The 46,301-nt window shown below is 68.7% G+C and carries 49 protein-coding genes and 1 tRNA gene (1 of these 50 only partly in view); 31 read left to right on the top strand and 19 right to left on the bottom strand.

Going from position 1 to position 46,301, the window contains the following annotated elements; translation table 11 throughout:
• Positions 1-210 precede the first annotated feature (210 nt).
• The 7 genes from AC1Q6E_RS24490 to AC1Q6E_RS24460 all read right to left on the bottom strand — a co-directional run bounded on the left by AC1Q6E_RS24490 (position 211) and on the right by AC1Q6E_RS24460 (position 6,156).
• Complete coding sequence (locus AC1Q6E_RS24490; protein WP_152798266.1) at positions 211-984, bottom strand: SDR family oxidoreductase; 774 nt, start codon at positions 982-984, stop codon at positions 211-213.
• Positions 985-993: 9 nt separating this feature from the next.
• Entirely contained in the window at positions 994-1,962 is a 969-nt protein-coding gene (locus tag AC1Q6E_RS24485; protein ID WP_152798265.1) for a Bug family tripartite tricarboxylate transporter substrate binding protein, read from the bottom strand.
• A gap of 25 nt (positions 1,963-1,987) precedes the next feature.
• On the bottom strand, positions 1,988-2,464 hold the full coding sequence (locus AC1Q6E_RS24480; protein ID WP_152798264.1) for a RidA family protein: 477 nt from the start codon (positions 2,462-2,464) through the stop codon (positions 1,988-1,990).
• A 16-nt stretch (positions 2,465-2,480) separates the two neighbouring features.
• A complete protein-coding gene (locus tag AC1Q6E_RS24475) occupies positions 2,481-3,473 on the bottom strand; it encodes a Bug family tripartite tricarboxylate transporter substrate binding protein (RefSeq protein WP_492573714.1) in 993 nt (330 codons plus the stop codon).
• A 24-nt stretch (positions 3,474-3,497) separates the two neighbouring features.
• Entirely contained in the window at positions 3,498-4,382 is an 885-nt protein-coding gene (locus AC1Q6E_RS24470) for a polysaccharide deacetylase family protein (protein WP_152794374.1), read from the bottom strand.
• Positions 4,383-4,422: 40 nt separating this feature from the next.
• Positions 4,423-4,809 (bottom strand): RidA family protein, encoded by a 387-nt coding sequence (locus AC1Q6E_RS24465; protein WP_152794376.1) that lies wholly within the window; start codon positions 4,807-4,809, stop codon positions 4,423-4,425.
• Between the two features lie 84 nt (positions 4,810-4,893).
• Positions 4,894-6,156: an alpha-hydroxy acid oxidase gene (locus tag AC1Q6E_RS24460; RefSeq protein ID WP_296557015.1), complete on the bottom strand. Its 1,263-nt coding sequence runs from the start codon at positions 6,154-6,156 to the stop codon at positions 4,894-4,896.
• A gap of 122 nt (positions 6,157-6,278) precedes the next feature.
• Here AC1Q6E_RS24460 and AC1Q6E_RS24455 point away from each other — a divergent pair, with 122 nt between their 5' ends.
• Entirely contained in the window at positions 6,279-7,178 is a 900-nt protein-coding gene (locus tag AC1Q6E_RS24455) for a LysR family transcriptional regulator (RefSeq protein WP_152794380.1), read from the top strand.
• Between the two features lie 8 nt (positions 7,179-7,186).
• On the opposite strand, the gene AC1Q6E_RS24450 is transcribed toward AC1Q6E_RS24455, so the two are convergent.
• Entirely contained in the window at positions 7,187-8,164 is a 978-nt protein-coding gene (locus AC1Q6E_RS24450) for a Bug family tripartite tricarboxylate transporter substrate binding protein (protein ID WP_296557018.1), read from the bottom strand.
• A gap of 197 nt (positions 8,165-8,361) precedes the next feature.
• Between AC1Q6E_RS24450 and AC1Q6E_RS24445 the strand changes: the two genes are divergently transcribed.
• The 3 genes from AC1Q6E_RS24445 to AC1Q6E_RS24435 all read left to right on the top strand — a co-directional run bounded on the left by AC1Q6E_RS24445 (position 8,362) and on the right by AC1Q6E_RS24435 (position 11,164).
• Positions 8,362-8,940 carry a DNA-3-methyladenine glycosylase gene (locus AC1Q6E_RS24445; RefSeq protein WP_152796860.1) on the top strand — a complete coding sequence of 193 codons (579 nt, stop codon included), beginning with the start codon at positions 8,362-8,364 and terminating at the stop codon, positions 8,938-8,940.
• A gap of 130 nt (positions 8,941-9,070) precedes the next feature.
• Positions 9,071-10,048: a tripartite tricarboxylate transporter substrate binding protein gene (locus tag AC1Q6E_RS24440; RefSeq protein WP_152796858.1), complete on the top strand. Its 978-nt coding sequence runs from the start codon at positions 9,071-9,073 to the stop codon at positions 10,046-10,048.
• 24 nt (positions 10,049-10,072) lie between these two features.
• Entirely contained in the window at positions 10,073-11,164 is a 1,092-nt protein-coding gene (locus AC1Q6E_RS24435) for a CaiB/BaiF CoA transferase family protein (RefSeq protein ID WP_492573713.1), read from the top strand.
• Positions 11,165-11,170: 6 nt separating this feature from the next.
• Here AC1Q6E_RS24435 and AC1Q6E_RS24430 read toward each other — a convergent pair whose 3' ends face one another.
• From AC1Q6E_RS24430 to AC1Q6E_RS24415, 4 genes are all read right to left on the bottom strand, one after another.
• Positions 11,171-12,127, bottom strand: a complete 957-nt coding sequence (locus AC1Q6E_RS24430) for a LysR family transcriptional regulator (RefSeq protein ID WP_296557023.1) — start codon at positions 12,125-12,127, stop codon at positions 11,171-11,173.
• A 52-nt stretch (positions 12,128-12,179) separates the two neighbouring features.
• Positions 12,180-12,743, bottom strand: coding sequence for a GNAT family N-acetyltransferase (locus AC1Q6E_RS24425; RefSeq protein WP_152796852.1), 564 nt, complete (start codon positions 12,741-12,743; stop codon positions 12,180-12,182).
• Between the two features lie 117 nt (positions 12,744-12,860).
• Positions 12,861-13,505, bottom strand: a complete 645-nt coding sequence (locus AC1Q6E_RS24420) for a YiaD family glycine zipper/OmpA-like lipoprotein (RefSeq protein ID WP_152796850.1) — start codon at positions 13,503-13,505, stop codon at positions 12,861-12,863.
• 142 nt (positions 13,506-13,647) lie between these two features.
• Positions 13,648-14,466, bottom strand: a complete 819-nt coding sequence (locus tag AC1Q6E_RS24415) for an alpha/beta hydrolase (protein ID WP_492573712.1) — start codon at positions 14,464-14,466, stop codon at positions 13,648-13,650.
• A gap of 241 nt (positions 14,467-14,707) precedes the next feature.
• On the opposite strand from AC1Q6E_RS24415, the gene AC1Q6E_RS24410 reads away from it, so the two are divergent.
• The 12 genes from AC1Q6E_RS24410 to AC1Q6E_RS24355 all read left to right on the top strand — a co-directional run bounded on the left by AC1Q6E_RS24410 (position 14,708) and on the right by AC1Q6E_RS24355 (position 24,733).
• Positions 14,708-15,286, top strand: coding sequence for a BPSL1445 family SYLF domain-containing lipoprotein (locus tag AC1Q6E_RS24410; protein ID WP_296557029.1), 579 nt, complete (start codon positions 14,708-14,710; stop codon positions 15,284-15,286).
• 146 nt (positions 15,287-15,432) lie between these two features.
• The gene (locus AC1Q6E_RS24405) at positions 15,433-15,720 is read left to right on the top strand and encodes a hypothetical protein (RefSeq protein WP_152796814.1); all 288 of its coding nucleotides are present in this window, start codon (positions 15,433-15,435) and stop codon (positions 15,718-15,720) included.
• The gene (locus tag AC1Q6E_RS24400; protein ID WP_492573711.1) at positions 15,721-17,130 is read left to right on the top strand and encodes a hypothetical protein; all 1,410 of its coding nucleotides are present in this window, start codon (positions 15,721-15,723) and stop codon (positions 17,128-17,130) included. It begins immediately after the preceding gene.
• Positions 17,103-17,828: a hypothetical protein gene (locus AC1Q6E_RS24395; RefSeq protein ID WP_492573710.1), complete on the top strand. Its 726-nt coding sequence runs from the start codon at positions 17,103-17,105 to the stop codon at positions 17,826-17,828. Before AC1Q6E_RS24400 ends, AC1Q6E_RS24395 begins: the two co-directional genes overlap by 28 nt.
• Positions 17,825-18,481, top strand: coding sequence for a hypothetical protein (locus tag AC1Q6E_RS24390; RefSeq protein WP_492573709.1), 657 nt, complete (start codon positions 17,825-17,827; stop codon positions 18,479-18,481). Before AC1Q6E_RS24395 ends, AC1Q6E_RS24390 begins: the two co-directional genes overlap by 4 nt.
• Positions 18,478-18,696 carry a hypothetical protein gene (locus tag AC1Q6E_RS24385; RefSeq protein WP_152796806.1) on the top strand — a complete coding sequence of 73 codons (219 nt, stop codon included), beginning with the start codon at positions 18,478-18,480 and terminating at the stop codon, positions 18,694-18,696. Before AC1Q6E_RS24390 ends, AC1Q6E_RS24385 begins: the two co-directional genes overlap by 4 nt.
• Positions 18,693-19,559 (top strand): Flp pilus assembly protein CpaB, encoded by an 867-nt coding sequence (gene cpaB / locus AC1Q6E_RS24380; protein ID WP_492573708.1) that lies wholly within the window; start codon positions 18,693-18,695, stop codon positions 19,557-19,559. Before AC1Q6E_RS24385 ends, cpaB begins: the two co-directional genes overlap by 4 nt.
• Positions 19,556-20,974 carry a type II and III secretion system protein family protein gene (locus AC1Q6E_RS24375; protein ID WP_492573706.1) on the top strand — a complete coding sequence of 473 codons (1,419 nt, stop codon included), beginning with the start codon at positions 19,556-19,558 and terminating at the stop codon, positions 20,972-20,974. The genes cpaB and AC1Q6E_RS24375 overlap by 4 nt, the downstream gene beginning before the upstream one ends.
• The gene (locus tag AC1Q6E_RS24370) at positions 20,974-22,665 is read left to right on the top strand and encodes a TadA family conjugal transfer-associated ATPase (RefSeq protein WP_492573716.1); all 1,692 of its coding nucleotides are present in this window, start codon (positions 20,974-20,976) and stop codon (positions 22,663-22,665) included. The genes AC1Q6E_RS24375 and AC1Q6E_RS24370 overlap by 1 nt, the downstream gene beginning before the upstream one ends.
• On the top strand, positions 22,662-23,522 hold the full coding sequence (locus AC1Q6E_RS24365; protein WP_492573705.1) for a type II secretion system F family protein: 861 nt from the start codon (positions 22,662-22,664) through the stop codon (positions 23,520-23,522). Before AC1Q6E_RS24370 ends, AC1Q6E_RS24365 begins: the two co-directional genes overlap by 4 nt.
• A 13-nt stretch (positions 23,523-23,535) precedes the next feature.
• Positions 23,536-24,399 (top strand): type II secretion system F family protein, encoded by an 864-nt coding sequence (locus AC1Q6E_RS24360; protein WP_492573704.1) that lies wholly within the window; start codon positions 23,536-23,538, stop codon positions 24,397-24,399.
• 4 nt (positions 24,400-24,403) lie between these two features.
• Positions 24,404-24,733: a DUF192 domain-containing protein gene (locus AC1Q6E_RS24355; RefSeq protein ID WP_492573702.1), complete on the top strand. Its 330-nt coding sequence runs from the start codon at positions 24,404-24,406 to the stop codon at positions 24,731-24,733.
• A 33-nt stretch (positions 24,734-24,766) separates the two neighbouring features.
• On the opposite strand, the gene argH is transcribed toward AC1Q6E_RS24355, so the two are convergent.
• Positions 24,767-26,188, bottom strand: coding sequence for an argininosuccinate lyase (gene argH, locus AC1Q6E_RS24350; RefSeq protein ID WP_492573701.1), 1,422 nt, complete (start codon positions 26,186-26,188; stop codon positions 24,767-24,769).
• 22 nt (positions 26,189-26,210) lie between these two features.
• Here argH and AC1Q6E_RS24345 point away from each other — a divergent pair, with 22 nt between their 5' ends.
• The 4 genes from AC1Q6E_RS24345 (at position 26,211) to AC1Q6E_RS24330 (ending at position 30,681) form a co-directional block, all read left to right on the top strand.
• A complete protein-coding gene (locus tag AC1Q6E_RS24345; protein WP_492573700.1) occupies positions 26,211-26,987 on the top strand; it encodes a LytR/AlgR family response regulator transcription factor in 777 nt (258 codons plus the stop codon).
• Positions 26,984-28,117, top strand: a complete 1,134-nt coding sequence (locus AC1Q6E_RS24340) for a GNAT family N-acetyltransferase (RefSeq protein WP_152796789.1) — start codon at positions 26,984-26,986, stop codon at positions 28,115-28,117. The genes AC1Q6E_RS24345 and AC1Q6E_RS24340 overlap by 4 nt, the downstream gene beginning before the upstream one ends.
• 83 nt (positions 28,118-28,200) lie before the next feature.
• Entirely contained in the window at positions 28,201-30,264 is a 2,064-nt protein-coding gene (locus AC1Q6E_RS24335; RefSeq protein ID WP_492573715.1) for an NAD(+) synthase, read from the top strand.
• A 78-nt stretch (positions 30,265-30,342) separates the two neighbouring features.
• Positions 30,343-30,681: a P-II family nitrogen regulator gene (locus AC1Q6E_RS24330; RefSeq protein WP_152796787.1), complete on the top strand. Its 339-nt coding sequence runs from the start codon at positions 30,343-30,345 to the stop codon at positions 30,679-30,681.
• Positions 30,682-30,721: 40 nt separating this feature from the next.
• On the opposite strand, the gene AC1Q6E_RS24325 is transcribed toward AC1Q6E_RS24330, so the two are convergent.
• Together AC1Q6E_RS24325 and AC1Q6E_RS24320 are read right to left on the bottom strand one after the other, a co-directional pair.
• Positions 30,722-31,420, bottom strand: a complete 699-nt coding sequence (locus AC1Q6E_RS24325; protein ID WP_152796785.1) for a class II aldolase/adducin family protein — start codon at positions 31,418-31,420, stop codon at positions 30,722-30,724.
• A 23-nt stretch (positions 31,421-31,443) separates the two neighbouring features.
• A complete protein-coding gene (locus tag AC1Q6E_RS24320) occupies positions 31,444-32,424 on the bottom strand; it encodes a Bug family tripartite tricarboxylate transporter substrate binding protein (protein ID WP_152796783.1) in 981 nt (326 codons plus the stop codon).
• A 111-nt stretch (positions 32,425-32,535) separates the two neighbouring features.
• On the opposite strand from AC1Q6E_RS24320, the gene AC1Q6E_RS24315 reads away from it, so the two are divergent.
• From AC1Q6E_RS24315 to cysW, 4 genes are all read left to right on the top strand, one after another.
• Positions 32,536-33,795: a citrate synthase gene (locus AC1Q6E_RS24315; protein ID WP_492573699.1), complete on the top strand. Its 1,260-nt coding sequence runs from the start codon at positions 32,536-32,538 to the stop codon at positions 33,793-33,795.
• Positions 33,796-33,923: 128 nt separating this feature from the next.
• Entirely contained in the window at positions 33,924-34,940 is a 1,017-nt protein-coding gene (gene cysP, locus AC1Q6E_RS24310) for a thiosulfate ABC transporter substrate-binding protein CysP (RefSeq protein WP_152796779.1), read from the top strand.
• A 114-nt stretch (positions 34,941-35,054) separates the two neighbouring features.
• Complete coding sequence (cysT, locus tag AC1Q6E_RS24305; RefSeq protein WP_296557078.1) at positions 35,055-35,888, top strand: sulfate ABC transporter permease subunit CysT; 834 nt, start codon at positions 35,055-35,057, stop codon at positions 35,886-35,888.
• A 130-nt stretch (positions 35,889-36,018) separates the two neighbouring features.
• Complete coding sequence (gene cysW / locus AC1Q6E_RS24300; protein ID WP_296557083.1) at positions 36,019-36,879, top strand: sulfate ABC transporter permease subunit CysW; 861 nt, start codon at positions 36,019-36,021, stop codon at positions 36,877-36,879.
• A gap of 12 nt (positions 36,880-36,891) precedes the next feature.
• On the opposite strand, the gene AC1Q6E_RS24295 is transcribed toward cysW, so the two are convergent.
• The gene (locus AC1Q6E_RS24295; protein WP_296557086.1) at positions 36,892-37,632 is read right to left on the bottom strand and encodes a Smr/MutS family protein; all 741 of its coding nucleotides are present in this window, start codon (positions 37,630-37,632) and stop codon (positions 36,892-36,894) included.
• 109 nt (positions 37,633-37,741) lie between these two features.
• Entirely contained in the window at positions 37,742-38,698 is a 957-nt protein-coding gene (gene trxB / locus AC1Q6E_RS24290; protein WP_152796772.1) for a thioredoxin-disulfide reductase, read from the bottom strand.
• Positions 38,699-38,869: 171 nt separating this feature from the next.
• Here trxB and AC1Q6E_RS24285 point away from each other — a divergent pair, with 171 nt between their 5' ends.
• The 7 genes from AC1Q6E_RS24285 (at position 38,870) to AC1Q6E_RS24255 (ending at position 45,548) form a co-directional block, all read left to right on the top strand.
• On the top strand, positions 38,870-41,212 hold the full coding sequence (locus tag AC1Q6E_RS24285; RefSeq protein ID WP_152796770.1) for a DNA translocase FtsK: 2,343 nt from the start codon (positions 38,870-38,872) through the stop codon (positions 41,210-41,212).
• Between the two features lie 37 nt (positions 41,213-41,249).
• The gene (gene lolA / locus AC1Q6E_RS24280) at positions 41,250-41,927 is read left to right on the top strand and encodes an outer membrane lipoprotein chaperone LolA (protein ID WP_152796769.1); all 678 of its coding nucleotides are present in this window, start codon (positions 41,250-41,252) and stop codon (positions 41,925-41,927) included.
• Between the two features lie 17 nt (positions 41,928-41,944).
• Positions 41,945-43,270: a replication-associated recombination protein A gene (locus tag AC1Q6E_RS24275; protein WP_296557093.1), complete on the top strand. Its 1,326-nt coding sequence runs from the start codon at positions 41,945-41,947 to the stop codon at positions 43,268-43,270.
• A gap of 144 nt (positions 43,271-43,414) precedes the next feature.
• Complete coding sequence (serS, locus tag AC1Q6E_RS24270) at positions 43,415-44,737, top strand: serine--tRNA ligase (protein WP_296557096.1); 1,323 nt, start codon at positions 43,415-43,417, stop codon at positions 44,735-44,737.
• A 69-nt stretch (positions 44,738-44,806) separates the two neighbouring features.
• On the top strand, positions 44,807-44,983 hold the full coding sequence (locus AC1Q6E_RS24265) for a DUF1328 family protein (protein ID WP_152796763.1): 177 nt from the start codon (positions 44,807-44,809) through the stop codon (positions 44,981-44,983).
• Positions 44,984-45,074: 91 nt separating this feature from the next.
• Positions 45,075-45,165: transfer RNA gene (locus AC1Q6E_RS24260), tRNA-Ser, on the top strand.
• Between the two features lie 149 nt (positions 45,166-45,314).
• Entirely contained in the window at positions 45,315-45,548 is a 234-nt protein-coding gene (locus tag AC1Q6E_RS24255; protein WP_492573698.1) for a hypothetical protein, read from the top strand.
• Here AC1Q6E_RS24255 and AC1Q6E_RS24250 read toward each other — a convergent pair.
• Positions 45,535-46,032, bottom strand: a complete 498-nt coding sequence (locus tag AC1Q6E_RS24250) for a DUF2514 family protein (RefSeq protein WP_492573697.1) — start codon at positions 46,030-46,032, stop codon at positions 45,535-45,537. The genes AC1Q6E_RS24255 and AC1Q6E_RS24250 overlap by 14 nt on opposite strands.
• Positions 46,029-46,301: the 3' portion of a glycoside hydrolase family protein gene (locus AC1Q6E_RS24245; protein WP_492573696.1), read on the bottom strand. Its footprint extends 201 nt past the window's final position; only the last 273 of its 474 coding nucleotides appear in the window; its start codon lies beyond the right edge, outside the window; its stop codon occupies positions 46,029-46,031. The genes AC1Q6E_RS24250 and AC1Q6E_RS24245 overlap by 4 nt, the downstream gene beginning before the upstream one ends.

Genomic DNA, 46,301 nt, shown 5'->3' with positions numbered 1-46,301 from the left:
GCAAGGGCGTGCATGTGTGAGCGCGGCAGTAGGAATAGCCCGGGGGGCTATTCCCGCGCGAGTTCACGCCCGCCCCGGCAACCGTGCCAACTCCGGGTAGTCCCGCGTAGCGGGACCGGCTTCGCTGCGCCCCAACGCGAGCCGCCCCACCCCACCGATCAAGGACGGTTCAAGAACCTGATCCCTGCCATTCACGACCGTCGATGCGGCCTAAAGCAACGTCTGCCCGCCATCGATCACGATGGTCGAGCCGGTCACGAAGGCCGACGCATCGGAGGCCAGCCAGACCACGATCTCCTTCAACTCCTCGGGACGCCCGATCCGGCCCAGCGGCACGTTCCTGACGAAGGCGGCGTGCCTGGCCGGATCGCTCATCTCCGCTTCGGTCAGCGGCGTCAGGAAGCGTCCTGGCGCCAGGGTGTTGACGCGAATGCCTTGCGGCGCCCACTCCATGGCCAGCGCGCGCGAAAAATTGATCATGGCCGCCTTGGCCGCGCTGTAGGGGGAATTGTTGGGCCGGCCACGCAGCCCGGCGGCCGAGGCGATGTTGATGATGGAGCCGCGGCCTTGCGCGTGCATGGCTCGTCCCGCCGCGCGGCAGACATAGAAGGTCGAGTCCAGGTTGGCGCCGATCAGGCGCTTCCATTCGTCGTCGGCCAGTTCCAGCACGGGCTTGCGCTGGCTGCCTCCGGCCGAGTGCACCAGGATGTCGAGCGCGCCGAATTCATCGAGCACGGCCGAGACGGCGCGATCGACCTGGGCGGAATCGGTCGCGTCGGCGGCCAGCGGCAGCGCGCGGGCGCCGGTCGCGCGGATTTCCTCGCAGGCCGCCTCGACGTCCCGCGCGGTGCGCGCCAGCAGCGCCACATTGGCGCCGGCCTGCGCCAGCCCCATCGCGATGGCCCGGCCCAGGCCCTTGCCGGCGCCGGTGATGAGCGCGGTTCGGCCGTCCAGCCGCATGGTGTTCCACAGGGATGCGTTCATGGGCGGGTCCTAGTTGAAGACGATGTGGGCCTGCTTGATGACGTCGGTCCAGCGGGCCAGGTCGCGTTTCAGGAAGTCCGCGGCCTGTTCGGGCGTGCCCCCGATGATCTCGGCGCCGAGGTCCTTGAGGCGCTGGCGGATGTCCGGCTGCTGGAGCCCGGCGTTGACCGCCTCGTTCAGCTTGTCGATGACCTTGCGAGGCGTGCCGGCCGGCGCGAACATCATGTACCAGGCGCCGATCTCGTAGCCTTTCAAGCCCGCCTCGTCCACGGTCGGGACCTGGGGCAGCAGGGCCGAGCGCGAGCGGGACGTGACCGCGAGGGCGCGCAACTGGCCGCCGTTGATCAGGGGCAGCAGCGCGGGCATGTTCTCGAAGGCGAGCTGGACGCGGCCACCCACCAGGTCGACCAGCGCCGGCGCCGTGCCCTTGTATGGCACGTGCGTCATGTCCACGTGGCCCATCAGCTTGAACAGTTCGCCACCCAGGTGGGACGACGAGCCGTTGCCGACGGAAGAGAAGGCCAGCTTGCCCGGATTGGCCTTGGCGTAGGCCAGCAGCTCGGGCACGGACTTGACCGGCAGCGAAGGATTGACGACGAGCACGTTGGGGACGATGGCCACGAAGGCGATGGGCACGAGATCCTTGATCGGGTCGTAGCGCAGGTCCGGGAACATGCTGGGCGCCGTGGAATACGACGGCATGCTGCCCAGCGTGATCGTGTAGCCGTCCGGAGGCGACTGGGCGACGTGGGCGGTGCCTATCGTGCCCGAGGCGCCGGGGCGGTTCTCGATCACCACGGGCTGGCCGAAGCGCTGGGAGATGACCTGGCCCAGCGCGCGGGCCAGGATGTCGTTGGCGCCGCCGGGCGTCCACGCGCTGATCAGGCGGATGGGCTTGGCCGGGTAATCCTGGGCGGCGGCGCAGGCCGCGGCCGCCATGAGGCCGGCGGCGGCCGCGATGCGTAGGGAATATTTCATGGGGAGTCCTGTCGCGTGGAGGCGGTCACGCCGGCGTGATTTCGAAGGTGCACAGCGTCTCGACCGGCGCGGTGTAGATCAGGTCAGGCACGCTCAGGCTGGCGCGGGCCATGGCGGCGCGTTCCGGTCCGAAGACCTCGACGAACAGGTCGGAGGCGCCGTTGGACACATAGGGCGCGCGCTCGAAGCCCGGCGCGCCGTTCACGTAGACCACCAGTTGCACGACCCGCACGATGCGATCGAGATCCTTGAGCACCGCCTTGGCCTGGGCGAGGTGGTTGATCGCGCACAGCCGGGCCGACTGGTAGGCCTGTTCCACCGTGACCTTGTCGCCGACCTTGCCCAGGTAGGGAAAGTCGCCGTTGGTATGGCCCAGTGTGCCCTGGCAGAAGAAGAGGCCGCCGGCGGCCACGCCGGGTACCAGGGCCGGGTTGGCCTTGATGACCGGGGCGTCGGGCAGCGTGATGCCCAGTTCCTTCAGGCGGGTTTCGATCGCGGACATGGTCGTTGCTTCCTTGTTATTCGAGAGAGAGGTTGGCGGCCTTGATGGCGTCGCGCCAATAGGTGAATTCGGAGCGCCAGAAGCGGTCCAGTTCGGCGGTGTTCATGGGCGAGGGCACGGCGCCCAGTTCCTTGAGCTTGGCCACGGTCTCGGGATCGCGGGCGGCGGCCAGCACGGCCGATTCCAGGCGGGCCAGCACGGCGGGCGGCAGGCCCGCGCGGGTGAAGATGGAGATCCAGCTCGAATTCTTGAACGCGGGCAGGCCGGACTCGGCGATGGTCGGCACCTCGGGCAGCACGGCGATGCGTTCTTCCGTGGTTACGCCCAGGGCCGTGACCTGTCCCGCCTTGATCAGGCTGATCGGACCGGTGACGTTGTCGAACACGGCGGTGATGTTGCCGGCGAGCAGGTCCTGGATGGCGGGCGCGGCACCCTTGTAGGGCACGTGTGTCATCTGGATGCCGGCCATCTTGGCCAGCAGTTCGCCCGACAGATGCTGCACGCCGCCGGCGCCGCCCGTGCCGAAGGTCACCTTGCCGGGGTTGGCCTTGGCCCAGGCGATGAACTCCCGCAGGTCGTGCGCGGGAACGTTCTTGTTCAGGATGATCACGTTGGGCAGTTTGCCCACCATGGCGACCGGCTGCAGATCCTTGATGGGATCGTATGGCAGGTTCTTCTGCGTCAGCGGATTGATGACCGCGGTGGTCACGATGTTCACCAGCACCGTGTAGCCGTCGGGTTCGGCGCGCGCCACCTCGGCGGTGCCGATGGCGCCGGAGGCGCCGGGACGATTGATGACGACCACGGGCTTGCCGAGTTCGACGGACATTTTCTGCGCGATCATCCGGCCCACGATGTCGGTCGAGCCGCCGGCGGCGAAGCCGATGACCAGCTTCAGCGGCCGGTCGGGGAAAGGCGCCTGGGCCTGGGCGGGCGCGCCGGCGCAGGCCAGCGTCGTAAGCGCGGCGGCCAGCAGGGCGCGCCGGGTGCGGGGGTGGCGGGTGCTCATGGAAACCTCCGGGGGGGAAGGGAGTCAGCGCCGGATGGCGGCGCGCACGTGGGCAATGGCTTCCTGGCGCGTCCCGATCCAGATGTCGTCCGCGGCCTTGGCTTTCTCGATCAACTGCTCGAACACATGGATGCCCGTGATGCGGCCGAATACATGGGCGTGGATGGACGGATCGATGCGCACGGCGCCTTTTTCCCGCGTGCGCACGTAGTCCAGCCAGTCGTCGAACATCTCGACCATCATCCGCGGCGAGTTGCCGTAGCGGATGTACATGGGGGTGTCGTTCAGCTCCATGCCACCGGGGAACGCGGCGATTTCGTGGTCGCCGAACCGGACCAGGTAGGGCAGGTCGTCGTTCATGGTGTCGCCATGCCATGCGTAGCCGGCCTCGGCCAGCAGGCGCGCGGTGCGCGGGCTGGGCGTGGCGCGGGGGCTGATCCAGCCCTGCGGCCGGCGGCCGGTGGCCCGCTCGAACAGCGCGGTGGTGCGCGCCAGGTTGGCGCGTTCCTGTTCCTCGTCCAGGTAGGCGGGGATCACGTCCATGCCATACGAATGGGCGACGATTTCATGCCCGGCATCGGCGATGCGGCGCACGATCCCGGGATAGCGCTCGGCCAGCACGCCGCAGATGATCATCGTGCTGCGGATGCCGTGTTGTTCCAGGATGTCCAGGATGCGATGGATGCCGCGGCGCATGCCGTATTCCACCCACCCCAGCGCGTTCAGGTCCGGCACGCCGGGCTTGAGCGGATTGCCCATCGGGCCCAGCGACGGCCAGGCGCCGTCCGACCACCCTTCGCAGGCGACGCGGAAGAATACGGCGATGCGCTTGCCGCCGGGCCAGAGGAAATCGGGAGGCAAGAGGTATTCCTGGCCTCCGGCATGGACATCGAGGGTGGGTGCGGGCATGGGGTGGTCCTTGCGATGGGAAGGGAGGCGGGGAAGCGGATCAGACTTCCGCCACGCATTCGATCTCAAGCAGGAAATCCTTGCGCGGCAGGCGGGCCTCGACGGTGGTGCGGGCCGGCCATTGCATGGGATCGTTGCCGAAGAATTCGCGGTAGACCTCGTTCATCTCGTCGAAGTCGGCCCGGCGGTCCAGGAAGATGTTGACCTTGACCACCTTCTCCAGGCTGGAGCCGGCCTCTTCCAGGATGTTCTTCAGGTTGGTCAGGCATTGCCGCATCTGGGCCGGAAAGTCGCCCTTGGCCAATTGCATCTCGCCGAAGTAGGCGGGGCAGCCCGACACGAAGACGAGGTTGCCGGTGCGCACGGCATGGGCGTGGGGCGCCTTGGTGCGGGTGACGTTGGGGCTGTAGATGACGGTTTTGGTCATGGTGGAAATCTCCGTGTTCGGTGGTTCCAGGGGGTGGGGAAGCGGCGGGCGAAGGGCGCGCCGCGCAAAGGGGGGCGTTGTCGTTCAGGCAGCGTGGCGGTCTCCGCCCACGGGCGCGAGGAAGCCGCCATCCAGCTCGTCCAGCGTGTTGATACCCAGCATGGCCATGCCGCGGTCCACTTCGTCGCCCAGCAGCCGAATGGCATGGCGCACGCCCGCGGCGCCCGCCACCGCCATTGCATAATTGAAGGGCCGGCCGACGAACACGCAGCGGGCGCCCAGCGCGACGGCCTTGAGCACGTCGGTGCCGCGGCGCGCGCCGCCGTCCATCATGACCGCCAGGCCGTCCGCGGCCTCGACGATGGCGGGCAGGACGCGCAGGGGCGAGACGGCGCCATCCAGTTGCCGGCCGCCGTGGTTGGAAACGATGATGCCGTCCACGCCATGCTCGCGGGCCCGCGCGGCGTCGGCGGGATGCAGGATGCCCTTGAGCACCAGGTGTCCCTGCCAGCGCCGGCGGATGCGGGCCACGTGCTCCCAGTTCAGATGATCGCGCGCGGTGAAGTCGCGCATGACGCGGGATGACAGGATGGGAGCGCCGCGGGTGGCGAACGAATTCTCGAAATGCGGCATGCCGTGCCGCGCCAGCGTGCGCAGGAAGGTGCCGCACAGCCAGCGCGGATGGCTCATGCCGTCCCAGGCCAGCCTCAGGCTGGGGCGCAGCGGCGTGGAGAAGCCCGTGCGCACGTTGTTTTCGCGATTGGCCATGACCGGGATGTCCACGGTCAGCACCAGGGTACGGTAGCCGGCCCCCGCCACGCGGTCGATCAGCGGATCGATGCGGGTCACGTCGCCGGGCAGGTAGGCCTGGAACCAGGTGCCCGGCGCATGCCGGGCGACGTCTTCCAGGGGAATCAGCGAGCTGCCGCTCATGATCGACGGCATGGCCGCCTCGGCGGCGCCGGCGGCCAGCACGATGTCGCCCCGGTAGGCCGACAGCGCGTTGATGCCCATGGGGGCGATGCCGAAGGGATGCGCATAGCGCGTGCCGAACAGCGTGATGGCCTGGCTGCGCCGGGATACGTCGACCAGGGTGCGGGGAACGAATCCGTATTCGGCGAAGGCCGAGACGTTGTCGCGCAGCGAGCTGTTGCGTTCGGCGGCGCCCGCCACGTAGCCGAAGATGGGGCGGGGCAGGCGGCGGCGGGCCAGTTCCTCGAAGTCGTCCAGGCACAGCGCCTCGCGCAGGATGCGTGGCTCGTCCAGGCCGGCCGGCCGCGAGGACGGCTGGGCCGGGGTGTCGCCCAGGGATGGGGACGCGGGCGTGGGGTCGGCGTTGGCGCTCATTGGGATCGCGGCGTGCGGAAGTTCCAGTCGACGCCACTCTACGGACCCCGGTTGTATGAAGAAAGCGATAAAATCCAAATAAGCTATTTCGCTTTTTGGAAAATAGATCCGCCCGCCACGCCATGACGCTCAAGCAACTCGAGGCCTTCTACTGGGCGGCCACCTGCGCCAGCTTCGCCATCGCGGCCGAGCGCCTGCATCTGTCCATTTCGTCGCTGTCCAAGCGCATCAACGAACTTGAACAATCGCTGGGCGTCGGTTTGTTCGACCGCTCCGGCCACAAGGCGGAGTTGAGCGAGGCGGGACGCCGGCTGGTGCCCCGCGCGTGGAACCTGTTGCAGGAAGCCGAAGCCGTGCGGCGCTGCGTGGCCGTGGACACGGGATTGACCGGCCGGTGCCGGATCGGCGTGGGTGAACTGACGGCGCTGACCTGGCTGCCCCGGCTGTTGAAGCTGGCCCGGCACGAGCATCCGGACCTGGTGGTCGAGCCCACGGTGGAGGTGGGCGCGGCGCTGGAGCACGGACTGGAAAGCGGCCAGCTCGATTGCGCCGTGATCGCGGGGCGCTCGCCCCGGCCGGACATCTGTTCCGAACGGATAGGCGAGGCTCGCTTCTCGTGGGTGATCGCCTCGGACACCGAGCCCTTGGCGAGCGCGATGAGCGACCGCCTGCTGGATGCCCATCCCCTGATCACCCTGGCGCTGGGTGCCGGTACCACGCGGCTGCTGGACGACTGGCTGAACGACAGCGGACTGGATGTCCGCCAGCGCCTGATCTGCAACAACTGGGGCGCGATCGCGGGCCTGGTCAGCGAAGGCGTGGGCGTAGGGATGCTGCCCGCCGCCTGGGCCGCCGAGCTGGCCAGGCGCGGCCGGATACGGGTGCTCAAGAGTTCGCCCGCGCTGGGGGCCTTGCCCTATTCGTTCCGCTGGCGGCGGGACGATACGCGGCCGGTGGTGCCCGGCATGCTGGCCATTGCCCGCCAGGCCATTGATTTCTCGGCGCGGAACCGGCTGCTGTAGTCCGGTCCTCAGTCGAGCTTGATGTTCGCGTCGCGGACCAGTTTCGCGTTGAGCTTGAGGTCCTTGGCGATCAACGCGCCCAGTTGTTGTGGTGCGCCGGGCGAGACGTCAAAGCCGATACCCCCCAGGGTCGTTCGTGTCGCGGGTGCGTCCAGCGAGGCATTGATCGCCTGGTTCAGATACGCGACCACGGCGGCCGGCGTGCCGGCGGGGGCCAGCACGCCATACCAGGAGTTGGTCTCGAAATCCGGATAGCCCTGTTCGGCGATGGTGGGCAGGTCGCGCGCCAACGCGGACCGTGCCTTGGACGTGACGCCGTAGCCGCGCAGCTTGTCGTTGGCCAGGTAGGGCAGCATGTCGGGCAGGTTGTTGAACATCAGGTCCACCTGCCCGCCCAGGATGTCGGTCAAGGCCGGCGCGCCGCCCTTGTAGGGCACGTGCAGGATGTCCACGCCCGCCATCTGCTTGAGCATCTCGCCCGCCAGATGGGCGGAGGTGCCCGTGCCGAACGAGGCGTAGGACAGCTTGCCTGGATGCCGCCTGGCGTAGGCGATCAACTGCGGCAGCGTCTTCGGTTCGAGCCCGGGCCGGCCAACCAGGATGTTCGCGGTGGCGCCCAGCAGGGCGACCGGCGCGAAACCGTGCTCGGTGTCGTAGGGCAGCCTGGCGTAGAGCGAGGGATTGATGGTGAAGCTGTTGGCCACCGTGACCAGCGTGTAGCCGTCGGGAGCGGATTTCGCTGCCTGGTCGACGGCGATGACGGTACCCGCGCCAGGCTTGTTCTCGATGATCAAGGGTTGGCCGAACCGGCCTTGCATACCCTGGGCGACGGCACGAACCACCTGGTCCATGGTGCCGCCGGGCGGGAACGGCACCAGCCAGCGAACGGGGCGGGCGGGGTAGGGCTGGGCGTGGGCGGGCATCGCGGGCAGCAGCGCGGAGCCTGCCGCGCCGGCCATCGTCTGAAGGGCCTGGCGTCTATCCATGGGTGCGTATCCTTTCGAGCAAACGGGAGGTGGCCCGCTCCGTGCCGAGGGCACGCGGGGGTCGGCAAAAGTATCGGGAGATCGAGGGCGGGCGGCAATCGTCCCAGCGGATACACTCTGTTCTCGCCGCGAGAACGGACGCCGCATATCTGCCCGCGCGCGGGTCTCCGTCCGTGGCGGGCAGCGCGAGGATCCCCATGTTTTCCAAGACCCGATTGGCCCATATCGATTTCCATGCCCCCTCGGCCGAGGTCGGCCCTTTGCTGATCGGTGTGACCTTGCTGGTGGACGGCGTAGGGGGGCGCATCGTGGAGGCCGAGGCCTATGACAGGGAAGACCCCGCCTCGCACAGCTTCTCGGGGCCGACGCCGCGCAACGCCTCGATGTTCGGCGAGCCGGGGCGGGCCTATGTCTACCGGTCGTATGGCATTCACTGGTGCCTGAACCTGGTCTGCCGCGAATCCGGTCATGGCGCCGGGGTGCTGATACGCGCGCTGGAGCCTACCCATGGCCTGGATGCCATGCGCGAGCGGCGCGGCGTGGACGACCCCCGATTGTTGTGCTCGGGACCGGGGCGGGTGGGGCAGGCCCTGGGCATCGATCGGCGCTTCGACGGCCTGTCGCTGGACCAGCCGCCGTTCGAACTGGTGGCGCGGGAAGGCGTGCCGGATGTCGCCATCGGGCCGCGCATCGGCATCTCGAAGGCGCTGGACGTGCCGTGGCGCTTCGGGATGGCCGGATCGCGCTTTCTGAGCAAGCCGTTTCCCCGGCGTTGAGCGCCGTTCGCCGCGGCCATAGAAAAAGCCGAAGGCGGGTTCCCGATTTTCGAATTGTTGCGGGGGGCTGGCGCGGCCACAATCGCGGTCATCCGGCATTCATGCCCATACCCATAACAGGAGACCCGCCATGCGCGCACGCATTCTTGCCGCGGTGCTGACCTGCTGCCTCGCTCCGGCAGCAAGCCAGGCCGCACCGGCCGATACCTATCCCGACCGCCCGATCCGGCTGATCGTGCCTTATGCCGCCGGGGGCGGCGTCGATCTGCTGGCCAGGAAGTTCGCCGAGGCACTGGGCAGCCAGATGGGGCAGAGCGTATTCGTGGAGAACAAGGTGGGCGCGGGCGGCACGCTGGGCGCGGTGTCGGTCTCGCAGGCCAGGGCGGATGGCTACACACTGCTGTTCGGCGGGTCGCCCATGATCACGAACAGGCTGATCAACCCTTCGGTCGGCGTGGACGTGCTGAAGAATCTGGCGCCCGTATCGCTGATCAACATGAATCCGTTCGTACTGGCCGTTGCGGGGACCGCGCCGTACCGGTCCATCCAGGACATCGTGGCCGCGGCCCGGCAGGCGCCCGGGAAGCTGAACTTCGCCTCGGGCGGCGTGGGCACGGGCTCGCATCTGGCGGGCGCGGCGCTGGCCACGACCACCGGCATCGACGTGGTCCATGTGCCTTATCGCGGATCGGTGGACCTCGTGCCGTCGTTGCTGGGCGGGCAGACGCAGTTCTGTTTTCCTGTCGTGACGGCGGCGCTGCCGCAGGTCGAGTCGGGCGCCGTGCGCGTGCTGGGGGTGACCTCGGCCAAGCGCCTGCCTATTCTTGCCGGCGTGCCCACGCTGAAGGAGGCGCTGGGCAGCGACGATGCGGTGATCGAATCGTGGAACGGTGTCTGGGGGCCGGCGGGCATGCCCACGGACATCGTGGCCAAGTTGAACCGTGCCATCCACGAGACGTTCAAGCGCGGCGAACTGAACGCGTTCTTCGACAAGAACGGATCGCCGGTGGAGCTGTCGCCCACGGCGGACGATTTCGCCGATTTCCTCGCGAAGGAAACCGCCAAGTTCTCGCGCATCGTGCGCGCTTCCAAGATCGTTCAATTCTAGGCGGCATCGCCGCACGGCCAAACCATGAATCAGACTTTCCTACCGCTGGCGGGCGTACGCGTACTGGATTTTTCGCACGTCATCGCCGGCCCCCTGGCGACGTTCTATCTTGCGCAGATGGGCGCGGACGTCGTGAAGATCGAGAAACCCGCCGGCGGCGACGTGCTGCGCCGGTCCGAGCGGGGGCCGTCGGCCTTCCTGTCGCTCAATGGCGGCAAGCGCTGCGTGGCGCTGGACTTGCGCACCGAGACCGGGCGCGCGGAGATCCTGGAGATGGCGCGCGAGGCCGACGTGTTCGTCGACAACTTCCGACCCGGATCGCTGGAGCGGCACGGGCTGGGCTATGACGCCATCCGCGAGGTCAATCCGCGCATCGTCTATTGCTCGATCTCCGGCTTCGGCCGGACCGGACCCTGGGCCGACCGGCCGGCGTACGACCACGTGGTGCAGGCAATGACGGGGATGGCGATGATGGGCGGCGTCGAAGGCGACGACCCCATCAAGACCGGTTTCCCGGTCGTGGACGCCGCCACGGGCATGCTGGGCGCGCTGGCCATCGTGAGCGCGTTGCACCAGCGCAACCGCGACGGCCGCAGCATCCTGCTCGATGTGTCCATGGCCGCGGCGTCGATGCAACTGATGTACAGCTACGCCGTCGAGGCCCTGACCAAGGGCGTGTCGCCGCGCCGCGTCGGCAACCAGGGCTATTCGGGCAGTCCCGCCGCCGACTTTTTCCGGACCCGCGACGGCTGGATCGCGCTGGGGGCCAATACGCCCGCGCAGTTCTCCCGCCTGCTGGAGGTGCTGGACCTGGGCGAACTGGCCACCGATCCGGCCTTGTTCGATGTGTCGGCCGAACCGGGCGAACAGGTGTCCTTCCTCAGGGCGAAGGACCCCACGCTGCTCAAGTCGCGCCTGCGGGAGCGGATAGAAGCGTGGGAGGCTGCGCCGCTCGAACAGCGGCTGGCCCAGGCCGGCGTGCCGGCTTCCAAGGTCCGGTCGGTGGCGGAGTTCGCCGCCGACGCCGTCGCCAGTGGCGCGCTGGAGCCGGTGGTGCTCCGGGATGGCGAGGACAGCGCGACGGTGCCGGGACTGGGGTTCCGCGCCTGGGCCTGAATCCGTTCAGGCTGCCTGCGTGGCGGCCATCTGCCGGGCCGCCCAGACGACGGCCTGCCGCAGCGGCTCGACCCCGGGCAACTGCATCACGGGCTGGCGCGCCAGGAATGCCAACCGGCTGACCGGGATATCGTCGGCGATGGGCAGGATGTGTACCCGGCCCATCCCGGCATAGTGGCGCACGGGCGACGACGGCGCGAAGGTCAGCATGCGGGTGGCCGCGGCCACCTCCAGGTTCGTGTGATAGGGAAAGGACTCGATACGCGGCTGCGGCGGCACCAGGCCGGCTCCCAGGAACACGCGCTCCAGCACCCGGCGGGCCTGGGATGCCTTGGGCGGGACGATCCATTCCTCGTTCGCGAGATCGGTCAGCCGAAGCGAGGCATGCCGAGCGAGCGGGTGGTTCGTCGCGCAGGCGAACAGCCGGCTTTCCTCATGCAAGGGTTCGATGTGCAGGTCGGTCAGGTGGCCGCCCTGCACGGGCAGCTCGTCCAGGTGGCAGATCGCGCAATCGATTTCGCTTCGGTCCAGGCCGCCGTACAGCACGTTGATGCCGCCGTGCGTAATGGCGATGCGGGGCAGCGTGCCGGTGGATTCCATCCTGGCCATGGCCTGTGGCAGCAGCCAGGCATCGAGCAGCGGCAGGACGCCGACGCGTACCAGCGGCGTGCTGCCACGGACCACGCTTTCCAGCGCCGTGTCGAACGAGGCCAGGGCGATGCGCAATTGCCGCAGCGCGAGATTGCCGGCGTCGGTCAGGCTGCCTCCCCGCGCGCTGCGCTCGATCAGGGTGGTGCCGAAGACTTCTTCCAGCGTTTGCACCATGCTCGTCACCGTGGGTTGGCTCAGGTGCATGGCCTGCGCCACCGCGGCCAGAGAATGGTGTTCGGCCACCAGCTCCAGCAGACGCAGGTGCTTGATGCGCAACTGGTCGGTCCGGTTCCGCCTGCCGTCGGTGCTCACGGCTGCGTCTCGCGGAAAACCGGGGATGCCCGGGCGCATCGCTCCAACGGCGTCATGGGTTGCGGGGAAGGCTGCGGTCGCCCTGGCCCAGCGGCAACTGCATCATGACGGTATCGACCCAGCGGCCGTGCTTGAAACCGACGCTGCGCAGTACGCCGGCGTGCTCGAACCCGACCTTCCTGTGCAGGGCGATGGAGGCGGCGTTGCCGCTGTCGCCGATGACGGCCACCATCTGGCGCCACGGCCCGTTCTGGCAGCGCGCGATCAGCGCCTGCATCAGCGCGATCCCGATGCCGCGTCCGCCGGTGCCGTCGGCGACGTAGACGGAGTTTTCTATGGTGTGGCGATAGGCCGGGCGAGCGCGGTAGCTGCCGGCATAGCTGTAGCCGACGACCGTGCCGTCTTCTTCCGCCACCAGATAGGGCAGCCCTTGTTCGAGCACGGCTGCGCGCCGGGCGCGCATGTCTTCCACCGTGGGCGGGACTTCCTCGAAGCTGGCGATGCCGTTCAGGACATGGAAGGCGTAGATGGCCTGGATGGCGGCCAGATCGGTGTCGCGGGCGTCGCGGACGGCGAGCGTGGGCGAAGGGGAGCGGAGCGCGGACGGGCTGGACATGGCGGTGGATGTTCCTGGAGCCCGGCTGCGGCCGGGCGCAAGCCGTTACTTTACCCAAGAACGCCGTCCCGCGTGGGTCCAGGAACGCCGCCCCGTGCGGGGCGGCGCAATCGCCGGTCAGTTCTTGGTGGCGTACAGGTAGATTTCGGTGCGGCGGTTGGCGGCGCGGCCTTCCACCGTGTCGTTGCTGGCGATGGGATCGTTGGGGCCGCGGCCTTCGGTGGTCAGCCGGGCGGGCGAGACGCCCTTGTTCGTCAGATAGTTCGCCACCGCCTGCGCGCGGTTCTGCGACAGGGTCTGGTTGAGCGACATCTGGCCGGTGTTGTCGGTATGCCCGACGGCCTTGGCGCGCAGCTCGGGGTGCTCGTTCAGGGTCTTGGCGACGCTGTCCAGCACGGGCAGCAGGGCGGGCTTGAGCGCGTAGCTGCCGGTGTCGAACGAGACGCTGCTGGGCACGTTGACCTTGAGCGAACCGTCGTTCTGTTCGGTCATGTCGATGCCCAGGTCCTTGGAGCCGGACTTCTCGACGTCCTGCTTGACGGTCTTCCAGTTGTAGCCGACCAGTCCGCCCGCCACGGCGCCCAGGCCGGCGCCGATGGCCGCGCCCGTGGAGTTGCCCAGCAGCGCCCCCAGCCCGGCGCCCAGGGCGGCTCCGCCGCCGGCGCCGATGGCCGTGTTGGTCTGCTGCTGGTTGGCGCAGCCGGCGACGAAGACGCCAAGCGCCGCGACCAGGGCAATTTTGGAGAGGGTGTTGGTTTTCATGTTGACCTCCTGGAGTGGACTGGGCAGGGGCGCCGTTATGTATTCACGACGCTTTAGCCTGGCTGATGTTAGCTCTTCAGTATGACCGGAGATCGCAACATTTTGTACGTTTTGAGGATGGTTTGCATTTCCGCCCGGGCGTTCAGCCCGTCGCGCGGCACTGGTTGCGCGCGAACTGCCGGATGCGGTCCATGGCGTGCAGGGAAGCGGGGGAATCCGGTTCGACGGTGATGAACATGTGGGGCTCGTCGTCGTACTTCAGGACATCGATCGCGCCGCCCGCCCGCCGATATTGCTCGCCGAAGGCGTCGGCGCGGAGCGGGTCGACTGTGGCGTCGGCGGTGCCTTGTATCAGCAGCACGGGCGGCAGGTGGCGGGCGTCGCCGCGCTCGATGATGCGCTGGGGGTTGTCCCGTTCCATGGCGGCCTCGTCCGGCCAGAAGGCATGATGCGCATCCAGCAACGGGGCCAGTTGGCGTTCGCGGGCCATCCGGTAGTGTTCCAGCGGATCCAGGATCGGCCAGCAGACTATCGCATAGCCGGGCAGCGGTACGGAAGAATCCGGCCGTGCCACGCCTGGGGCATGCCCCAGGAGCGCGTTCAGCATCAGCAGATGGCCGCCGCTGGATGTGCCCAGGCCGCCGACCCATTCCGGGCGGCTGCCCAGCGCGTCCGCGTGTCCGCGGGCCCAGTCCAGGCCCGCCTGGACATCGGCGAACGTGACCCCGGCCGCGGCCTGGGGCGGCATGCGGAAATCCAGCGCGAAGGTGGCGATGCCCTCGTCGGCCAGGGCTTCGTGCATGGAAGCGTTGTTCAGGCGGTTGCCGCGGATCCAGGCGCCGCCGTGCACGTCGATCAGCAGGGGAACGGGGGCGTTGCAGCGGGGACGGTACAGGCGTCCCGGCAGCGCCCGGCCGTCGAGGGCGGGGAACTCCAGGTCTTGAACGTCGAATCCGGACATGGGGCAGGTTCGCTGGGGGCGGACGTCCTGTTTGGCCGCGATGTCCCGATCTTCGCACACTTGGCGGTTTCGCGTCCTTTCCAGGGAAGCACTCCGGGCCGACGGCTGGATGCAACAGCCGGATTACGTTTACATTCGCTGTTTTGACGTATATCCGGCAGAATGGCTGTGCTTGCCGCGGCGGGCCACGCCCCTTCTCCCGGAAGCTGCTTGCCGGCAAGCTCACTCAAGGAGAGAGAGCATGAAACGTCGTCAGTTCCTCTACGCCACCGCTACCGCTGGCCTGCTGGTCGCCGCGGGGTGCACCACGACCGACCCCAACAAGAGCGGCGACAGTTCGCCCGCCGCCAAGCGCAGCCGGATCGATTCCGGCGTCAACGAAACGCTGAACCGGCTCTATTCCAGCGTCGATGGTTCCCGCGAACTGGGCAACAAGGCCCGCGGCATCCTGGTTTTCCCGAGCGTGATCAATGCCGGTTTCATCGTCGGCGGCGAGTACGGCGAAGGCGCCCTGCGCGAGAGCGGGCGCACCACCGGCTACTACAGCACCGCCAGCGGGTCATTCGGCTTCCAGGCCGGGGCGCAGTCCAAGGCGCTGATATTCATGTTCATGAACCAGGCCGAGCTCGACCGCTTCAAGTCCAGCAACGGCTGGACCGCCGGCGTGGACGGATCGGTGGCGGTGGTCAAGGCGGGCATCAACGCCGCGGTCGACACCAACACCGCCCGGGCCCCGGTCGTGGCCTTCGCGCTGACCAACGCAGGCCTGATGGCCGGCCTGACGGTGGAAGGCACCAAGATTTCCAAGCTGAACCTGTAGCGTTTGTCCTGGCCGGCGGACGGGGATGACCTTCCTGTCCGTCGCGGGATCCTCGCATTGCCGGGGCGAGGCTGCCCCCGGAAACTGGCGGCACCTTCGCGGACGGCCGGGTATGGCGCCCGGCGCGCGAGGGGGGAGTCCCGCCCATGTCCCTTCCCGTTTTCTCCACCCGGCGGCGCCCGCAGCGCGGCCAGTCCATGGTGGAATACGTCGTCATCGTCGCGCTCGTGGCCGTGGCCGCGATTGCCGTCTACCAGTTGTTCGGACAGGTGGTCCGTTCCCAGACCGCCGCGATGGCGAGGGAGCTCGCGGGCGAGGACGGTTCGACCGAGTCGCGCGCCGCGCAGACCGCGGCCAAGGGCGCCAGGTCCCAGGCTTCCGCCCGTTCGCTCAAGTCCTTCACGGGCAACGCCGCGCAGGCAGGCGCGAACTAGATGCGCGCCGGGGATCGCTCGCAGGCCGGGCAGGCACTGGTGCTGGCGGTCGCGCTGCTCGCCGCGGCGGCGGCGGGGCTGGTGCAGCTCTTCGACGGCGGACAGCTGTTGCGCGAGAAGATCCGGCTGGCCCGCGCGCTCGATGCGGCGGCCTATAGCGGCGCGCTGGTCCAGGCCCGGAGCCTGAATTTCCTTGCCTACGCGAATCGCGCACTGGTGGCCCACCAGGTGGGCATGGCGCATGCCATCACGCTGGCATCGTGGGCGAAGTTCGGCGATGCGCAGGCCCGTCGGTTCGCGTCTTCCAATCCGCCAGCGGGCCTGATCGGCGGCCTGTTCGGTGCCGCCCATGGCCGGGCCTATCGAAGCGCCGCGGGCGCGGCCGGCGCGGGAGGCGCCGCCGATTGGCAGGATGGTGCCCTGGCTCGGGCCTTCGCCGAGCACGATCGTGTCGTGCACGACGTCCTGCTGCGGGCACAGGCGGCCGTGCAGCAATCGTTGGCCGATGTCCGCATGCAGACGATGCGGACCGTGCTGGCCGCCCACTATGACGACGATGCGGCGCATCTGGATGCGGCCCTGCTGGCCGACACGCTGCCGGGGTTCGTGGTCCGGCATGGCGGCGCGGCCCGGGCCCCGCTCAAGAGCATGGTGGAGGAAGCCCGTTCTCACTACGGTTTTCTCGCGCCGCGCGATCATGACCACCGCAGCCTGTTGCCGTCGGAGTGGCGGTGTCCCTGGCTGCGGCATGAACTGCGGCGCCGCGGCGCGACGTCGCTCGTGGGCCTGGAGACCTGGCGATCGGACGACACGCTGTCCTTCCATGCCCTGCGATCCAACCGATGGATAGGTTGCTACTACCGCGAATATCCCATGGGGTGGGGCAGTGTCAAAGGCGATGCCTCGTTGCAGGACGACGAGCTGCCGCACGTCGACGAACCTCCCGAGGATTTTGCCGACCAGGACTTCTGGCGGTGGGTGCGCGGACATACCGATTGGCGCCTGCTGGATGGCACGGCCAATCCGCTCGCCAACTCGTTCGCGCTGTCGCAAGGCGTGGTGTGGCAGGGCAGGGGGCTGCCGTGGTTCACGGGACTGGCCGACCGGGAGACCGGGGAGCCGGCCTTGCGCTTTGCCGCAAGAGCCACCCGTGCCGCGGCGGCCATGCGGACGACGGATGCCGCGGGTCCGCGCGGCGGAACGGGCCGCCTGGCGTTCGGGACCGGGCTTGGCGCGGGCGGGCTTTCCGCGGTCAGTGCCGCGTCGACCTACTATCGCCGGCCATCGGGGCGGGCCGATGGCGGCACGGAGCGGCCCAGCCTGTTCATGCCGTACTGGCAGGCACGCCTGGTCCCGGTCGAGCCCGCGGAGCGCGAGCAGGCATGGCGCAGGCAGGGCCCGGCATGGTGACGGCGAGCATGCGCGGCCAGGCCATTGCCGAGGCCCTGCTCGCACTGGGCGGGATCGGGGCGTTGTGGGTGCTGGGCTCGACGCTGGGGCGATTGCAGGATCTTGCCTTGCAGACCGAGTTCGCGGGACGTCACCTCGCCTTCGTCGTGGCGCAGGACGCGCCGCGGGAAGTCCACGAGCGCACGCATGCCTATTTTTTTCGACCCGATCGCCATCGCTGGCGCAATCACGATGGATCCGCATTGCTGCCCGCGCAGGCCGGGCGGTTTTCCGCGGACATCAGGGAGGCGGGCCGGCTGCCCGAGCAGGCCCAGCCTGGAGGAACCGCCGAGCCGGCGCGCATGCTCAGGGGGGAACTGCTGCCGGCGTATCCGGGACTGGTGGCGGGACGGGTTTCGGTGAGCCCCGATCTCGCGCCGGCAGCCAGGCGGGGCGGGTGGCAAGCCGTGGCGCCGCTGTCCAGCCGGTTCGCCATCCTGGTGGATGCCGGCCATGCCAGGGACGACGGGGATGTCCAGGCGCGTATCGCCGGCGCGCCCAGGGCCTGGAGCGACGCGGCGCGGCGAACGGAGCGGGCGGGCCGGACCCTGTCGGCGCTGTCGCACGTCGATCGCTCCTGGGGGCGTCCGCCGCCGGAGTTCGACTGGCTCATGGCGTGGAAAGGGCTGCTGCCTCCGGCCGCGGGAGAGCGGCCATGACCGGCGCGGCCCGCCATCGCGCGCCCATGAGCGGCTGCCTCGCGCTCGCCATGGGCATGTTGTGGAACCACGCGGCATCGGCCCAGCCGGGCATGCCTCCTGGCGCCGTCGATCTGGGATGGGGAGGTCCGGTGCGCGTGAACGGGGTTCGGATGGATGTCCGTCTGTTCGAGGTCCGGCAATCGCCGGGAGATCTCGCCGACAGTCTGGCCAGGCAACCCGGGCTGGATCCCTGGCTGCTGCCCTTGCCCGATGGCGTGATGCTGAGCGGCCTGCGAGGCGACCGTCCATGGCTGATGCAGCTTCGTCAGTCGAGGCCCGGCGCGACGCAGGGCGTGCTGGCTGTCGGCCTGGCGGGAAAGGCGGAGGGGCGCGCCTTGCCCGCCGCGTGGGCGCCTCCGGGCGCGAAGCTGCTGCTGGACGTGCGGACCCAGGACGAACGGGGGTGGGTGGTCCAGCAGGTCTATGTCCATGATGCCGACGCCGTGGCGTTTTCCCGGTCGCTGCACGCGGGCCTGAGCGCGCAGGGATGGCGCGGCGGGGGCGGCGGGCTCATGGCGTGGCGGCAGGCGCGGCGGGTGCTGCAACTGGTGGTGGTGGCGCGGCGGCAGGGAAGCGGCCTGCTCGCCATCGAGACCGAGGCTGGAGAATGAAGAGGCGAAGAGTCATGATCGTGACGCGCGGGACGCTGGGTGAACGGGGGCAGAGGGGGCAGTCCATGGCGGAATATCTCGTCGTGGCCATGTTGCTGGTCGGCGTCGCCGGCGGTGGTCTGTTCGGTGAAGGGGGCGGCGTGCTGGCGTGGCTGCTCGACGCCCTGCGCGGGTTTCACCTGCGTTTCGCCGGTTCGCTGGCCTTGCCGCTATGATGCCGCGCCTGCCCCGTTTCTGCCTGGACCGGAAGTGGTGGGTGCTGGCCGTGGCGCTGAGCGCCGGGGGCCTGGCCGCATGGCTCGGCCAGCGCCAGATACAGGGGCGCATCGACGCCATCGAGGCCGATGCGCGCGCGGCGCGTATCGCGGTGGTGGTGGCCGCCTCCGACCTGGATGCGGGCCAGCGCCTGACGGCGGAGTCGGCGGCGGTGCGCGAGATCCCCGCGCAGTGGGCTCCGTCCGGGGCCGTCGTTCCTGGCCGGTTCGGCGATCTCGAAGGCGGCGTGCTGGCCTACCGGGTACGGGCCGGCGAACCCCTGCTGGCGCTGCATCTCGAGGCGGGCCGCCCGGCCCCGCTGGCCCAGCGCCTGGGCGAGGGGCGCCGGGCGGTGACCATACCGGTGGACGAGATCAGTTCGGTCTCGGGTCTGCTGCAGCCGGGCGATCTCATCGACCTGTACGTGACCTTCGATCATCGAGGCAAGCGCACGACCATGCCTCTGCTGCAACGGATGCGCGTGCTGGCCACGGGACACCAGACCGAGACGCCGGGAGCGGCGGGCGACGTGCCGCGCGGGGCCTTCTCCACCGTGACGCTGGACGCGACGCCGGACGAAGCCGTCAAACTCATCATCGCCCGCGATGGCGGCGTGCTGACCGCCATGCTGCGCCGGCCGGGGGACGGCAGTCCGGCGCCGGGCCGCGTGGCCGGAGGGCTTGCGTCCCTGCTGGGGCTGGGGGAAGGCGAGCTGCCCGGGCCGCGCCGGCAGGCGGGAGCGACGATCATCTATGGCGACCGGGCGCCGCGCCGCATCCCCGGCCTGGGGGAAGCCGACGCGGGGCAGGGAGTCCAGCCATGAGGTTCGCCTGGGCGGGGCGGGCCTTGCGCGGCGGTCCGGGGGTCGTGTTCGCCGTGCTGTCCGGCGCGTCATCGGCAGCCGGACCCGCCGCCGATTGGCCGGCGTGGCTGGAGCAGGAGGCCGCCGCGCCATCGGCGCCGGCTTTCACTGCCGGCCAGGATCTTCCGGACATCGAGATGTACGTCGGCGAGACCCAGGTGTTTCCGGCCCCGGGCGTGGGCCGGGTCGCCGTGGGCAACGGTCGTGTCATCAACGCCGCCACGGCCGACGACCGAGAGGTGGTGGTGTTCGCCAATGCGGCCGGCACGTCCTCGCTGGTCATCTGGGAGCGGGACGGCGCCATGCGGCGCATGCGTATTTCCGTGGTGCCGGGGCAGTCCTCGCGGGTGCAGCGCGAGATCGAGGCTTTCCTCGCCGCGATGCCCTCGGTGCGCAGCCGCGTCGTTGGCGACAAGGTCATCGTCGAGGGGGATGACCTGAGCGACGCGGACCAGGCGCGTATCGCGCTGCTGGCCCGCCGCTATCCGCAGGTCGTCGATTTTACCGGGCAGCTCGGCTGGGAACGCATGGTGATGATGGACGTCCAGGTGGTCGAGATGCCGCGCTCGCGGCTGCGCGAACTGGGCGTGCGCTGGGATGGCGGCAGCACGGGCGGCCTGAACGCGGGGCTGGCGTGGGACGCCGCGGTGGGGCGGCCCCTGCGGGCGGCCGCCGGAGACGCCGCGCAACGGCCCGGAGGCGGCCCCATTGCGCTGCCATTTCCGGCCCTATCACCGGCGGGGTATCTGGGCGTGAACGCCATGCTGTCCGCGCGCATACAGGCCATGGCCCAGAGCGGCGAGGCGGTCATCCTGGCCCAGCCGCAACTGTCGGCGCGCAGCGGCTCCACCGCGCGCTTCCTGGCCGGCGGGGAGGTGCCGTATGCGACGGTGGACAGGAACGGTGCGTCGAACACGACCTTCAAACCCTATGGCGTGACCCTGCAGATCGCGCCCCGGGTCGATGCCGGCGGTACGGTGCGGTCCGTCATCGACGTCGAGGTCAGCGCCGTGGATCCTTCCGTGGTGGCCGCGGGCGGTCCCGCGCTCAAGGTGCGCAGGACCGCCACGGAGTTCAACGTGCGCTCGGGCGAGACGCTGGTCCTGAGCGGCTTTCTGTCGCGCGAGCAGTCGCTGGACCTGGACGGCCTGCCCGGCCTGTCCAGCCTGCCCATCCTGGGACCCTTGTTCGGGTCCAGGAGATTCCAGCGGCGCGAGACCGAACTGGCCATTTTTGTCACCCCGACCGTCGTCACGCAGCGCAATCCCGATCTGCGGGAGCGCATCGATCGTGGGCGGCGGGTGCTGGACGACACCTTCGGGCCGGAGCGATTGAACGTGCCCGTGCGGCCCGACGTATCTTTCATGGAGCGATGATGCTGGACGTGGAGATTCTGACCGACGGCGACCGCGGGACGTCGCTGAGCGTGGCGGCCCCGGCGGTGATCGGGCGGGGAGACGGATGCGAGATCCGCCTGCGCCACTGGCGGGTCGCGCGCCGGCATGCCCGGCTGGATCAGCGGACCGAAGGCGTGTTCGTGGAGGACTTGGGCTCGCTGGGCGGCACCCTGGTCAACGGCCGCCGCATCCTGCAATACGGACCGCTGCTGCCGGAGGACGAGATCGCCGTCGGCGCCGTGATGCTGCGCGTGCGGCCCGCCGCCGCGCCAGGGACGGAGGCTTCGCGTTCAGGCGGCCCGTCGGCGCCCGCGTCGGTGGGCATGATGGCCGTGCCGGATGCGCGGTCCCTGGCCGCCCGGACCCACGAGGCGGCGATGGTCGAATGGCGGCGCCGGTTGCATGCGCGCCTGCTGGAGGCCCTGGATCTGCGTCGCCGGGATGTGTCCGCCATGAGTGACGCGGCGCTGCGGCAGGAGGCCGACCGCCTGCTGGAGGCGCTGGTGCTGGACGCCGATGCGGAAATCCCCGCCGGCCTGGATCGCGGCGCGCTGCGCCGGCAGGTCGTGGACGAGGCGGTCGGCCTGGGGCCGCTGGAATCCTTGCTGGCCGACCCGGACATCTCCGAAATCATGGTCAACCGGCACGATGAACTCTATGTCGAACAGGGAGGCGTGCTGAGCCGGCACCCGGCGGTGTTCAGCAGCGATCAATCCGTTCTGGGGGTGATCGAACGCATCGTCTCGCCGCTGGGCCGCCGCATCGACGAGAGTTCTCCCATGGTCGACGCCCGGCTGCGCGACGGGTCGCGGGTGAATGCGATCATTGCGCCGCTGGCGTTGAAGGGGCCGGCGCTGACCATACGCAAGTTTCCCGCGCGCCGCCTGCGGATGGCGGACCTGGTGGACGGTGGGGCGCTGGATACGCACATGGCGGGATTCCTGCGGCTGTGCGTGGAGCGGCGCAAGAACGTCGTCGTTTCAGGAGGGACCGGTTCGGGCAAGACGACGCTGCTCAATATCCTGTCGAATTTCATCCCGCCGGCCGAGCGCGTCATCACGATCGAAGACGCCGCCGAGCTGCGCCTGGCGCACGAACACCTGGTCGCGCTGGAGGCGCGGCCGGCCAACCTGGAAGGCCGCGGCGCGGTCTCCATCCGCGATCTGGTGCGCAATGCGTTGCGCATGCGGCCGGACCGCATCGTGGTGGGCGAGTGCCGGGGCGCCGAGGCGCTGGACATGCTGCAGGCGATGAATACCGGCCACGAGGGTTCGCTGACCACGCTCCATGCCAATACGCCCCGCGATGCGATGTCGCGTCTGGAGACCATGGTGTTGATGGCGGGCATGGACCTTCCGCTGGGCGCCATACGCGAGCAGATCGCCTCGGCGATCGACATCGTGGTCCAGCAGAGCCGCAGCGCGGCCGGGCAGCGGCGGGTAACCGCCATCGTCGAGATCAGCGGCATCGAAAGCGGCCGCATCCAGTTGCAGGAGCTGTTCCGCTTCGAGCGCCCGGATGCGGGGCCGTCCGATGGCACCGGGTACTTCCGGGGTTGCGAACTCATGCCCAGTTTCCTCGACGAATGGCGAGCCGAGGGCGTCGCCGTCTTGCCGCAATGGTTCTGCGCGCGCACGCCGGCGCCGGACCGGCCCCGGAGGCCGGCATGAGTCCGGGGGCCATCGACGGGATCATCGTCTGCGCGGTGCTGGCCTGCGTATCGCTGTTGGTCTGGCTGGCCTGCGGATGGATGCGCGACAGCCTCGCGCGCTATCGGGCGGTGTTCACCGAAACCGCGCGGGTGCGCATGAGCGAGTTCTTCCTGTTCGTCGATGCCAACCAGTTGTGGGTGGCGCACGTGGCCCTGATCGGCATCCTGGCCGCCGCTTGCGGGTGGTTCGCGCGAAGCTGGATCTTTGCCGCCGCCGGCGGGGCGGCCGGCGCCTGGCTGCCCCGCCTGGCCATCCGCCATCTGCGCGCGCGCCGCCTGCGGCGGTTCGATGCGCAATTGCCCGACGCGCTGCTGGCCCTGGCAAGCGCCTTGCGCGCCGGCGCCAGCCTGCAGGCGGGACTGCGCCAGATCGCGGCCGAGGCCGAGGCGCCGCTGGCCCAGGAGTTCACGCTGCTGATGCGCGAGCAGCGCTTCGGCGTGGGCATGGACCAGTCGCTGGCGAACCTGCATGCCCGCATGCCTACCGATGCCGCAGGCCTGGTCGCCTCGGCGCTGCGGATCGCCGCCGACACCGGCGGCAACCTGGCCGAGACCCTGGAGCGGATCGGCGCGACCGTGCGGGCGCGGCTGCACATGGAAGGACGGATACGGGCGCTGACGGCCCAGGGCCGGTTGCAGGCCCGGGTGGTGGGTATCCTGCCGTGGTTGCTGCTGGGGGTGTTGCACCGCCTGGAGCCCGAGGCGATGGAGCGCCTCTGGACGACGCCGGAGGGATGGGCCGTGCTGGCGCTGGTCGCGGCGCTCGACATCCTGGGGCTGTGGATGATCGCCCGCATCGTCCGGATCGACATATGAAGCGCGAGTGGACATGACGGTACTGCTGATCGGCCTGGCCGCGGCGGCGTTCGCGGCCCTGCTCTGCCTGTTGCTCATCGATCCGCCAGCCTTGCCGGACCGGACGGCGGAGGCGCCGCCGCGCGCCTTCCGGCTGGCCTGGCCCCTGGTCTCGGCGGCGGCCCACTACGGCCGGCCGTGGCTGTCATGGCAGCGCCGGCGCCGTATCGAGTTCCTGCTGGTCCAGGCCGGGCTGCGCCACGGTCTCGCGCCTGTCCACATCCTGGGAGCGCAGGTATTGTGCGCCTGCGCCGGCGGATTCGCCGCCGCCCTGCTGGCGGCGCCGTGGAGCGGGATGCCAGCCTTGATCGCGTGGGGCGCGGCTGGCGCGGTGGCGGGGGCGGTCTATCCGCGCCTCTGGCTGCGCGACCGGGTGCGCGGCAGGCGGCGGGAGATCCTGCGGGCACTGCCGTTCGTGCTGGATATGACGACCTTGTGTGTCGAAGCCGGCCTGCACGTGGGCGCGGCCTTGCAGCAGGCGGTCCGGAAGGGGCCGCCCGGGCCGCTGCGCGACGAGCTGCGCCGGGTCCTGGGCGACGTGCGCACAGGCGTGCCCCGCACGCGCGCGCTCAAGGACATGGCCGAACGCCTGGAGATTCCCGAGATCCGCGCCTGGGCGGGCACACTGGCCCAGGCCGACGCGCTGGGTATGAATCTCGCCCCGATCCTGCGCGCGCAGTCCGACCAGCGCCGTGCCGAACGCTTCCTGCGTGCCGAGCGGCTGGCGCTGGAGGCGCCGGTCAAGATGCTGCTGCCCCTGATCGCCTGCATCTTCCCATGTTCCTTCGTCGTCATCGGCTTCCCGATCGCGGTCAAGCTCATGGATCCGGGCTGGTAGCGGCATGGGCTGGGGCCGCGCGACCGCCTGGCCGGACCGGCTGCGGGGAGGGTTGGGGCACGCGCCGCCCGGGCCGGGCGACGGCCTGTGGATCGTGCCCTGCCGGGCCATACACACCGTGGGCATGGCCTGGCCCATCGATGTCGTTTTCGTGGACAGGCGGGGCAGGGTGCTGCGCATCGTGCCGGCATTGCGCCCGGGGCGGGCGGCCTGCTGCTGGCGTGCCTGGGGCGTGCTGGAGCTGGCGGCCGGGGAAGCCGCGAGGATGGGGTGGACAGAAGGGGGACGAGTCAGCCGGCGCCGCGCACCGGCGCGCAAGGGGTCCGGCGCATGAGGCGGGTGCGGCGCCGGCCGCACCCCGCGGGCATCAGCCGCGCGTGTCGTCCAGCACGCGCTGCGCTTCCTCGCGCACGCGCGCCGGGGCGGTGCCGCCGATGTGCGAGCGCGATGCCACCGAGCCTTCCAGCGTCAGCACCGCGTGGATGTCCTCGCCCACCAGCGGGTGGAAGACGCGCAGCTCGTCCACCGACAGGTCGGCCAGGTCGCAGCCGCGCTCCACGCAGGCGCGCACGGCCAGCGCCACCGCTTCGTGCGCGTCGCGGAAGGGCACGCCCTTCTTGACCAGGTAGTCGGCCAGGTCGGTGGCGGTGGAGAAGCCTTGCAGCGCGGCGGCGCGCATGGACTCGGGCTTGACCTGGATGCCGCCGGCCATGTCGATGAAAATGCGCAGCGTGTCGCGCACGGTATCGGCGGTGTCGAACAGGCCTTCCTTGTCTTCCTGGTTGTCCTTGTTGTAGGCCAGGGGCTGCCCTTTCATCAGGGTCAGCAGCGCCACCAGGTGGCCGTTGACGCGGCCGGTCTTGCCCCGCGCCAGTTCCGGCACGTCGGGGTTCTTCTTCTGCGGCATGATGGAACTGCCAGTGCAGAAGCGGTCGGCCAGGTCGATGAAGCCCACGCGCGGGCTCATCCACAGCACCAGCTCTTCCGACAGGCGCGAGATGTGCGTCATGACCAGCGCGCCGGCGGCGCAGAACTCGATCGCGAAGTCGCGGTCGGACACGGCGTCCAGCGAGTTGCGGCACACGCCGTCGAAGCCCAGCGTGCGGGCCACGCGTTCGCGGTCGATGGGGTAGGAGGTGCCGGCCAGCGCGGCGGCGCCCAGCGGCAGTCGGTTGACGCGCTTGCGGCAGTCGGCCAGGCGCTCGGCGTCGCGGCCGAACATTTCGGCATAGGCCAGCAGGTGGTGGCCGAAGGTGACGGGCTGCGCGACCTGCAGGTGGGTGAAGCCGGGCAGGATGGTGTCGGCGTGCTGCAGCGCGAGCGTGGCCAGCGCGTGGCGCAACTGGCGCAGCAGGTCGGCCAGCGTATCGATCTCGGCGCGCAGCCACAGCCGGATGTCGGTGGCGACCTGGTCGTTGCGCGAGCGGCCGGTGTGCAGGCGCTTGCCCGCGTCGCCCACCAGTTCGGTCAGGCGGCGTTCGATGTTCAGGTGCACGTCTTCCAGGTCGAGCAGCCACTCGAAGCGGCCGGCGTCGATTTCAGCCTCGATGGCGGCCATGCCGCGGCCGATGTCGGCAAGGTCCTGCTGGGTCAGGATGCCGACGGCGTGCAGCATGTCGGCATGCGCCAGCGAGCCCTGGATGTCGAACTTGGCCAGGCGTTTGTCGAAGTCCACCGAAGCGGTGTACCGTTTGACGAGGTCGGACACCGGTTCGGAGAACCGGGCTGACCAGGCTTCGGCCTTCTTGGCGAACTGGTCTTGGGGGCGGGGGTCGGTCGATTTGGACATGGCGCGGATTATAAAGCGGGTTATGGCGGTTACTGTAGCGGGAACGGGCTCGCCCGGGGTGTTGGTCGTGGGGCGGGACGCGGCGTTCTGCCGCCGCCTGTCGGCGCAGCTCAGGACGTTGGCCAGGCGCCTGCCGATGCATCTCTTGCCGCCCGTCGTCGGCGCCGACCAGGCGCGGCGGGCCGAGCCGGCTCCAGCGGTGGTGCTGCTCGACCTGAGCCTGCCCGACGCTCAAGGTTACGCGCTGGCCCGGGCCTGGGAACGGTCGGGTCCCCGGCTGGTTCTCTTCCCGCCCTCGCTCGACAGCCTTCCCCAGGCCCGGCAACGGTATGCGGCCGACCTGCTGGTGCCGCCCATACGCATCGACCACCTGGAACAGGCGCTGCGGCGCGCGCTGGGCACCGGAGACACCTCCGACGCCCTGGTGGCCCAGGGACCCGACGGCACGGTGGCGGTACCGGTGGACGAGGTGCTCTACCTGCGCGCCGACGGCAAGTACGTCAGCCTGCGTACCCGCCAGGGCGAATTCCTGACCGATCGTGCGCTGGCGGACCTGTCGCGCGCTTTTCCCGAACGCTTCATACAGGCTCATCGCAATGCGCTGGTGGCCCGCTCGGCCATCGCCGGCGCGCGCCTGGTCACCCCGGAACTTACCGGGGGGGATGCCGATCCCTATTGGGAACTGCTGCTGCATGGCGTGCCCGACCGGATCGCGGTGGCGCGCCGGCGCTGGCCGCTGGTGCGGCGCTGCCTGCCGGAAGGCCGGGCGGCCGCGTCCTTTTCCCCGGAGGCGATTTGACCGATACCGCCGTCGAACTGATCGACGACCTGGGCACCCTCGACCCGGCCGCCTGGGATGTCCTGGCCGCCGGCAACCCTTTCGTCTCCCACGCCTACCTGCATGGATTGCAGGCCACCGGCTGCGCCGTCCGGCGCACGGGCTGGCAACCCACCTGTCTCGTGCTGCGGCGCCAGGGGGAGCTCGTGGGCGCCATGCCACTGTACGTCAAGGCGCATTCCCGGGGCGAATACGTGTTCGACCAGGCCTGGGCGGAGGCCTTCGAGCGCCATGGCCTGCCGTACTATCCCAAGCTGCTCTGCGCGGTACCGTTCACGCCCGTGGGCGGTCCGCGGCTGCTGGCGGCGGCCCACGAGGACCGGGTGCTGCTGGCCCGCGCGGCGATCGAGGTCGCGCGGCAGGCGGGCGTCTCGTCCCTGCATGTGCTGTTTCCCCGCGACGAGGACCTGCGGGCGCTGCGCGAGGCGGGCTACATGCTGCGCGAGGGGGTCCAGTTCCACTGGCGCAACGACGGCTACGCCAATTTCGACGCCTTCCTGGGCGCGATGAACCACGACAAGCGCAAGAAGATCCGCCAGGACCGCAAGAAGGTCGAGCAGGCGGGGATACGCTTCCGGCACCTGCGCGGCGGGGCCATTTCCGCCGGCGACCTGGCTTTCTTCTATCGCTGCTATGCCGCCACCTATGCCAACCATTGGTCCTCGCCCTACCTGAAACCGGCATTCTTCCAGGCGCTGCGCGCGGCCATGCCCGAGGCGCTGCTGCTGGTCATGGCCGAACGGCAGGGCGAACCCGTCGCCTGCGCGCTGAACGTGGCGGCCGGCGATACCTTGTACGGCCGCTACTGGGGCTGCGTGGACTTCGTGCCGGGCCTGCACTTCGAGACCTGCTACCTGCAGGCCATCGACTACTGCATCGCCCAAGGCATCGCCCATTTCGAGGGGGGCGCCCAGGGCGTGCACAAGATGTCGCGCGGCCTCTTGCCGGTGCCCACCTGGTCGGCGCACTGGGTGGCCGACGAACGCTTCGCCGCGGCCATCGCCGATTTCCTGGACCGCGAGACCCGCGGCATGAACCAGTACCTGGACGAGCTGGAGTCGCACACGCCCTTCAAGGCGCCGGCCGGTTGACCGGGCAGGGCGGGGGGGGGGGCGGGACGTCGGCGGGCCATCGGCCGTATGATGTGAGCTACTCCTTGGCACTGACTTACACGATGAAAGGCAATTTCTTCAACCTCTACGCGCACCGGTTCGCGCGGGTGGCCGTGGGCGTGCCCCGCTGCCGGGTGGCCGACCCCGCGTTCAACGCGGCGCAGACGCTGGACCTGGCGCGGCAGGCGGTCGCGCAGGGGGCGGCGCTGGTGGCGTTTCCCGAGCTGGGCATTTCCGCCTATACCTGCGACGACCTGTTCCACCAGGGGGCGTTGCTGGAGGCCTGCGAACGGGCGCTGGGCGACATCGTGGCCGGATCCGCCTCGTTGCCCGCCGCGCTGATCGTGGGGCTGCCGCTGAGGGTGAACCATTCCCTGTTCAATTGCGCGGTGGTGGTGGCGCGGGGGCGGATCCTGGGCGTCGTGCCCAAGACCTACCTGCCCAACTACGGCGAGTTCTACGAAGCGCGCCAGTTCACCTCCGGCGACTGCGCGGTCGCCTCCCATGTCGAGCTGGCCGGACAGCGGGCGCCCTTCGGGGCGGCCCAATTGTTCGAGGCGGCCGACGTGCCGGGGCTGCGCTTCCATGTCGAGATCTGCGAGGACGTGTGGGTGCCGATCCCGCCGTCGTCCTTCGCGGCGCTGGCTGGAGCCAGCGTGCTGGTGAACCTTTCCGCGTCGAACATCGTGGTCGGCAAGTCGGGATACCGCCACCAACTGGTCAGCCAGCAGTCGGCGCGCTGCCTGGCGGCCTACCTGTACACCTCGGCGGGGCGGGGCGAATCGTCCACCGACCTGGCCTGGGACGGCCAGTCCATCATCTACGAGAACGGCGAGCTGCTGGCCGAGTCCGGCCGTTTTCTGGACGACTCGCACCTCATCCTGGCCGATGTCGATCTGGAACGCCTGTCGCACGAGCGCATGCGGCAGACCACGTTCGGCCAGTCGGTGCTGCGCCACAAGGCCGAGGTCGAACGGTTCCAGGCGGTTTCCTTCGAGGTCGGCCTGGCCGTGGACGGGCCCCTGGCGCTGCGTCGCCGGGTCGAGCGCTTCCCCTACGTCCCGGCCGATCGCCGCCGCCGCGACGAACGCTGCGGCGAGGTCTACAACATCCAGGTCCAGGCGCTGGTGCAGCGGCTGTCGGCCATCGGCATGGACAAGGTGGTGATCGGCGTGTCCGGGGGACTGGACTCGACCCATGCGCTGCTGGTCTGCGCCAAGGCCATGGACCGCCTGAACCTGCCGCGCGCGAACATCATCGGCGTGACCATGCCGGGCTTCGCCACCAGCGGCCGCACCTTGCAGCAGGCGCGCGCGCTGATGCGCGTGGTCGGCTGCACCGCGATGGAGATCGACATCCGGCCCAGTTGCGCGCAGATGCTCCAGGACATCGGGCATCCGTACGCCTCGGGCCAGGAGGTCTACGACATCACTTTCGAGAACGTGCAGGCGGGCGAGCGCACCAGCCACCTGTTCCGGCTGGCCAATTTCCACAACGCCATCGTGATCGGCACCGGCGACCTGAGCGAGCTCGCGCTGGGCTGGTGCACCTATGGCGTGGGCGACCACATGTCGCACTACAGCGTCAATGCCAGCGTGCCCAAGACCCTGATCACCCACCTGGTGCGCTGGGTGGCCGAGACGGGCGCGGTGGGCGGCGACGGCAGCCAGGTGCTGCTGGACATCCTGGGCACCGAGATCAGTCCCGAACTGGTGCCGGGCAAGGCCGACGGCGCGCCCGCGCAGCGGACCGAGCAGTTCATCGGACCCTACGAGCTGCAGGACTTCAACCTGTACTACATCCTGCGCTACGGCTTCGCGCCTTCGAAGGTCGCCTTCCTGGCGCTGGCCGCCTGGCAGGACCGCGAGCGCGGCGACTGGCCCGAGGAGGCGCACGTGCCGCGCAACCAGTACGAACTGGCCGCCATCAAGCGCAACCTGGGCATCTTCGTGCACCGCTTCTTCAAGACCAGCCAGTTCAAGCGTTCGTGCGTGCCCAATGCGCCCAAGGTCGGCTCGGGCGGATCACTGTCGCCCCGCGGCGACTGGCGCGCCCCCAGCGATTCCGAAGAGGTGGTCTGGAAAGCCGACCTCGCGAACATTCCCGATTCTCCGCCGGCCGCCTGAAGGCGGGCGTCCGGCCGGCTACAATCCTTCCCATCGCATCTTCGATATTTTCGCCAGCGTTTCCACAAAGGTCCAACCATGAAGCAAGTCACCGCCATCATCAAACCGTTCAAGCTCGACGAGGTCCGCGAGGCGCTGGCCCAGGTTGGCGTCAATGGTCTGACCGTGACGGAAGTCAAGGGCTTCGGCCGCCAGAAGGGGCACACCGAGCTCTATCGCGGTGCCGAATACGTGGTGGACTTCCTGCCGAAGATCCGTATCGAACTGGTGATCGCCGACGAACTGGTCGACCAGGCCGTGGAGGCCATCATCCGCGTGGCGCGCACGGGCAAGATCGGCGACGGCAAGATCTTCGTCACGCACGTCGAGCAGGTCATCCGCATCCGCACCGGCGAGACCGGCGAAGCCGCGGTCTGAGCGGTTCCCCGGCGCCGGCCGCCCCTGGCGTCAAGAGGTCCTAGCGGCCGGCATCGCCTTGCAGCTTGGCGTGGTGGTAGTCCCACACCTTCTGCAGCAGATGCGGCTTCCACAGGTTGCCGCGTATCTTTTCCCGTTGCGCCGCATCCAGCACCTGGGGCGCGCCAAGCTGGCTCGCCAGATACTGCCGGTGGGCCGTTTCCTCCAGGTAGCAGGCCAGCACGAACACCTCCAGCACCCCTTCGGCCGCCACCACCGCGCCGTGCGACTTCAGCATTGCCACGCGAGCGTTGCCCAGGCAGTCCGCCAGCTCGTCGCCCAGTTCGCGCGTGTTGATCGACGCCGTTTTCGGGAACTCCCGGATCTCTCCCAGCAGCGCCGCCTGCATGGTGACGGGTTCGACCCGCCTGCCCACACTGCTGAACAGCGTCGACCACAGCGGGTGGGTGTGGGCCACCGCGCCGACGTCGGGGCGCCTGCGATAGATCGAGGCGTGAATGTGGAATTCCATGGGCGGCCTGGCGCCGCCGTCCAGTGGTTGTCCGTCCAGGTCCACTTCGACGATGTCGGCGGCGCTGATGGCGCTGCGCACCGACGCCCCCGAGTTGATCAGGAAGCGGTCCGCGCCGGTGCGGGCGCTGAAATGGCCGTTGAAATCGATGATGCCGGCCGCCTCCATCATCGCCAGCGCATCGGCGATGCGCTGGCGGGTGCCGGCCGTGTTCGGATGGTTCTGCATGCCGCGTGTCCCGGGTCCTGTCGTCAATCGAGCGTGATCTTGCCGGCGCGTATCACCTGGCCCCACTTTTCCGTTTCCTGCTGCATGAAGCGGCCGGCTTCGGCGGAAGTGGTGATGAGCGGATCGATGCCCATTTCCTCGAATTTCCGCTTGGTGGCCGGCGAGGCCAGCACCTCGTTGATGGCGCGTTCGTATTTCTGGACCACGTCGCGCGGTGTCTTGGGCGGCGCGACCACCGCGTACCAGGCGTTGGCCATCATCCGCGTCATCGATGGCGGTCCCGCCTCGGCGAAGGTCGGGACCTCCGGCAGCAGCGGCGAGCGCTTGTCGTCGGCCACCGCGAGAATGCGCAGCTTGCCGCTTTTCTGGTACTTGCCGCTGGAACTGAGCGTATCGAAGAACACCGTGACCTGCCCGCCCAGTAGGTCGACCAGCGCCGGTCCGGTGCCCTTGTACGGGATGTGCAGCATGCTCGTTCCGGTCAACTGCATGAACAGCTCCGCGGCCAGGTGCGACGACGAGCCCGCGCCCTGCGACGCGAAAGCCACCTTGCCCGGGTTGGCGCGCAGGTAGGCGATGAACCCGGCCAGGTCGTGGACCGGCAGGCTGGGGTGGATGGCCAGCACGTTGGGCACGGTGCCCAGCATCGCCACCGGCACCCATTGCGCGGGATCGTAGCTGAGCCGGGGGTACAGGTGCTGGTTGACCGCGATCGGCCCGTACGGGGCGAACATCAGCGTCGAGCCGTCCGGCGCGCTTTTGTAGGCGTTGTCCGCGCCGATGTTGCCATTGGCGCCGGGCCGGTTTTCGACGATGACCACGCCGAAAGTCTGTTGCAGCCCTTCGGCCACCTGGCGCGTGATGGTGTCGAGGTTGCCGCTGGGCGGGAACGGCACGACCAGGCGGACCTGCTTGGGCGCGGCCCCGGCGGGTAGCCAGCCGGCGGCCAGGGCCAGGGCGAGGCCAAGCGTCGCGGCGCGGCGCGCCAGGAAAGGGGAAGCCATTTCTTGTCTCCAGATCGGGACGCACTGTGGGCGTGCGTTGGGTTTTGCCCAGTGTAAAGATTGAATCTATACTCGATCAAGATTGATTATTTAATCCATGAAAGGATGGCGGTGAGCAAGACGACCCCCCGGTCCGAGTACCTGACCGCCCCGCAGGCGGCGGAACTGCTCGATGTGAAGATTCCTTCCCTGTACTCCTACGTGAGCCGGGGGCTGATCCGTTCCGTCACCCAGCCGGGCACCCGCGCCCGCCTGTATTTCCGCGAGGACGTGGAGCGGGCCGCCACCCGCATGGGCGGGCGCGCGGGGATACCGGAAACGGTCGAGTCGGCGGTGCGCTGGGGCCAGCCGGTGCTGACCACGTCGATCACCGACCTATCGGAAGGCGGGCCGCGCTACCGGGGCCGGCCGGCCATCGAGCTGGCACGGAGCGGCCGCAGTTTCGAGTCCGTGGCCGAGCTGCTGTGGACAGGCGTCGACGTGCCGGACCTGCTGGCCTGGGATGCAAGCCCGCCGCCTTCCCAGGTGCTGGATGGCATCGAACAGGCCGCGCGCGGCAGCGATGCGCTGACCGGCGCGAATCTGATGTCGCTGGCGACGTCCGTGCTGGCCATGGCGATGTCGGGCAAGCCGGATTTCGAGCGCGGCACGACCGCCGCGGATGCCGCGCGCCTAATCCGGCTCCATGCCTGCGCGATGGGGTTGCTGGGCCCCCGCAAGCAGGTGTTCCGTCCGGCGCGCGCGCTGTCCATCGCACAGATCCTGGCACGCGGCCTGGCTGGCGAGGACGCGGCCGATGCCCGCGCGGCGGCCATCAACGCGGCCCTGGTCGTATGCGCGGACCACGAACTTTCTCCGGCCACGTTCGCTGCGCGCGTGGCCGCGTCGGCGGGGGCCGACCTGGGTGCCTGCCTGCAAGCCGCCATCGTCACGCATTCGGGCATACGCTTCGGCGGCGGATGCGACCGCACCGAAGACCTGCTGCGCGGGGTCCGCAGCGAGCAGGAACTGCAAAGCCTGATCTCGGCCTACGTCTCCACGGGACGCCAGATCCCAGGTTTCAACCCGGTTTCCTATCCCAAGGGGGATCCCCGCGCGCGCTACCTGATCGACCTCGCGTCATCCTTGCCGGCGGGCCTGGGGGACCAGGCCCTGTCCGGGCTTGCCACCGGGCCGGCCGGGGGCGACATGTTGCACCCGCGCATCGACGTGGGCCTGGTCAGCCTGGCAAGGGGGCTGGGGCTGCCTCGTGGTTCGGCCTCGGCATTGTGGATGATCGGCCGCAGCGCGGGCTGGGCGGCGCATGCCATCGAGCAAAGGCTGGCGGGCTTCACGATGCGGCCGCGGGCCAAGTACCTGAGCCCGGTCTAGCCGCATGGCGCCTGGTTTATTTCATTGGGTAATTAAAAAATGATGAATATGTGGTTTGGTTGCATATGTGATTTTGTTACGGTTGCATCCTTCGTGAATCACATCAACCAAGCCAAGGACGCCGTTTCATGTTCAAGAAGATCATCGTGCTCGCGGCCACGTCGGCCGCGCTGCTCACGGCAGTGACGGGGACGGCGCAAGCCCAGGACAAGCCGCTGCTGAACGCCTCGTACGACGTTGCCCGCGAGGTGTTCGCCGCGGTCAATCCCAAGTTCCAGGCGTATTGGAAGGCCAAGACCGGCCACGACGTCAAGATCGACCAGTCGTTCGCCGGCACTTCGCGCCAGGCGCAGGACATCATCCAGGGCAAGAAGGTCGACGTCGTGACCTTCAACCAGGTGCCGGACGTGGACATCCTGGCCCAGCGCGGATTGCTCCGCAAGGATTGGCAGAAAGCCTTCCCGAACAACAGCTCGCCGTACTACAGCACCATCGCCTTCCTGGTGCGCAAGGGCAATCCCAAGAACGTCAAGGGCTGGGACGACCTGGCGCGCGACGACGTGAAGCTGGTGTTCCCGAACCCCAAGACCTCGGGCAACGCGCGCTACACCTACCTGGGCGCCTGGCTGTACGCCAACGAGAAGTTCGGCGGCGACCAGGAGAAGATCAAGCAGTTCGTCGGCAAGGTCCTGCACAACGTCGTCAACTTCCCCACCGGCGGGCGCGGCGCGACCGTGGCGTTCGCGCAGAACGGGCAGGGCGACGTGCTGCTGACCTTCGAGTCGGAAGTGATCAACATCGCCAAGGGCGAGGAATTCAAGGCGGGCGGCTATGAAGTCGTCGTGCCGCCGGTGTCGGTGCTGGCCGAATTCCCCGTGGCCGTGGTCGACAAGGTCGTGGACGAGAAGGGCACCCGCCAGCTCGCCACCGAGTACCTGAACTACCAGTACACCCGCGAGATCCAGCTGCTGCTGACCACCTTCAACTACCGGGTCAACCACCCCGACGTCGCCAAGGTCGTGGCCGACCGCTATTCCAAGGTGCGTCTGATCGATCCGACCAAGGTGCTGGGTTCCTGGGACGACATCACCAAGAACCACTTCGGCTCCAACGGCGTGCTGGACCAGTTGCTGGCCAAGCGCTGATCGTGGCGGCGCCGGCCGCCAGGCCGGTGCCGTACAATCCTTCCCGGCAAGGCGCGGCCACCCCGCAGGGGGGCCGCGCTTCTTCGCTTCCGCCCCGATCCCGCCGCCTACGCCGTGAATCCGTCCTTCCGCTTTTTCCGCCGTCCGCCGGTCCTGCCCGGCTTCGTGCCGAGCTTCGGCTTTTCGGTGCTGTTCCTCAGCCTGGTCATCCTGGTGCCCTTGTCGGCCCTGCTGCTGTATGTCGGCGACATGACCTGGGCCCAGTACTGGCGGGCGATTTCCGACCCCCGCGTCGTGCAGAGCTACAAGGTCACGGTGTCCGGGGCGTTCTATTCGACCGTCATCGTCACCGGCGTGGGCTTCGTGCTCGCTTGGATCGTGTCCCGCTACGACTTTCCCGGCCGGCGGCTGATCGACGCGCTGGTCGACCTGCCGTTCGCCCTGCCCACGGCGGTGGCCGGCATCACGCTGTCGGCGCTGTTCGTGCCCAATGGCTGGCTGGGGCGCTGGTTCGAGCCGCTAGGCATCAAGATCTCGTATGCCTACCCCGGGCTGGTGGTGGCCATGATCTTCACCAGCCTGCCGTTCATCGTGCGCTCGCTGCAGCCCGTGCTGGAAGACCTCGAGCCCGAGTTCGAGGAAGCCGCTTCCACGCTGGGCGCCACGCGCTGGCAGACCTTCTGGCGCGTACTGCTGCCCAGCCTGGTGCCGGCGCTGATCTCCGGCGCCTCGCAGGCCTTCATCCGCAGCCTGGGCGAATTCGGCGCGGTCATCATGATCGCCGGCAACATCCCGTTCCAGACCGAGATCACGTCGCTGATGATCTTCGTGCGCCTGCAGGAGTTCGACTATCCTGCCGCCGCCGCCATCGCCTCGGTGGTGCTGATCGCCTCGCTGTTGCTGCTGTTCCTGCTGCAGGTCGTCCAGGGACGACTACTACGCAAATGAATGAACCCACCCCCTACGCGCTTCGCGCGCCCCCTCAAGGGGGCGACGCTGGCGGACCGGCGGAGCCGGATCCGCGGCGTCCTGGGTCGGGCGGGGCCTTCTGGCCTTATGGATAACTGACACGATTGCCATGACCAACAAACGGCCCACTCTCGTCCATCAATGGTTGCTGATCGCGCTGGGCATCGTGCTCGCGGTGCTGATCCTGGTCGTGCCGCTGGCGCTGATCTTCTCGCAGGCGCTGTCGGGCGGCTGGAGCCTGCTGGCCCAGAACCTGGACGAAGACTTCATGAAGCACGCGATCGGCCTGACCGTGCTGACCACGCTGGCGACGGTGCCGATCAACCTGGTGTTCGGCATCCTGCTGGCCTGGTGCGTGACGCACTACGACTTCTTCGGCCGGCGGCTGCTGACCACGCTGGTCGACATCCCCTACGCCACCTCGCCGGTGGTGGCGGGCCTGTGCTACCTGGTGGTCTACGGGCTGGAAAGCACGCTGGGCAAGTGGCTGTACAGCCATGACATCCAACTGATGTTCGCCTGGCCCGGCATCATCATGGTGACGGTGTTCGTGACCTCGCCCTACGTGGCCCGCATCCTGATCCCGCTGATGCAGGCCCAGGGCGCCGACGAGGAAATCGCGGCCCTGTCGCTGGGAGCCTCCGGCTGGCAGATCTTCCGTCGCGTGACCCTGCCCAACATCAAGTGGGCGCTGCTGTACGGCATCGTCATCACCAATGCCCGGGCGGTGGGTGAATTCGGCGCGGTGTCGGTGGTGTCCGGCACCATCATGAACCAGACCCTGACGCTGCCGCTGCTGGTGGAACAGCTCAACAACGACTACAAGACCGCCGCCGCCTTCACGGCCGCGGCGCTGCTGGCCTGCATGGCCATGCTGACATTGTTGCTCAAGACCATCATGGAGTGGCGCCAGAAGCGGCGCGACGATGCGCCGGCGCATTTGTCGCCCGAGGCGATGCCCAAGCGCTGACGCCCGCCGGGCTCAGGCCGGCCGGTCCGGGCCCCGCAGCAGCACCAGCACCACGCCGGAGCCGCCGTCGTTGGCCCGGGCTTCGACGAAGGCCAGCACTTCTTCCTTCTGTACCAGCCAGCGCCGCACCTTTTCCTTCAGGATGGGCGTACGGTTCTTCGATCCCAGCCCCTTGCCGTGGATGATGCGCACGCAGCGCATCTCCTGCCGCACGCAGGCGCGCAGGAAATCCCCCAGCGCCTCGCGGGCTTCGTCCACCCGGTGGCCATGCAGGTCGAGCTGGGCCTGCACCGTCCACTGGCCGCGCCGCAGCTTGCGCACGATGTCCTGTCCCAGGCCGCTGCGGCGGTAGGACAGCGTGTCGTCGGTATCGATCAGCCAGTCGGCGCCGTAGTCGTCGGAAATGGATTCCCGCAGCACCTCGGATTCGTCTTCCCAGCGCTTGTAGGGCAGGGGAGCGGGCGCGACCGGCGAGGGATCGACCCTGCCCGTGTCCTTCAGCGGCACCACCCCGCCCACCAGCGCCCGAAACTCGACCGCGGCCCGCCGGGCTTCCTCCGCCCGCCGCCGCGCCTCCCGCTCCGCGGCTTCCGCCGCCAGCCGCTGGTCCTGCAACTCCCGCTGCAACACCTTCAGGCTGGACAGGCCCCCCCCTACGCGCTTCGCGCGCCCCCCAGGGGGCGATGCGGGTGGACCGGCGGAGCCGGATCCACCGCATCCTGGGTCTGTGTCGATCTTCTTGGTACGAGACACCACTTGTCTGCCTTGATCCAGGGCGCCGCGGATCCGGCTTTGCCGGTCCGCCAGTGCCGCCCCCTTGAGGGGGCGCCCAAAGGGCGTAGGGGGTGGGCTTCTCTTGGGGTTAAACGGCTTCGCCGTCCAACCAGCGCTGGGCGTCCAGGGCCGCCATGCAGCCCGTGCCGGCGCTGGTGATGGCCTGGCGGTACACGTGGTCCTGCACGTCGCCGGCGGCGAACACGCCGGGGACCGAGGTCATCGTGGCCAGCCCGTTCAGGCCGCTGCGGGTGATGATGTAGTCGTCCTTCATGTCCACCTGGCCCTTGAAGATGCCGGTGTTGGGCTGGTGGCCGATGGCGATGAAGACGCCGGTGACGGCGATGTCCTCGGTCTGGCCGGTCTGGTTGTTGCGCAGCCGCGCCCCGGTCACGCCCGAATCGTCGCCCAGCACTTCCTGCAGTTCGTTGAAGACCTTCAGGATCACGCGGCCTTCCTGGACCTTCTCGTTGAGCTTGTCGACCATGATGGGCTCGGCGCGGAACTTGTCGCGGCGATGGACCAGGGTGACGGTGCGGCAGATGTTGGCCAGGTACAGCGCTTCTTCCACGGCCGTGTTGCCGCCGCCGACCACGGCGACGTCCTGGTTCTTGTAGAAAAACCCGTCGCAGGTCGCGCAGCCCGAGACGCCGCGGCCCTTGTAGTGTTCTTCCGACGGCAGGCCCAGGTACTTGGCCGAGGCGCCGGTGGCGATGACCAGCGCGTCGCAGGTGTAGGTGCCCGAATCACCGACCAGCTTGAACGGCCGCTGGTCCAGGTGCGCGGTGTGGATGTGATCGAAGACGATGTCGGTATTGAAACGCTCGGCATGCTGCTGGAAGCGCTGCATCAGCTCCGGCCCCTGCACGCCGTTGACATCGGCGGGCCAGTTGTCCACCTCGGTCGTCGTCATCAACTGGCCGCCCTGTTCGACGCCGGTGATCAGCATGGGCGACAGATTGGCCCGGGCGGCGTAGACGGCGGCGGTATACCCGGCCGGCCCCGACCCGAGGACGAGGACTTTCGCGTGTTTGTCTTGGCTCATGATCTCAACAATTTCCTGGCGCCGAGCGCCGATTCGCAACCATCATCATAGGTGATCCCGCCCCCCGGGAGTTTCAACCCCGGAGCCTGGCGCGTAGGCGGAATTGTATATTTCTATGGCTGCGATAGCCTTGGAGCGCTTGACCGGGCGCCGGCCACTTATAATCAGCCCATGGCACGTACCGCTACCGCGGGGAATACCCGCAATTCGCAGAACACCGGCAATTCGACCGGTGCCTTGCCCGGCCGCCTGTCCCGCCTGTTCCGCGAGGCGCGCTGGATCCTGTTCGCCGCCCTGGCGGTCTATCTGACCCTGGTGCTGGCTACCTACAACTCGGGCGATCCGGGGTGGTCGCACGCCGTCCAGATCGACCATGTCCACAACAGCGGGGGCCGCTTCGGCGCCTGGCTGGCGGACCTCATCCTGTTCCTGATCGGCGCCTCGGCCTGGTGGTTCGTCGTACTGCTGCTGCAGCGCGTCTACGCCAGCTACCTGCGGCTGGCCCACCAGTTCCTGCGCGGCGGTTCCGAATCCGACGTGCCCCAGCGCGTGCGCTGGGAGCAGGGCCTGGGCTTTTTCGCCCTCATGGTCGGCTCGGTCGGGCTCGAGGCGCTGCGCCTGCGGTCCTTCGGCGACTCGCTGCCGCACGGCAGCGGCGGCATGATAGGCGAGACCATCGCCAAGTACGCCTCGTCCTCGTTCGGCTATACCGGCGCGACCCTGCTGCTGCTGGTCCTGTTCGCCATCGGCGCCAGCCTGTTCTTCGGATTCTCGTGGCTGGTGGTGGCCGAAAGGATCGGCTCCTGGCTGGAGTCGGGGCTGCGCCGCGTCAGGAACTCCTGGCAGGCCCGGGAGGACCGCAAGGTGGGCGAGGTGGCCGTGCAGGCCCGCGCCGAGGTCGTGGTCGCCAAGCAGGAAAAACTGGTTCACGAACAACCCGTGCGCATCGAGCCGGCGGTCACCGTGGTGCCCAAGTCCGAGCGCGTCGAAAAGGAAAAGCAGCAGGCCCTGTTCGCCGAGATCACCGACAGCCAGTTGCCGCCGCTCAGCCTGCTCGATCCGCCGCCGCCGGCCCAGGAAACCGTGTCCACCGAGACCCTGGAGTTCACTTCGCGCCTGATCGAGAAGAAACTGGCCGACTTCGGCGTCCAGGTTTCCGTGGTCACCGCCCAGCCCGGGCCGGTCATCACCCGCTACGAGATCGAACCGGCGGTGGGCGTCAAGGGCAGCCAGATCGTCAACCTGGCCAAGGACCTGGCGCGGGCGCTGAGCCTGGTCAGCGTCCGGGTGGTCGAGACCATACCCGGCAAGAACCTGATGGGCCTGGAACTGCCCAACCTGCGGCGCCAGACCGTCAAGCTGTCCGAGATCCTGGGGTCGCAGACCTATCACGGCAGCTCGTCGATGCTGACCATGGCGCTGGGCAAGGACATCGCCGGCAAGCCGGTGGTGGCGGACCTGGCCAAGATGCCCCACCTGCTGGTGGCCGGCACGACCGGCTCCGGCAAATCGGTGGGGATCAACGCCATGATCCTGTCACTGCTGTACAAGGCCGATCCCACCCAGGTGCGCCTGATCCTGATCGACCCGAAAATGCTCGAAATGAGTGTCTACGAGGGCATTCCGCACCTCCTGGCGCCGGTCGTGACCGATATGCGGCAGGCCGCCAACGCGCTGAACTGGTGCGTGGCCGAGATGGACAAGCGCTACCGGCTGATGAGCAAGATGGGCGTGCGCAACCTGGCCGGCTACAACACCAAGATCCACGACGCCATCAAGCGCGAGGCGCCCATTCCCAATCCGTTCTCGCTCACGCCCGATGCGCCCGAGCCGCTCCAGCCGCTGCCGATGGTGGTGGTGGTGATCGACGAGCTGGCCGACCTGATGATGGTGGTGGGCAAGAAGATCGAGGAACTGATCGCCCGCCTGGCGCAGAAGGCCCGCGCCGCCGGCATCCACCTGATCCTGGCCACCCAGCGGCCCAGCGTGGACGTGATCACCGGCCTGATCAAGGCCAACATCCCGACCCGGATCTCGTTCCAGGTCTCGTCCAAGGTCGATTCGCGCACCATCCTCGACCAGATGGGCGCCGAGGCGCTGCTGGGCCAGGGCGACATGCTGTACATGCCGCCGGGCTCGGGCCTGCCCACCCGCGTCCATGGTGCGTTCGTGACCGACGACGAAGTCCACCGGGTGGTCGAACAGTTGAAGGCGCAGGGCGAACCCAACTACGAGGAAGGCATCCTGGAAGGCTCCATCGAGGGCGAGACCGGCGATGGCCTCGGCAGCGTGACCGGCATGGGCGACGCGGAGTCGGACCCCATGTACGACCAGGCGGTGGAAGTGGTGCTCAAGCATCGCCGCGCCTCGATATCGCTGGTGCAGCGCCACCTGCGCATCGGTTACAACCGTGCCGCCCGCTTACTCGAACAAATGGAGCGTTCGGGTATGGTTTCCGCCATGCAGTCCAACGGCAACCGGGAGATCCTCGCCCCCGCCAGCCAGGACGAATGACCGGTCCTGCCGCGCTGCGCCACGGAGAGTCCCCTATATGACGTTCGTTTCCAAGACCACCGCCTTCCTGGCCCGCGCCGCCGCCGGCGCCGGCCTGGCCGCGGCCCTGGCCCTGCCGGGCGCCGCGCTGGCGGGCGCCATCGACCAGTTGCGCGCCTTCGCGGGCAACACCCAGTCCGCCCGCGGCAGCTTCTCGCAAGTCACGCGCGGGTCCTCGGGGCAGGCGGCGCCGGCGCAGTCCGGCAGCTTCTCGTTCCAGCGCCCCGGGCGCTTCCGCTGGGAAGTGGCCAAGCCCTACGAACAACTGATTGTCTCGGATGGCAAGCAGTTGTTTCAGTACGACCCGGACCTGAGCCAGGTCACCGTGCGCGAGGTGGGCGAGGCCATCGGCTCCTCGCCGGCGCAGATCCTGTTCGGATCCGGATCGCTGGAGCAATCCTTCACCGTGGCCGAGCAGCCCGAGCGCGACGGCCTGCAGTGGCTGCGGGCCACGCCCAAGACGCCGGACGCGGGTTTCTCGCGCGTGGACATCGCCTTCAAGGACGGGCTGCCGGCCCGCCTGGAGCTGCTGGACGCCTTCGGCCAGACCACCGCCATCACCTTCAGCGGCATCGCCCGCAACCCGCAACTGCCGCCGGACAGCTTCCGTTTCACGGCGCCCGCGGGCGTGGATGTGGTGCGCATGGGCGGACAGGCGCCGGCCGGCGGCCGCTGATTTCCGTTTTCTCGTCCATGTCCGACCTGTTCCCCGACGATACGCCCCCGCCCGCCAAGGTGCCCGACGCCGCCGCGCCGCTGGCCGAGCGGCTGCGGCCGCGCGCGCTGGACGAGGTCGTCGGGCAAAGCCATCTCCTGGGGCCGGGCAAGCCGCTGCGCGTGGCCTTCCAGTCGGGACGGCCGCATTCGATGATCTTCTGGGGGCCGCCGGGCGTGGGCAAGACCACGCTGGCGCGGCTCATGGCCAACTCCTTCGACGCCCAGTTCATCGCCATGTCGGCCGTGCTGGGCGGGGTCAAGGACATCCGCGACGCGGTGGTCGCCGCCCAGGCGGCGCAATTGAAGGGGCGCCGCACCATTCTTTTCGTCGATGAAGTGCACCGCTTCAACAAGGCCCAGCAGGATGCCTTCCTGCCCTATGTGGAAAGCGGCCTGTTCACCTTCATCGGCGCCACCACCGAGAATCCGTCGTTCGAGGTCAATTCGGCCCTGTTGTCGCGGGCGCGGGTCTACGTGCTGCAATCGCTCAGCGCCGAGGAGCTGCGGCTGCTGATCGCCAAGGCCATCGCCATGCTGGGCGACATCGAGTTCGACGAAGCCTCGCAGCAGCAACTGGCGGCCTGGGCCGACGGCGACGCCCGCCGCGTCATCAACGCCGTCGAAGTGGTGGCCGATTCGGCGCGCGGAGCGGGGCGCGCGCAGGTCGACGCCGAATGGCTGGAGACCGCGCTGTCGCAGAACCTGCGGCGCTTCGACAAGGGCGGCGACGCCTTCTACGACCAGATCAGCGCCCTGCACAAGGCCGTGCGGGGATCGGATCCGGATGCGTCGCTGTACTGGTTCTGCCGCATGCTGGACGGCGGCGCCGATCCGCGCTATCTGTCGCGCCGCCTGATCCGCATGGCGGTCGAGGACATCGGCCTGGCCGATCCCCGCGCGCTGGAAATCGCGACCTCGGGGGCGGATGTGTACGAACGCCTGGGATCGCCCGAGGGCGAACTGGCGCTGGCCCAGGCCGTGGTCTATCTGGCCTGCGCCGCCAAGTCCAACGCCGTCTACAACGCCTACAACATGGCCAGGCGCTTCGCCGCCGACAACGGCAGCGCGCCCGTGCCCATGCACCTGCGCAACGCGCCCACCAAGCTGCTCAAGCAACTGGGGCACGGCAAGCAGTACCGCTACGCGCACGACGAACCGCACGCCTACGCGGCCGGGGTCGACTACTTCCCGGACGGCCTGCGCGCGAAGTTCTACCAGCCCACCGACCGCGGGCTGGAAGCCAGGATCGGCCAGAAGCTCGCCTTCCTGCGCGAGCTCGACAAGGACGCGAAGAAGGGCTAGCCGCCGCGCGTGTCCGCCCGGACGCAAGGCTTTGGCCAGGTGAATGCCCGCCGGGGAGGCTAAAATCAGGCTACCCGGATCAGGCCGCCTCGTGCGCCGCCCGCCGGGGCGACCTTTTTCCCCTTCTCAACACGGCTTTTTCCCATGCTCGATATCGCTCTGCTGCGCAAAGACACCCAGGCGGTGGCCGCCCGGCTCAAGGACCGGGGCTACACGCTAGACCTCGACGGCTTCCATTCGCTCGAGTCGCGGCGCAAGTCGGTGCAGACGGAGACCGAAACCCTGCAGGCCCGCCGCAACGCACTGGCCAAGCAGATCGGCATGCTCAAGGCCAAGGGCGAGGACGCTTCCGCCGTGCTGGCCGAATCCCAGGCCATTCCCGCCCGCCTGAAGGCGCTCGAGGAAGACCTGGCCGGCATCCAGCGCGACCTGCAGGACATGCTGCTGGCCGTGCCCAACCTGCCGCACGCCAGCGTGCCCACCGGCGCCTCCGGCGACGACAACGTCGAAGTGCGCCGCTGGAGCCGCGACGGCAACGATCCCGCGCCGCTGCCCTTCGAGGCCAAGGACCACGTCGCCCTGGGCGAACCGCTGGGCCTGGACTTCGAGACCGCCGTCAAGCTGTCCGGCTCGCGCTTCACCCTGATGCGCGGCCCCATCGCCCGCCTGCACCGCGCCCTGGCGCAGTTCATGCTGGACGTCCAGACCAGCGAGCACGGCTACACCGAGTGCTACACGCCCTACATCGTCAACACCGCCACCCTGGTCGGCACCGGCCAGTTGCCCAAGTTCAAGGACGACATGTTCTGGGTGACCAAGGGCGGCGAATCGGTCGACGAGAACGGCGAAACCGTGCCGCGCGAAGACCTCTACCTGATCTCCACCTCCGAGATCACCCTGACCAACACCGTACGCGGCGAGATCGTCAACGCCGAATCGCTGCCCATCAAGCTGACCGCCCACACCCCGTGCTTCCGCTCCGAGGCGGGCAGCGCCGGCCGCGACACCCGCGGCATGATCCGCCAGCACCAGTTCGACAAGGTCGAGATGGTGCAGATCGTCCACCCCGAGCGCTCCTACGATGCGCTGGAAGAAATGGTCGGCCATGCCGAAACCGTGCTGCGCAAGCTCGGCCTGCCGTATCGCGTCGTCCTGCTCTGCACCGGCGACATGGGCTTCGGCGCCGCCAAGACCTACGACCTGGAAGTCTGGCTGCCGGCCCAGGCCGCGTATCGCGAGATTTCTTCGGTGTCCAATTGTGAAGCCTTCCAGGCCCGGCGCCTCCAGGCACGCTTCCGCAACGCCCAGGGCAAGCCCGAACTGCTGCATACGCTCAACGGTTCCGGCCTGGCGGTGGGCAGGGCGCTGGTCGCGGTCCTGGAGAACTACCAGCAGGCCGACGGCAGCATCGTCGTGCCCGAGGCCCTGCGGCCCTACATGGGCGGGGTGGAGCGACTCACTCCGTAACATTCGCTGCCTGTCCGACTCCCCGGGGTGCGTTAGGGTTGAAAAACCTACATCCCGGAGGAGCCAGCCATGTTGAAATGGGCATTGATCTTTTTCGTGGTCTCGATCATCGCCGCGCTGTTCGGATTCACCGGCATCGCCGCCGGCGCGGCGGCCATCGCCAAGTTCCTGTTCTTCTTGTTCCTGATCCTGTTCGTGATCTTCCTGGTGCTGGGGCTCACGGTGTTCAAGAAGCTTACGGATTAGCGACTGGAGGACACAGCGCGAATTTCTGTGCTATATTTGCGGGCTGTTGTCTGGTTCCGGCCACGGGCCAGGCAAGCACTGAAAGGTGCACGGAGAGGTGGCAGAGTGGTCGAATGTACCTGACTCGAAATCAGGCGTACGGTAACCCCGTACCGTGGGTTCGAATCCCACCCTCTCCGCCAGTTTCTACGCCATTTTCAGGCGTTCAATGAAGCCCGCGAAAGCGGGTTTTTTTGTTGGGGTGGTGGGGGATTTATTGACCGGCTGCCTCACATCCAATCGAGGCTGTTCTCCGGCGCCCTATACTCTCTGTCCATGTAGGAACTGAAAGATGGACAAAGACGACAACGGCATCCTGGGTCAGATCCACGGCGAGGCCATCGCCCAAGCGACCAACGCGCTGCCCGATCCGGCAACCGCCACGAACCTCAACCCCAGCGTGTTAATCACCGTCGAGCATGTCGGCCGGGTTCGGATCCGATTCGTCCGAAAGCAGGCCAGACACAACAAGCACCGCCACTATTTCTGGGCTGCCGTGCGGGCCGAGCGGGTCACTGCCGAATAGCCCGCACGTACCCCTGCAACCCCATCAGTCTGGCCCCGAGCCTGTCAGCCTCTGCCGCCACGTCGATATATCGGTCGACGCACTGGCCGACCACGAACCGCAGCACGGCGGCGTTGTCGGGGGCTCCATCCAGGCCGGATCCGGTGCTGGGATCCTGGGGGGCGACACCACCACGGCCGGCGGCGTTGAGTTGCTGGCGCAGCCGGTCACGCTCAGCGCGAGCACCAGCAGCAGCATCGGCATATTGCGCCTCGCGGGCGCGGGATTCTGTTCTGACATGCTCAACCGCTCCTTGCATTTGCGACTCGACCGCTCTGGTTGCCGCCTCGGCCTGGCGCGCAGAGTCTGATATCGCCGCCCGTTCCCGGCTCCAGTCCCGCTCCAGCGCCGCGATACGCTCGCCGTAGCGCCAACCCTGGGCGAGACCTACGGCGATGCCTGCGAGCGCCGCCACGGTCCCGTATCGCAGCCAGGCGGGGATCATGCGGCCCCCTGAACGCAGATATCCCGCGCCAGCGCCCGTCGCTTCGTGAGCCCAGGCAGCGGCATCAGAATGCCGGCGATCCGCGCATTGTCCCAGCGCGGCAACTGATGGCAGGCGTCCAGCAGCCGGCCGGCGGCCAGGTATCGTGCCGCGGTGGACGCGCGCTGATTGCACGCGATGGTGGGCCCGAGGTTGTAGACGGCATCCGCGAACGCCGCCAGGACCTCGACTGGCAGGCCAGGCACGCACCGCTCCACTTGGTCCACGGC

The organism is Pigmentiphaga sp. MLSB6-MA01 (assembly GCF_058793475.1).
Note: the sequence above shows the minus strand (reverse complement) of the source record. Positions and strands in the feature narration are given on the sequence as shown.

Coding starts and splice junctions, on each gene's coding strand:
- AC1Q6E_RS24490 (WP_152798266.1), bottom strand. CDS start 984: ATGAACGCATCCCTGTGGAACACCATGCGGCTGGACGGCCGAACCGCG.
- AC1Q6E_RS24485 (WP_152798265.1), bottom strand. CDS start 1,962: ATGAAATATTCCCTACGCATCGCGGCCGCCGCCGGCCTCATGGCGGCC.
- AC1Q6E_RS24480 (WP_152798264.1), bottom strand. CDS start 2,464: ATGTCCGCGATCGAAACCCGCCTGAAGGAACTGGGCATCACGCTGCCC.
- AC1Q6E_RS24475 (WP_492573714.1), bottom strand. CDS start 3,473: ATGAGCACCCGCCACCCCCGCACCCGGCGCGCCCTGCTGGCCGCCGCG.
- AC1Q6E_RS24470 (WP_152794374.1), bottom strand. CDS start 4,382: ATGCCCGCACCCACCCTCGATGTCCATGCCGGAGGCCAGGAATACCTC.
- AC1Q6E_RS24465 (WP_152794376.1), bottom strand. CDS start 4,809: ATGACCAAAACCGTCATCTACAGCCCCAACGTCACCCGCACCAAGGCG.
- AC1Q6E_RS24460 (WP_296557015.1), bottom strand. CDS start 6,156: ATGAGCGCCAACGCCGACCCCACGCCCGCGTCCCCATCCCTGGGCGAC.
- AC1Q6E_RS24455 (WP_152794380.1), top strand. CDS start 6,279: ATGACGCTCAAGCAACTCGAGGCCTTCTACTGGGCGGCCACCTGCGCC.
- AC1Q6E_RS24450 (WP_296557018.1), bottom strand. CDS start 8,164: ATGGATAGACGCCAGGCCCTTCAGACGATGGCCGGCGCGGCAGGCTCC.
- AC1Q6E_RS24445 (WP_152796860.1), top strand. CDS start 8,362: ATGTTTTCCAAGACCCGATTGGCCCATATCGATTTCCATGCCCCCTCG.
- AC1Q6E_RS24440 (WP_152796858.1), top strand. CDS start 9,071: ATGCGCGCACGCATTCTTGCCGCGGTGCTGACCTGCTGCCTCGCTCCG.
- AC1Q6E_RS24435 (WP_492573713.1), top strand. CDS start 10,073: ATGAATCAGACTTTCCTACCGCTGGCGGGCGTACGCGTACTGGATTTT.
- AC1Q6E_RS24425 (WP_152796852.1), bottom strand. CDS start 12,743: ATGTCCAGCCCGTCCGCGCTCCGCTCCCCTTCGCCCACGCTCGCCGTC.
- AC1Q6E_RS24420 (WP_152796850.1), bottom strand. CDS start 13,505: ATGAAAACCAACACCCTCTCCAAAATTGCCCTGGTCGCGGCGCTTGGC.
- AC1Q6E_RS24415 (WP_492573712.1), bottom strand. CDS start 14,466: ATGTCCGGATTCGACGTTCAAGACCTGGAGTTCCCCGCCCTCGACGGC.
- AC1Q6E_RS24410 (WP_296557029.1), top strand. CDS start 14,708: ATGAAACGTCGTCAGTTCCTCTACGCCACCGCTACCGCTGGCCTGCTG.
- AC1Q6E_RS24405 (WP_152796814.1), top strand. CDS start 15,433: ATGTCCCTTCCCGTTTTCTCCACCCGGCGGCGCCCGCAGCGCGGCCAG.
- AC1Q6E_RS24400 (WP_492573711.1), top strand. CDS start 15,721: ATGCGCGCCGGGGATCGCTCGCAGGCCGGGCAGGCACTGGTGCTGGCG.
- AC1Q6E_RS24395 (WP_492573710.1), top strand. CDS start 17,103: ATGGCGCAGGCAGGGCCCGGCATGGTGACGGCGAGCATGCGCGGCCAG.
- AC1Q6E_RS24390 (WP_492573709.1), top strand. CDS start 17,825: ATGACCGGCGCGGCCCGCCATCGCGCGCCCATGAGCGGCTGCCTCGCG.
- AC1Q6E_RS24385 (WP_152796806.1), top strand. CDS start 18,478: ATGAAGAGGCGAAGAGTCATGATCGTGACGCGCGGGACGCTGGGTGAA.
- cpaB (WP_492573708.1), top strand. CDS start 18,693: ATGATGCCGCGCCTGCCCCGTTTCTGCCTGGACCGGAAGTGGTGGGTG.
- AC1Q6E_RS24375 (WP_492573706.1), top strand. CDS start 19,556: ATGAGGTTCGCCTGGGCGGGGCGGGCCTTGCGCGGCGGTCCGGGGGTC.
- AC1Q6E_RS24370 (WP_492573716.1), top strand. CDS start 20,974: ATGCTGGACGTGGAGATTCTGACCGACGGCGACCGCGGGACGTCGCTG.
- AC1Q6E_RS24365 (WP_492573705.1), top strand. CDS start 22,662: ATGAGTCCGGGGGCCATCGACGGGATCATCGTCTGCGCGGTGCTGGCC.
- AC1Q6E_RS24360 (WP_492573704.1), top strand. CDS start 23,536: ATGACGGTACTGCTGATCGGCCTGGCCGCGGCGGCGTTCGCGGCCCTG.
- AC1Q6E_RS24355 (WP_492573702.1), top strand. CDS start 24,404: ATGGGCTGGGGCCGCGCGACCGCCTGGCCGGACCGGCTGCGGGGAGGG.
- argH (WP_492573701.1), bottom strand. CDS start 26,188: ATGTCCAAATCGACCGACCCCCGCCCCCAAGACCAGTTCGCCAAGAAG.
- AC1Q6E_RS24345 (WP_492573700.1), top strand. CDS start 26,211: ATGGCGGTTACTGTAGCGGGAACGGGCTCGCCCGGGGTGTTGGTCGTG.
- AC1Q6E_RS24335 (WP_492573715.1), top strand. CDS start 28,201: ATGAAAGGCAATTTCTTCAACCTCTACGCGCACCGGTTCGCGCGGGTG.
- AC1Q6E_RS24330 (WP_152796787.1), top strand. CDS start 30,343: ATGAAGCAAGTCACCGCCATCATCAAACCGTTCAAGCTCGACGAGGTC.
- AC1Q6E_RS24325 (WP_152796785.1), bottom strand. CDS start 31,420: ATGCAGAACCATCCGAACACGGCCGGCACCCGCCAGCGCATCGCCGAT.
- AC1Q6E_RS24320 (WP_152796783.1), bottom strand. CDS start 32,424: ATGGCTTCCCCTTTCCTGGCGCGCCGCGCCGCGACGCTTGGCCTCGCC.
- cysP (WP_152796779.1), top strand. CDS start 33,924: ATGTTCAAGAAGATCATCGTGCTCGCGGCCACGTCGGCCGCGCTGCTC.
- cysW (WP_296557083.1), top strand. CDS start 36,019: ATGACCAACAAACGGCCCACTCTCGTCCATCAATGGTTGCTGATCGCG.
- trxB (WP_152796772.1), bottom strand. CDS start 38,698: ATGAGCCAAGACAAACACGCGAAAGTCCTCGTCCTCGGGTCGGGGCCG.
- AC1Q6E_RS24285 (WP_152796770.1), top strand. CDS start 38,870: ATGGCACGTACCGCTACCGCGGGGAATACCCGCAATTCGCAGAACACC.
- lolA (WP_152796769.1), top strand. CDS start 41,250: ATGACGTTCGTTTCCAAGACCACCGCCTTCCTGGCCCGCGCCGCCGCC.
- AC1Q6E_RS24275 (WP_296557093.1), top strand. CDS start 41,945: ATGTCCGACCTGTTCCCCGACGATACGCCCCCGCCCGCCAAGGTGCCC.
- serS (WP_296557096.1), top strand. CDS start 43,415: ATGCTCGATATCGCTCTGCTGCGCAAAGACACCCAGGCGGTGGCCGCC.
- AC1Q6E_RS24265 (WP_152796763.1), top strand. CDS start 44,807: ATGTTGAAATGGGCATTGATCTTTTTCGTGGTCTCGATCATCGCCGCG.
- AC1Q6E_RS24255 (WP_492573698.1), top strand. CDS start 45,315: ATGGACAAAGACGACAACGGCATCCTGGGTCAGATCCACGGCGAGGCC.
- AC1Q6E_RS24250 (WP_492573697.1), bottom strand. CDS start 46,032: ATGATCCCCGCCTGGCTGCGATACGGGACCGTGGCGGCGCTCGCAGGC.